We start from the raw sequence: 56,198 nt of genomic DNA on the forward strand, positions 1-56,198 counted from the left end.
GACTTGAACCTCTAACCCCCAGATTCGTAGTCTGGTGCTCTATCCAGTTGAGCTACGGGTGCGGACACATTGTATAAGTCTTTACTCAAGAAAGACTGGTGCACCCGAAAGGACTTGAACCTCTAACCCCCAGATTCGTAGTCTGGTGCTCTATCCAGTTGAGCTACGGGTGCGCTGTGAAGCGGGGTTTTACAGAGGCTTAACTGACCTGACAACCCCGGTTCGTAAAAAAAATCAGTGCCGTGTCATCGTAATGTGCGCTCGACAGGACGGGGAGCCAAACGTGCCACCAATGGCCTGTCCAACAGGATAACCATTGAACACGACGGCTGTCGGATGATGGTTGAGATCCGTTATCGCGAGTTCCGCATGATAGTGGTGGCTGTCAGGTGTGTAGGTGCCATGCAGTACCTGAGATCCGTCTGCGGGTGTGAAGAGGATTTCACGACCATGTATCCGCAATGTGGAGGTCCGTTCCGTCGGACAGGTTCCCTGATCCGTCACGAGAGCGCCGATCCAGGACCCTGTTGGATCCTGTCCGGGGTCGGGAGTGCCGGCGCAGGCGGCCAGCAGGGCGCAGGCGGAAAGAGTTAAAAATGATCTCGAACGCATGTTGGATCCTGATCCGTGTTGCACAATGGATGACGCAGACGACACAACATCTTATAGGAGAGCCTCAAAAGGCACCATGAAACCGGAACGCGAGGCCACGACATTGACCCAGCAGGACGCCAGCACCGTCGAAAAGCTTGACGAAACCCTTCACGAAGACCGTATCCTCATCCTGGATTTCGGCAGCCAGGTGACGCAGCTCATTGCGCGCCGCGTCCGCGAGAGCGGCGTCTACTGCGAAATCTGGCCATTCACTGCGAGCGATGAAAAGATCCGTGCCTTTAATCCGCGCGGCATCATCCTGTCCGGAAGCCCGGCCAGCGTGCATGACGAGAATGCTCCCCCGATTCCGGATGTCGTCTTTGCCCTGAACTGTCCCGTGCTGGGAATCTGCTACGGCCAGCAGGCGATGTGCCAGAAGCTGGGCGGCAAGGTCGAGAACCACGAACACCGTGAATTCGGTCGCGCCTATATCGATATCGCGGAAGACTGTTCACTGTTCCGTGGCGTCTGGGCGCGCGGCAAGCGTGAACAGGTCTGGATGAGCCACGGTGACCGCGTGACGCAGCTTCCGCCGGGCTTCCGCGCTGTCGCGCATTCCGAGGGTGCGCCATTCGCGATCATCGCCGACGAAGGACGTCGCCTTTATGGTGTACAGTTCCATCCGGAAGTTGTTCATACGCCTCACGGCGCGGCCCTGATCCGGAACTTTACGCATAATGTCGCTGGTTGCAGTGGAACATGGACCATGGCCGGCTTCCGCGATCTAGAAATTGCGCGTATTCGCAAGCAGGTTGGCACGGGTCGTGTGATCTGTGGTCTATCGGGTGGCGTGGATAGCTCCGTGGCCGCCAAGCTGATTCATGACGCGATCGGTGATCAGTTGACGTGCATTTTCGTGGACCCCGGCATCATGCGCACGGGCGAAGCGGACGAGGTCGTCAAGACGTTTCGTGGCCGCTTCAACATCCGTCTGGTCCATCGTGACGCCTCCGAACTGTTCCTGAAGGAACTGGCTGGCGTGACGGATCCTGAGACCAAGCGCAAGACGATCGGTCGTCTGTTCATCGAAGTGTTCGAGGAGGAAGCCGCGAAGCTGGGTGGGGCGCAGTTCCTGGCACAGGGCACACTGTATCCGGATGTGATTGAGAGCGTGAGCTTTTCGGGTGGCCCGTCCGTGACCATTAAGTCCCATCATAACGTCGGCGGTCTGCCGGACCGCATGAATATGGAACTGGTCGAGCCGCTGCGTGAGTTGTTCAAGGACGAAGTCCGCATGCTGGGTCGTGAGCTGGGTATCCCCGAGAGCATTGTCGGGCGGCATCCGTTCCCGGGGCCGGGGCTGGCCATCCGTATTCCCGGCGATGTGACCAAGGAAAAGCTCGATCTGCTGCGCAAGGTGGATGTGATCTATCTCGAGGAAATCCGTCGCGCCGGGCTTTATGATGCGATCTGGCAGGCTTTTGCGGTTCTGCTTCCGGTGCGGACCGTCGGCGTCATGGGTGATGGCCGCACTTATGATCAGGCCTGCGCCCTGCGTGCTGTGACAAGCACGGATGGCATGACGGCGGAAGTCTATCCGTTCGACTTCGCCTTCCTGAACCGGGTCGCGGGGCGTATCGTCAACGAGGTCCGCGGCATCAATCGCGTGACTTACGACATCACCTCCAAGCCGCCCGGTACGATCGAGTGGGAATAATCCCGCGTCTGGCATAAGGTGGCATCACCCGGCATGAAAGTGCCTTAAAGCCCGCAGAAATGCGGGCTTTTTTGTTTTTTGGTCCGGCATTGTCTGGCACAGAACGGTATCGCCAAGCAGTTATTTTTTATGGCATAGTGCGTGGCACTGACTGAGTCTGATGCCATGGTTTTTGTTGATACCATGTCGGACACTTTGTGGGTGTCATGGTATTAATTTCCAATAACCTGTTGAATAAAAAGGGATTTCTCTGATTATTTTGGCGGTTTTTGATCATGGTATTGTTATGTGGGTGCCACGAACCGATGCTGACCGATACCAAACTGCGCAACCTCAAGTCGATGGATAAACTCTACAAGGTGAATGACCGCGATGGGTTGTACGTTGCGGTTACGCCTGCGGGGAGCATTTCGTTTCGCTACAACTACGCGATCCACGGCAGGCAGGAGACTTTGACTTTCGGGCAGTACGGCGTTGGAGGCATCACTCTGGCCGAAGCTCGTGAGCAATTAGGAGAGGCTAAAAAGCTGATTGCAGCAGGTAAGTCACCTGCGAAGGAAAAAGCTCGCGCAAAGGCGCGTATCAAGGGCGTGGAGACGTTCGGAGCGTGGGCCGAGAAGTGGCTGCGCGGATATCAGATGGCGGACTCAACTCGTGACATGCGCAAATCCGTCTACGAGCGTGAACTGAAGCCTAAATTCGCCAGTCAGAAGCTTGTGGAGATTACCCATGAAGACCTGCGGGCGCTGACTGACGCCATCGTCGAACGTGGCGCTCCGGCGACTGCGGTTCACGCAAGAGAGGTGATGTTCCAGGTCTACCGGTGGGCTATCGAACGAGGGCAGAAGGTTGAAAATCCGGCTGAACTGGTTCGTCCGACCAGCATAGCAAAATTTGAGCCGAGGGATCGTGCTCTGACGCCTGAAGAGATCGGCCTGATGTATCAGTACATCGAGCGCATTGGCACGACCCCCTCGATCCGGGCCGCAGCCAAGCTGCTTTTGCTGACGATGGTCCGAAAGAGCGAACTGACCAACGCAACGTGGAGCGAGGTCAATTTTAGTCAGGCGCTTTGGACGATCCCCAAAGAGCGGATGAAGCGGCGCAACCCCCATTTGGTATTTCTGTCGCGACAGGCGCTCGATATTTTCATTGCCCTGAAGACGTTTTCTGGGGGCTCAGATTACATATTGCCATCCCGCTACGACACCGATCAGCCGATGAGCAGTGCAACGCTCAATCAGGTGCTAACGTTGACCTATAGGCTTGCTCAGAAGGAGGGGCAATCGCTCGCGAAGTTTGGGCCACATGATCTACGCCGCACGGCGAGTACTCTTTTGCACGAAGCTGGTTATAATACTGATTGGATCGAGAAGTGCCTTGCCCATGAGCAGAAGGGCGTCAGGGCCGTCTACAATAAGGCCGAATATCGCGAGCAAAGAAGCACCATGTTGCAGGATTGGGCCGACATGATCGATGAGTGGGCCATTCGCAAGCGCTAGCTTTCTTGTCTGCGCACCTTTTTTTTGAGCGCGCTTTTTGACTGCTGCCGAAACAGCCTGGCGCGAAATACCCAGCTTTCGAGCTATTTCGGATTGGTTCAGCGTACCCTCGGATAGTAAGTCGTGAATCATGCTCGCAGAAGATCGGATGGCTTGAACCTGCCTGTATGCTTCTCGTCGAACATACACTTGGTCTTCGATATCCCAGTGCGCGCGAGTGAGGTTGTTGATACAAAGGCTCCATATCTGCTCTATTAGGGCGCGATATTCCCAAATAAATCGCCTGTCCCTCTGATAAGCCCTTCGAGATTCTGTACTTCTTCGTGGGTTGTGATGCTCGCAATACAGTTTACTTGGCTTCGGTCCATTCGGGTCACTCCCAGATAACCGCGTTGGCCACGCAAGATCACCATGTCGGCTGTGTTCGCTCAACCTCATCTTGGGTTCGATGTGTTCTAGAAAGCCCTCGTAAGAATAATCCGCCCTCAGTTCAGTAGAATCACAATAGCGCATAAGCATTTTCCCCACCTCGTAAGGCCCATATTTTCCAGATAAGGCGAGGCGGTAGCGCTCTGCTACTTTAAGTGAGCGGGCTCTGGCGCTTTCGATCATCTTATCGGTCAGGGGGACCAGCTTAGCGTTTCCTCGTTTTAGTTTTTTTACGACTACCGGGGAATTCGTTACCACAGAATATTCTGTCTGGTTTTCACAGAGTTCGCAGAAGTATGCGTCAAATGCATAAAACGATCCGCTCAGTTTCGCTTTCATGCGACCTGTTGGATCTGATTGAACAACCATGCGCTCAAGATGTGGATCGAAAGCAAGCTGTGTTTTGCGGCGTCGAGACATGTTCTCAGCCTACAGTCGATGTCAACCATATTCTATCTTTTTCCCGGCATCAGCGGGCATCGGCCGATAGTGTCAAGCATAACGCTATGCTGACACAGGAATAACAGACGTGGGAATGACAAGCAGAGTTCTGATCGGGCGCAAAAAGCTTCATGAGATGATTCCTCTTGCTGAACGAACCATCTTCAATATGGAGCAGCGTGGCGAGTTCCCCCGCCGTATCGCGCTGACAAGTAGAAACGTGGCGTGGGACCTTGGTGAAGTTGAGGCGTGGATTGAGGCGCGCAGGGCGCAGGGCGCTCAGGCGCAGCGTCCTGGTGTGCGCTTCTGATTTCCGAGCTTGTTTGTAACGCCTGTGTCTCCCATTCGCGGGGAGCAGCATGCCGCCGGCAAGGCATCAAAATGTTCCTCAGCAGACCTCTGCCATCGGGAAGGCTTTTTCGTCGCAGACATTCTGGCCGCTGCACCAAAGGGTGACGCGGTTAGCATGGAGCATCCACTGTTTGCGTTAAAAGCGGGCGATAGGCGTGTAAGAACCTATGAGCGTAACGGTCTCTTGGTGACCGTGAAGCCCGGGGCGGATGGTTGTGCGACCATACATGACAAGGACTTGTGGATTTATTGCATCAGTCAGTTGGTGGAGGCCAAGAATCGTGGGCGCCCCATAACACCAACAGTGCGTTTTACGGCTTATGATTTTCTCCGTAGTACGAACCGCTCAACAGGGGGGCTCGGCTACCGCCGTATAGTCGGTATGCTTGCAAGACTGAGAGGGACTGGCATCGAGACTAATATTGAGACGAACGGACAGTGTGAGCGACGCGGCTTTGGACTGATTGATTCATGGCGGATTGTAGAAAAGTCGCCAACAGATGATCGGGTGACAGCCATCGAGGTGGATTTGCCACACTGGCTATTCCGTTCTGTTGCGACCATGCGGGTTCTGACCCTGTCACGGGACTATTTCAAACTCCGCAAGCCGCTTGAGCGGCGCATATATGAACTTGCCCGTAAACATTGTGGTCTTCAGCCAAAATGGCGCGTGTCTGTGACGGTCTTGTACGCAAAAAGCGGCAGTACTGCGACTTTGAGAGAGTTTCGACGGCAGGTAAAGGAATTGTCAGGTATCAACCTGCTACCTGATTATCAGATGTCGCTTGATACAGAACATGACCACGTAACTTTCTTTGCCAAAAGAGGGGGGCGCTGAAACGCGGCTGCTCGCAATCTGTAGCTAAGAAACGCTCGCTTGCTCAGTAGCAGGGCGACATTGAGGAGCTGATCCTCCCAAAACACCCTGTTGATAAGTGGCGATAGCTTTGTGGAATGTCACGTACCTTCACCCACGTTTTCCTGTGGATTAGCACGTACCTTTACCCACGCCCCGACACGTACTTTCACCCACACGAGTGGTATATAACACATTGAATATTATATGTTTTTCTAACCCTTAACACGCGCGCGCGTTTTAACTCAAATATATTCTTTTAACGTCTACGGGGCTCTTCCTGCTGGGGATATGTCTTCAAGGACGTCCTTCGTGCCAAGGGCGAGAGTGTTTAAACGCTTTGCTCGTAGCGTTTAAACGGCATGCAATTCATTATTTCTCTGTGCCCTCCGCAGGGGACAGCCAGTGGGCAACGAGCTCACGATCAGGGCTTGGATGGAAGTTTATCGGCCTTGGACTAAAAGTACGGCGTTTGGAAGATACCTCCGGGCTTTGTTTTTCAGTGGCTGTGGAGGAGGCAGGTGGCAGCTCTCTTTTGGGCTGCTGTGAGGGCAGTCCCAAAATAAATTTCCTCACGTGCCGCGTGAACTGACTATAGCTCATCTGAAGGAGATCGTGATGTTTTTGGAAGATATCTGACCTGTTGTAACCTTGTTCCATCTCTTCTGCGATGGCGGTTTTTAGGGCGAGAAACCTCACGCGAGCCATACCCTTTTTATTTGGCGTCATTGTAACTACTCCCCTGATTATACCTACTGCGTTAAAGCGCGGATATGCGCTAATATAATCCAATATATGCAACTATAGGCGAAAATCTTCCTGATCGTGGGGCCGATGGTACGTTCGCATATAATTGCATTTTGTCGCGTGATGGCTGAAAGCAAGATAGGTTGCCGTGTGCACGGCAACGTGCTTGTTCGCCTGTGGCTCAACGCTGGTAAAGGGGTGGTCTAGTGACCGAGATCGAGAAGAAGCGCCAAAAAAATATCGGACCGCGGTCGGGTCAACGTATTCCGGTCAAAGTGACGGCAGCAGAAAAAGAAGCAATTGAGCTCACGGCTCGCCAAGTGAGGCTACCGGCTTCCACCCTGATGAGGAGCCTAGCTCTTGGCTATAGTCCTCCTAGTCGTGTCGATCAGGAGACTTTTCTTGAACTGTTCAGGCTGAGAGGGGATCTGGGCCGTATTGGTGGTCTTCTCAAGCTATGGCTGGTCGATCGGCCTGATGCCGTAGTGCCAAATAAGGTCGTTCGGGAGGCTTTGGTCGACATATTGGAACGACAAGAGCAGGTTGCTGATTTGATAAGTGAGATGCGTCCTTTAATTTGCTGTTAGAACGCCTACAGACTGTCCAGAAAACGGTGGTTTCCGGACACGTTGAAAATTCGCATCCGCGACTATCCGAAGCCTCCTTGGCGAGTTAATATTCTCGTCAAGTTTCCAACGTCTCGGTTGTGTCAATGAAACAGCGGATCGGCTGCGCGCGGGTTTCCACAGAGGAGCAGCACCTGGACTTGCAGCGCGACGCCCTTCAGCAAGTTGATTGCCATGTCACCTACGAGGAGGCAGCAAGCGGGAAGAGCGGTGCTCGGCCAGAGCTGGATCAGTGCCGAAAGGCCCTGCGCAGCGGAGACACGCTAGTGGTATGGCGATTGGATCGGCTCGGGCGCAGCCTGATCCGCGAGCGCACCCAGCCGGCCTAGCTGCAGCGCGCGCCAGAGGCCGCTCCGGCGGCCGCAAACCCAAGCCTGGGGAGATGCAGGCCCGCGAGATCAAGGCGCTGCTTCGTGAGCCTGAGATACAGGTTGCGGATGTGGCCCGGCGCTACGGCGTGTCCTGAACCACCCTGTACAAACATGGTTGTGTTGTCGCACCACGGCAGCCATGACCTTACGTTGCACATAACCGAACCCAAGGAATCACAGGAATGCAGCCTCGGAGATCACGTTGAGCACCGAAAAAGACCTCTCGGCCGCCGCTGACAAGATGCGCCGCGCGTTGAATATCGGGGAATACAAGCAGATTACGATTGTCCTGCATAAGCACAAGAAGATAGTTCAATACCAATGAGCATTAACTTTCAGCAACTCGCCTATTTTATCTGGTCGGTGGCCGATCTGCTGCGCGGCCCTTACCGTCCGCCGCAATATGAGCGCGTCATGCTCCCGCTCACCGTGCTGCGCCGCTTCGATGCCGTGCTGGCACCGAGTAAGGAGGCCGTTCTCAAGCGGTACGAGCAGCTCACGGCGAAGAACATCTCAAACATCGACGCCATCCTCAATAACTTGGCTAAGGATGAGGACGGCACCCCGCTGGGTTTTCATAACCACAGCCAACTTGACTTCCAGAAGCTCAAGGGCGACCCCGATAACATCGGTCGTCATTTGGCCGACTACATCGCCAGCTTTTCAGAGAACGTCCGCAAGATATTCGAGCGGTTCGAGTTCGACAAGGAGATCGAGAAGCTCGAAGAGTCCAACCGTCTCTACCAGGTGGTTTCCCAGTTCACCGAGATCGACCTGCACCCCAACAGGGTGGACAACATTACCATGGGTCTGGTGTTCGAAGACCTGATTCGGCGCTTTAACGAAGCCGCGAACGAAACCGCCGGCGACCACTTTACCCCGCGTGAAGTTATCCAACTCATGGTCAATTTGTTGCTGGAGCCCGACACCAGCGTGCTCACTCAGGCCGGTATTATCGTCACTATCTGCGACCCCGCATGCGGCACCGGAGGCATGCTGACCGAAGCGCAAAATTGGATCCGAGCCCACAATGATCAAGCCACGGTCAAAGTCTTTGGGCAGGACTACAACCCGCGTTCCTATGCTGTGGCAGCTTCCGACTTGTTGATCAAGGGGCACAAGGATGGTCAGGTGGTGCTGGGCAACACTCTCACCGATGACCCGTTTCCGGACCACACGTTCGACTATCTGCTGGCCAATCCGCCTTTCGGTCTGAATTGGAATACTGAGAAACAAACCATTGATCGCTGGCCCAACTTTCGTGGCTACGGCGGCAAGCTACCGCGTATCAGCGACGGTGCCCTATTGTTCCTGCTCTACATGATGAGCAAGTTCCAGGACTACAAGCCAGGCCGCCGCGACATGCCCGGCTCACGCGCCGCCATTGTGTTCAATGGCTCGCCGCTGTTTACTGGCGGTGCTGGCAGTGGCGAAAGCGAGATTCGCCGCTGGATCATCGAGCGCGACCAGCTTGAAGCCATCGTCGCCCTACCCGAGCAGATGTTCTACAACACCGGCATCGGCACCTTCATTTGGGTGGTAAGCAACCGCAAGGCGGCAAACCGCCGGGGCAAGATCCAGCTCATTGACGCCCGCGAACGCTACACATCGATGAGGCGTAGTCTGGGTAACAAGCGCCGCTACCTTGACCCAGTTGCGCTCGGTGCCATCACCCGCGAACATGGTGCACTGGAAAACAGCCAGACCAGCCGCGTGTTTGACAACAAGGATTTCGGCTATCGCCGTATTACCGTACTGCGCCCGCTGCGCCTGCGTTTCCAGATTACCGACGAAGCCCGCGAACGTTTCCTCGACACCTGCCCCGAGCTGTACGATGCCCTGCAGGCGGTGCAGGACGAAGTTGGCACCGAACCGCTGTTGGACTGGAGCCAAGCCTGGACCACTGTGCAACAAGTGTTCAAGACCCTGTCCGACGATATGGAAGGTTGGGCCAAGGGTGCCAAGGGCACGGCGCAGAAGAAAATCTTCCGCGACTGCTTTACCACCGTGGATCCCGATGCCTCACCGGTGATTGCCAAACATCACAAGTCAGACCCTTTGGGGGATGCTAGCTACTTCCCTATCCAGACTCTGCCCACCGACCTCACCACACAGTGCCTGCATGTCCTGCTCGGCCTACATCGCGATGGCAAGAAGGGCTTCGTTGAGTACGAGTCCGACCCGGCGCTTAAGGATGCCGAAAACGTTCCGTTGAAAGAAGACATCGTCAGCTACTTCCTGCGTGAAGTGCAACCCTACGTGCCCGATGCTTGGATTGACCGCGAGACGCTGGATGAGCAGGACGGCGGCATCGGCAAGGTGGGCTATGAAATCAACTTCAACCGCATTTTTTTTCAGTATCAGCCGCCACGCCCGCTGCATAAGATTGATGCGGAGCTTGCTGAAGTGGAAAAGCGGATTTTGGGTTTGCTGTCCGAGGTGACGGAGTGAGCACCTCAACTGTACGAATCGACCCGAACGTCTGGCGCTTGGCACGCTTAAAATTCGTTGCACCATTGCGAAACGAACGCGTGTCTGCCGGCTCCGACCATCCTAGCTACCTTGGCCTTGAGAACATCGAACCGTGGACGGGCAAGATCATCGAGATCGCATCGAAACTGGATGGCGAGACCGCCGACGAAAGCGCGGGGCTTGCCAATATATTCAGGGAAGGCGATGTACTGTTTAGCAAACTCCGCCCTTATTTGGCCAAAGCATGTTACGCACTGCATGATGGTGTCTGCTCGACCGAGTTGCTCGTCATGCGACCTTCGGAGCTTCTCGAACCGCGCTTCCTGCTTTACTCCATCTTGACTCCAGATTTCGTTGATACAGTTGCTGCATCAACATTCGGTGCCAAAATGCCCCGTGCCAACTGGGATTTCATCGGATCGCTGGAAATCAATGTTCCACCAGTCGAAGAACAGCGCCTCATCGCCAATTACCTCGACCGCGAAACCACCTGTATCGACGGACTGATTACCGAAAAGGAACGCATGCTGGCGCTGTTGGCAGAAAAGCGTGCCGCCCTCATAAGCCGCATCGTCACCCGCGGCCTCGACCCCAACGTCCCACTTAAGCCCTCCGGCCAGGAATGGCTGGGTGAAATTCCGGCGCATTGGAACATTTGCCAACTGAAGCGCACCTGGATCTCATCCGATTATGGGCTTTCTGAAAGCATCAGGGACGAAGGAGAAATCGCAGTCCTTCGTATGAGTTGCATTGTAGACGGGCGGATTGATGTTTCGAAGTCTGGCATGATCACAGAAGTCGACGACCACTTGCTGCTCCGGCGAAACGATCTGCTCTTTAACCGAACAAACAGTCTTGATCAGATTGCAAAGGTTGGGCTGGTGGATTTCGATCCCGACAAGCCCTTGACCTTCGCTTCCTATCTAGTTCGTATTCGTACGAATCATCGTGCGATGCCGCAGTACTTGGTTGCGCTATTGAATTCGTCACTATTTCTGGAGTTTGCCCGAAAGAATGCGATCCCGGCGATCGGTCAGGCCAATTTGAGCCCGACGCGATACGGAGAAATTCACATCCCTCTTCCGCCAAAGGTTGAGCAGGAAGAGATCGTTGTGTTCCTCGAACGAGAAGCCAACACATCAAATCCAATCCGCGAACACATAAAAAGCTCCATTGATCTATTAAAGGAGCGCCGCGCCGCGCTGATTACCGCCGCTGTTACAGGCCAGATTCCGCTAGAAGAGATGATTTCATGAAATTGAAAAGTTTAGGATTGACGAATTTTCGTGGCTTTGACCGACTGGACATCGGCTTTGATGCGCAAATGACTGTGATTGCTGGCGTCAACGGCGTTGGTAAGTCAACAATTTTGCAAGCCATCACAGCTGCTTATTCCCATTCCTTGCCTGAGTTTACGGTTTCACGCGAAAAGCCACTGTCCCTACTCGATTCTGACGTCCAGCAAGGCAGATCTTCCTGCATCGTCGAAATGGAAAGCAATGTCTTGGGAGACGTTTCGCTGATCACTTTTCTTTCCAAGGAAAGTCTGGATCGAGACGAAAAGTTGGGGCTTGAGCACAAGCAATCCATGATGAAGAAGGGGTTGGTTATCCTTGAAAAAGGATCGCCAGACTACAGGAACCTAAAAAACGAAATTGCGTGGATAGACAAACGTCTGCAAGGCAACTTCGAGAAACGCTTGCGTTGGCTGTTTACTGATAATCATGAATCCGAAGCGCGCTTGAAGTGCCAGTTAAAAAGCAGTCCGACTCAGCCGCTGGTCGTTTACTACTCAACGCACCGTCTCCTTTCAAGGCTTCCGCCAAAGCTTCAAAAGGCACTTCCGTTCAAGCAAGCTGCGGCATTTTCAAAATCCCTTACGCAGCTGGAAATTTCCCTCAATGAGTTCGCCAAGTGGCATCGCGCCATGGGTTCATCTCGTGTAATTCAAGAAGACTCAGAACACGGCTCAAGCATTCTGCCGCTGCTTCAGAAAGCGATTTCTGGTCTGATTCCACAAATCAAAGAATTTTGGTTTCACGAGGAATACCCGCCGCGCTACGCCGTCACCAAAGATGCGACGATTGATGAGCAGATTAACGGCAACAAAAGCGACAAGCAGTTATTTTTGGAGCAGTTATCCGATGGTGAACGTGGACTGATTGCTTTAGTGTTCGACCTTACTCGTCGTCTTGCTATCGCTAATCCTAATCTGACAAATCCAATAGCAGATGGTGAGGCGTTGGTCTTGATTGATGAGGTCGAGCTGCACCTGCATCCCAAGTGGCAACGAGATATTTTGCAGCGGCTGCAAGATACCTTCACTGCCTGCCAGTTCGTGGTGACAACCCATTCGCCTCTGGTGCTGGGAGAGGTCCCGGCACGCTGCGTGCGCTTCCTGGAATTTGTGGATGGCAAGGTGAGCATGACCGTGCCCACTGAGGCTTATGGCATGGATGTCAATCGCATCTTGCAAGAGTTCATGGGTGCGCGGGTGCGTAACCGTCAGGTGGATAGTGAGCTGAAAGCGCTCTTTGATCTGATTGACCAAGAGCGCTTCGATGACGCCCGTGCTGCGATTGTCACCCTCGAACGCAAACTTGGTGATGAGGAACCCGAGTTGACGCGGGCTAGCTCGCTAATCCGCTTTTTAGATGGCGCCGAATAGATGCGCACCATTAAAAAGGGGCAGGAGCCCGCCACTTTGACGCAGCACCGCAAGCAGTCGCATGCCGACTACGACAACTATGCTGACAAAAGTGCCTTGAGACAAGAATTGGTGGCGGAGCAGCACGGTCTGTGCTGCTACTGTCAGTCGCGTATCCGTGCCACACCGGAGGGCATGAAGATCGAACACTGGCAATGCCAGGCCGACCACCCAGGGCGACAGCTCGACTACAGTAATCTGCTCGGCGTATGCTTGGGCGGCCAGGGGCGGTCTGAACGCGAGCAGCATTGCGATACACGGAAGGGCAACAAAGCCCTGTGTTTCAGCGTGTGCGATTCCACCCACCCCATTGAGCCGCATGTCCGATTTTTAGGTGACGGTACCATTAAGGCAGTTGATAGGGACATCAATGAGGCTCTCAACGAGGTTCTTAATCTCAATCTCCCGCTCCTAGTGAGCAACCGCAAGGCGGTCCTTGCAGCGTTTCAGCAACGTCTGCAGGATGGACGCCGTGTTGACCCGGCACGCGAGCTGCCGAAATGGGACGGTAGCGAACCCGGCGAATTGCCGGAGTTCGCGCAGGTCATTGTTTATTGGCTACGAAAAAAACAAGCGAGGTCCGCCGTATGAAGCGCACCAGCGAAGCCGCATTCGAAACCGCCATCGAAGCCGTCTTGCTGAATGACGGATACGTACGGATGGATGCCAAAAGCTTCGATCGAGCGCGCGCGATCTTCCCTGACGAGGCCTTGGCCTTCATCCGTGCCACTCAACGCAACTTGTGGGATAAGCTGGAAGCATTGCACGGCGAGCAGACGGGCGCCCGGGTGCTGGAAACACTTTGCAAATGGCTGGACACACACGGTGTACTGGCCACGTTGCGGCACGGGTTTAAATGCTTTGGCAAGACTTTGCGGATCGCGTTCTTTCGCCCAGCACATGGCTTGAACCCGAAGTTGGAGGCGCGTTACAAAGCCAATCGGCTGGGACTAACCCGCCAACTACATTTCAGTCCTAAGTCGGAAAAATCACTGGATGTGGTGCTGTCGGTCAATGGCATCCCAGTGGTCACGCTGGAACTCAAGAATCCTTTGAGCGGCCAGTCGGCTGCCAATGCCATTCACCAGTACCGCCACGACCGCGAGCCGCGCGAGCCCATCTTCGTGTTCACCAAGCGCACGCTGGTGCATTTTGCGGTGGATACCGAAGAAGCGCACATGGCCACGCGCCTGGCGGGCACATCCACCACTTTCCTGCCTTTCAATCGCGGCCTGGACGGCGGTGCCGGCAATCCGCCCTACCGCGAGGGCCGCAACTACAAGACGGCGTATTTGTGGGAAGAAGTGCTGCGACGCGACAGCCTGCTCGACCTACTTGCCCGCTTTCTGCACCTGAATGTGGAAGAGAAGACCACAGACGACGGTAAAAAAGTGCGCAAGGAAAGTCTGATCTTTCCGCGTTACCACCAGTTGCAGGCGGTACGCCAGATGGTGGCAGTTGCCGCAAGCGAAGGCGCGGGACACAACTATCTGGTCGAGCATTCAGCCGGTAGCGGCAAGAGCAACACCATTGCCTGGTTGGCGCACCGCCTTTCCAGCCTGCACAACGAAGGCGACGAACGGCTGTTTGACAGCGTGGTGGTCATCACCGACCGCGTGGTGCTGGACCGTCAGTTGCAAAACACGATCTACCAGTTTGATCACCGTCAGGGCGTGGTGCAGAAGATCGACGAGGACTCACGCCAGCTCGCAGAGGCACTCGAAGCGGGTGTGCCCATCATCATCACCACGCTGCAGAAGTTCCCGTTCGTGACAGGGCAGCTGGCCAAGCTCAATGAGGAACGCGGGGAGGGCAGCCAAAGCCATCTGCCCACGCGCAGGTATGCAGTGATCATTGACGAAGCACACAGCTCGCAATCAGGCGAAACGGCCACCGAGCTCAAGGGCGTGTTGGGCGGTGTCGAGCTGCGAAAGAAGGCGCAGGCGATGGCTGAGGAGGAAGGCGAAGTGGAACTGGAGCGGCTGTTCCGTTCCATGGCCAAGCGCGGCCACCAGCCGAACATAAGCTTCTTTGCCTTCACCGCCACGCCCAAACATAAGACGCTGGCGATCTTCGGTCGCAGCGGTGAATCCTTTCACCGCTACACCATGCGCCAGGCCATTGAGGAAGGTTTCATTGAGGACGTGCTGAAGAGCTACGTCACCTACAAGACCTATTACAAGCTGATCAAGAAAGCCGAAGACGACCCCAACGTCGAGCGCAAGAAGGCGGCCAAAGCGCTGGCCCGCTTCATGCGCCTGCACCCGCACAACATCGGCCAGAAGACCGAGGTAATGGTCGAGCATTTCCAGCAGTTCACCCGGCACAAGATTGGCGGACATGCCAAAGCGATGGTGGTGACCGGATCGCGTTTGGAGGCGGTGCGCTACAAGCAGGAGTTCGACCGCTACATCCAAGAAAAGGGATACCCGATCAAAAGCCTTGTGGCGTTCTCGGGTAAGGTGGAAGACGACAAGGTTCCAGATAAGTCGTACACCGAGGTGGAGATGAATGACGGCCTGAAGGAAAAGGAGTTGCCTGACACCTTCGCCAAACCAGATTTCCGCGTGCTACTGGTGGCCGAGAAATACCAGACTGGTTTCGATCAGCCGCTGTTGCACACGATGTACGTGGACAAGCGGCTGGCGGGCATTCAAGCCGTGCAGACATTGTCGCGCTTGAACCGGACACATCCACTCAAAGACGATACCTTCGTGCTTGATTTCGTTAACGAGCCAGACGAAATCCAAGAGGCCTTCCGGCAGTATTACGATGGCTCGGTAATGGGTGAACAGGTCGATCCAGACAAGCTCTATGAGGTGAAGGCCGAGCTGGATGCCTCGGGCATTTACCTGCAAACCGAGATTGCCGAGTTTGCTCGTGTGTTCTTTGCGCCTAAGCGCCGCCAGAGCCCCGGTGACCATAAGCTGATGAATGCTATTCTTGATCAGGCGGTCGCGCGCTTTGTGCAGTTGCAGAACAGTGAAGAGGATGAAGCTGAGTTGTGGCGCGGCAAGCTGCAGGCCTTTCGCAATCTGTACGGTTTCCTGAGCCAAGTGATTCCCTATCAGGACAGCGATCTAGAAAAACTCTTCACCTACCTGCGCCATCTCGCGCTGAAGCTGCCAAAGCGCAAGAGCGGGCCGAGCTATCAGTTCGACGAAGGAGTGGAGCTCGATTACTACCGCTTGCAGAAAATCAGTGAAGGCTCGATCAGCCTCAATGAAGGCTATGCCAAACCGCTTGACGGCCCGCGAGAGGTGGGCTCAGGCATGGTGCGTGAGGAACCCGTTTCGCTGTCACGCCTGATCGACATCATCAATCAGCGCTTCGGCGGAGAATTGAATGATGCAGATCAATTGTTTTTTGATCAGATCACCGAAGCCGCAAGCCAGAACGAGTCCCTGCAAAAGGCAGCAGAGGTCAACTCCCTAGACAAGTTCCAGCTCGTATTTCGGCAAATCCTTGAGGCACTATTTATTGAGCGCATGGAGCTGAATGAAGAACTGTTTACTGATTACATGGGCAAGTCAGAAATGCGGGAGCTGGTGTCCAAGTGGCTGGGCACCCAAGTTTACGCTCGTCTTTCGAATAAGGCCCCGGGGAACTAAATGTGCCGTTGAGTGCGCATGTTCTTGGTGGCTGCGGATCTAGAACCGAGACGGATAAGGACTGACTCGCGAGTGATTTTCAACGTCACACGGCTATTGGCGTAAAAATCTCACAATCTTTCCTGTGTCAATGGCATTTTACATGGTATCAGATTTGCAAATCTACGTAAGCGTCTCATAGAAAATGAAAAATTTTCATTATCAATAATCGAGTGGGAATGATCCAGCGTTCGGTCGCAGTTGACGCCATTTGGATCTGATATGCTGAGAACCCCGCAGTGATGCGGGGTTTTTTCTGTGGAGTTTGTTTTGCGCCGGAGAGGCACGAGCAGGCTTGCCGGTCTCTCCGGGGAGTGACAGGGTGAGTCTATCTGAAAACAGGAGACTCTCGATGTCGATCCGGTTCATTTCCTCTTCCGCCCCTCTGCTGCTTGCTGCTCTGGCTGTGATGCCTCTGGGAGTTGCTTCGCAGGCTATTGCGGCTGACACGGCCGAGAAGCCCTGCGAAACCGATCTGTGCCGGACTGTGCGTCAGTCCTGGGCTGCAGTTCGTCATGACACGTCCGATGCGGCGCAATGGACGAAGAAACAAAGCGTCAAGGGCTGGGACGCTACGAAGAACGGTGTCTCTGACGCCGCGCACTGGACCGGAAAGGAAAGCAGGAAGGGCTGGGACGCCACCAAGAAAGGCACGAAAGAGGCCGTTCACGATACGGGCGCCTGGACGAAAAAAACTGTTCACGACATCGATCCGGGACAGCCTGCCAAGGCTCCCGAGACGAAAAATGCGAAGACTGGCGATTAATACCGCCTGTTCGGCAGATGCTGATCTATCTTTGATATAAAAAAGGGCCTGCCCATAATCGGGCAGGCCCTTTTTTCATGGCTCGCGATGGGAGATTTATTCCATGTGATGCTTGTGGCCTGTCAGATCGGTCGTAAGCTGGGCACGGGCTTCGCCGTCCGGGTATTTCTCGGTGTGGAGGTTGATATAGCTCTGTCCGGCCTGCACCTCCTTGACTTGCTCAGGCGTGAGCTGGAGCGTGCCTGTCATGCGGGTCGTGTACGGGCCGTCGATTGGGGCCAGAACGCCAGCGTCCTGACCATCTGCAGCAGGACCATGCAGGTGAGCGGCCGTGACTGGCCCTGAAAGGCCGTTATCTTCAAAACGGTAAGTCAGCGTATTTTTCGTGGTGTCCAGCATTGCAGACGCCGAACCCTTGATGGGCGCAGTGGCACCATGCTCGTCCTTGAACGGGCCGAAGAGATGCAGTGTTTCGGCTGAGGCGGGGAGAGCGGTGGTGGAAAGGCCAAGGGCCAGTGTGGTCAGCAGAAGTCCGGTACGCATGGAAGTCCATCCTTGCAGAAGTTGGACTGGTAAAACGCCTGCTCAGGTTTCGAGTTCGGTGTTCCAGTACAGATAATCGTGCCAGCTTTCGTGAAGATAATGGGGTGGGAAGGTCCGGCCGTTTTCTTGAAGAAGACGGCTGCTGGGACGGACGGGTTTACGGTGCGGATGCATGCCCAGTTCGCTGGGGAGTTTTGAGCCTTTCAGCAGATTGCATGGGCTGCAGGCCGTTACGACGTTTTCCCAGGTCGTCCGGCCACCGCGGGCACGGGGGATGACGTGATCGAAAGTCAGTTCGTGCGTGGGTAATCGGTCATGACAGTACTGACACGAGAAATTGTCCCGCAAAAAGACGTTGAAACGGGTGAAGGCTGGTTTGCGGGCTGTGGGAATGTAATCCTTCAGCGCTATGACACTGGGTAGACGCATGCTCTGGCTGGGGGAGTGGACGACGGCGTCTTCATATTCGGAGAGGACTGAGACGCGGTCGAGGAAGACGGCCTTGACGGCTTCCTGCCAGGACCAGAGCGAGAGCGGGAAATAGGACAGCGGACGGAAATCCGCGTTCAGGACAAGAGCCGGAAAATGCTGACCGCTGACGGACACCACACGCATCCTTTCTGCAAGGACGACACATGCGGGGTTACGGCGCCGAATGAAAACGGGACAAACAGCGGGAAAACACGTGTCGTCGGCTTCTTTGAAGAAACTATTCCAGTAAACTGCGCAGACCGCAAGCAAACGCTGGTGACACATTCATGACGATTCCCGTAACGACACGATTTGCGCCGAGTCCCACGGGATTTCTACATTTGGGGCATGTCGTTTCGGGCCGCTACTCGCGGATCATGGCGGGTGACGGCGGAAAGTTTCTGATTCGTATCGAGGATATTGATACGACGCGCTGTACGCCGGCACTGACGCAGGCTTTGCGTGAGGATCTGGAGTGGCTTGGACTGTCGTCAGACGGGCCGGTCCGGCAGCAATCGGCGCATCTGGCGGAGTATCAAGCCGTGTTGGCCAATCTGCGGGAGAGAGGGGTGCTGTACCCGTGTTTCTGCACGCGGCGGGAAATTGCTGATGCAGCGACGCAGGTCGCACCAGATGGGAGTCTTGTTTATCCGGGGATATGTCGCCACAGCGTGGCGCGGAAAGTGCAGGGGCGTGATCCGGCTTGGAGGCTTGATATGGGCCGGGCGCTGGATGTGTTGCAGGACGTGCCGGGCTGGTATGAGGTCGGGCACGGTCGCGTTGCCGGGAAGGCTGACGCGTTCGGCGATATTGTTCTGGCGCGGAGGGATACGGGCGTTTCGTATCATCTGTGTGTCACGCATGACGATGCGCTTGAGGGCGTGACGACCGTGACGCGGGGGCGGGATCTGTATGAGGCGACGTCAGTCCAGCGTGTGTTGCAGGAACTGATGGGCTGGCCAGAGCTGACATACGCGCATCATGCACTCATTCTGGATGCAGACGGGCAGAAACTCTCCAAGCGTGACGGCGCGGAGGGCGTGCGGGTTTTGCGGCAGGAGGGGTGGACGGCCCGGCAGGTTCTGGACCATCCACGCGTGCTGCAGGCTCTGGAAGCAAGCGCTTATTCCGGTGGATAAGTTCCCGGATAGGTGATGTCCTGCGACGGGCCGGGGGCGTGTGGGGCGCCTTTCTTGCCGCAGGCGGTCAGGCCAAGAGCCACGACCGTCATGCCGACGAGCAGCAGTTTTTTCATGCGGTTTCTCCGAGTTTTGCGAGCCAGGCTTCGGCCTGATGCGTCACATTGGCCGGTGCGGTGCCGCCTTCACTGGTGCGGGATGCCAGAGAGGCCTCGACGGTCAGAACATCGAAAACACCCGCGTTGATCTGCGGTTCGACGGACTGCATGTCTTCCAGCGACAGATCCGCCAGATCGCAACCTTTCTGTTCCGCCATGCCGACCAGACGGCCCGTGACGTGATGGGCGGTGCGGAAAGGAACGCGCAACTCGCGGACCAGCCAGTCGGCGAGGTCCGTCGCGGTGGAGAAGCCCATTCCCGCGACTTCGCGCATCCGGGGAGCGTTAGCTTTCAGATCCCGGATCATGCCGTCCATGGCGGCGAGGGAAAGCGTCATGGCTTCGGTGGCATCGAAGACGGGCTCCTTGTCTTCCTGCGTGTCTTTGGCATAGGCGAGGGGCAGACCCTTCATGACCGTCAGCAGGCCTACGAAATCGCCCATGATTCGGCCGATTTTGGCGCGTACCAGTTCGGCGGCGTCCGGGTTACGCTTCTGCGGCATGATGGAAGAACCGGTCGTGAAGGCATCTGACAGCGTGACGAAACCGAAGGGCGCGGAGGCCCACATCACGATTTCTTCGGCCAGACGCGACAGGTGCATGGCCTGAAGCGAGAGGGCGGACAGGAATTCGAGTGCGAAGTCACGGTCCGACACGGCGTCGAGCGAATTGGCGGTCGGTCGGTCAAAGTCCAACGCTGCGGCCGTCATGCGGCGGTCGATCGGAAAGGACGTGCCTGCAAGGGCGGCCGAACCGAGCGGGCATTCGTTCAGCCGCGCGCGGGCGTCACGCAGACGGCCGCGATCACGCGATAGCATCTCGACATAGGCCAGAAGGTGATGGCCAAACGTGACCGGCTGGGCGACCTGAAGATGGGTGAAGCCCGGCATCGGCGTTGCGGTATGTTCCAGCGCACGGGTGGCGAGGGAGCGCATCAGGGCGGTGGTCTGGTCCTGAAGGCCGTCGATGGCATCACGCACCCAGAGGCGGAAATCGGTGGCGACCTGATCGTTGCGTGAGCGGGCCGTGTGCAGACGCTTGCCTGCCTCACCAATCCGCTCGGACAGGCGCGCCTCAATGTTCATATGGATGTCTTCGAGGGCCGGGGAGAACTCGAAGCGGCCTTCGCCGATTTCCTGCGCGATGTCCCCAAGGCCCTGACGGATTTCGGCAAGTTCTGTCTCGGTCAGCAGGCCGACTTTCTGGAGCATGGCGGCATGGGCGAGGGAGCCACGGATGTCCTGTCGCCACAGGATCTTGTCAAATCCGATGGAGGCGTTGATCTCACCCATGATGGCGGCCGGACCTGAGGCAAAGCGGCCACCCCATTGTGGATTGGCAGCTGTGCCCTCAAAGGACGTGGCGGCATCTGATTGTGTGTCGACAGGAGCGTTTTTCATGATAACCGTAAGCAGATGATTCGGAAGCAGATCGACCGGCGAACCCTTCTTGGAGGAGCTGCCAGCCTAGCTGCGGCAGCTTCCCTCTGCAATTGCGGGCTGGGGACTTCCGCCCGCGCAGAGGATGCAGAAGCCGTGCATCCTGTATTGCCTGCGCTCGCTCCAGGAGCGCCGACCCTCGTGCCCGTCAATCTGAGACTGGCGGGGCCGGATGGTACGGCGCTCGATCTTTCTACACTGCGCGGGCGGCCGTTTATCCTGCATTTATGGGCGACATGGTGTCCGCCATGTCGCCTGGAACTGCCCGCTCTGAACATGTTTCTTGAAAAAACGGGAGCAGAAGTTCCCGTTATTCCTGTCGCCGTGGCCAGTCCGCTGCCCAAGGTCATGATGTTTCTGGCACAGGGGCATCTGCCCCATATTGCACCCTGGACACTGACGCAGCACGAGTTTTCCCAGTGGTTCACGTCCGGTGAACCCAGCCTTCCGATGACCTGTGTGATTGATGCGCAGGGCCGTCTGCGGTCGCGCGTCGAAGGCGAAATGGCGTGGAATGCTCCGGAGGCCCGGTCCGCTTTCGAAAAAATCCTGTCTGGGCTTCAGTCTTCCGGGCCTGCTTGAACAGGCGGATTTTCAACAGACGTACCTTTATTCTTGGTACGGCGGGGCTCGCAGCCCTGACCGGCGTGGGCGCGTCGCGTCTGGCGGGGTTGGTCGTGCGTCGTGGAGCACCGCTTGCTAGTCTTGTCCCGGACAAACCAGTCGGCGAGCCGGTTCGCTTTTCCCTTTCCGGACTGGACGGAATAAATCAGTCGCTGCCTCTTCACAGGCCTTTTCTGCTGCATCTCTGGGCAACATGGTGTTCACCCTGTCGACATGAACTGCCCGCTCTTGCCGCCTTCATGAGGGACTGGGGAGCAGATTGTCCCGTGGTCCCTGTTGCGGTGTCCAGCGGGTCGCCGGAAAAGGTCAGAGCTTTTCTGACACAGAGCGGTGTGTCGGGCCTGCCGGTCTGGACGGTGGAGGATGCGGATCTGAAAGCATGGGTCGGGACGGAGCAGCTTGCCATCCCCGTAACATTCCTGATTGATGGTGACGGACGTGTTCGTGCTTCGGCTTCCGGACCGCAGGACTGGAGCGGAGCGGGTGGCGCTGAAGCCCTGCGTAAGATTTTCGCCGGGATGCGTGGCTGAGACCCGCTATCCGGATTCTGATGCTGACGAGAAGGACTTTTGCGATATGACTATTTTTCTGACACGACGACATCTGCTGGGTGGTGCCGGCGCCGTGATGGGGGCTGCTCTGCTTTCAGGGCAGGCCTTTGCTGCGGCCGAGAAAGAAGAGGCTTCTCACGGACTAGCTTTCGAGCCGAATTCTTTTGGCAGGCTTGCCGTTCCGAAAATTCTGCCGGCGCTGAGCGTTAAAAATGAACAGGACCAGGACGTGCCGCTGTCTCACTGGTACGGCAAACCCTTCATTCTGCATTTCTGGGCAACGTGGTGCCCGCCCTGCATCCGCGAACTGCCTTCGGTGAATGCGACGGCAAAGGCCCTGGGTGCGGAAGGACCACAGATCGTGCCTGTAGCTGTGCGTGGCAGCACGATTCCAAAGGTGCGGGCTTTCTATGACAGTCATGGAATCGATACGCTGCCGGTGCTGGTCGATCCGGTATCGGGCGTGATGATGGAAACCGCGGATCAGACGGCTCTGGTCCAGTCGGTCCGGCAGGTCCGTCCTGAGGACCTTAAGGGCCTGACAGGCGACATCATGTCCCTTCATGGCGTGCCGCGGTCGCTGATCCTGAATGCGAAAGGCGAGGTCGTGGCAGAGTCCATCGGGAACATGGACTGGTCTGCGGACGCCGTGAGGCATACTGTGCAGGCTCTGGCTGGATAGTAAGAGTAAGATTCTGATGTCTGTTCCCCTTCTCGGCGCCGGTGATCCGGCGCCCTTCCTTCTGTTTCCGGAAAAAACGCCGTCTCCGTTCGTGTTCGTGAGTGATCACGCAGGACGGGCGGTTCCGGATGCGCTGGGGGATATGGGGGTGCGGACGGAGGACTGGGATCGGCATATCGCCTGGGATATCGGCATCGTAGGTGTGGGGCGCATTCTGCACGAAACGCTTGGGTCCGCGCTGATCGAGCAGGTCTATTCCCGCCTCGTGATAGACTGCAACCGGGCGCCGGGCCATCCGACGTCCATGCCGCTTGTAAGTGATGGAACGCCGGTTCCGGCCAATCAGACGGCGCAGGAGGTATGTCGTGCGAAGCGGGAACGGGAGATCCTGCATCCGTATCATGACACGATCGCCGAAGTTCTGGCCGAACGCGGCTCTCGTCCCACAGCTCTGATTGCACTGCATAGTTTTACGCCGCAGATGAACGGCAAAGACCGACCGTGGCAGATCGGTATTCTGCACAATCAGGACAGCCGCATGGCGTCGATCGCGCTGGATCTTCTGCGTGAGGATAAGACGTTGTGCGTGGGCGATAACGAGCCTTACGTCCTGACTGATACGTCCGATTATACAGTGCCACGCCATGCAGAAGCCGCGGGACTTCCTTATCTTGAGATTGAAATCCGGCAGGATCTGATTTCCGGGAAAGACGGACAGCGGGACTGGGCGGGACGTCTGGCGCTTTTGCTGCCGAAAGTCTGGGAAAGGCTGGCGGCATGATTGACGGTCATACGAAACTTGCAGGCGTCATGGGCTGGCCGGTCGAACATTCGCGCTCTCCGCGGATGCACAATCACTGGTGTCGGGTGAATGGGGTAAATGGCGCATATGTGCCGTTGCCAACGCGGCCTGAAGGGTTTGATCAGGCGCTACGCGGATTGGCTGCCGCGGGTTTTCAGGGCGTAAACATCACGATTCCGCATAAGGAAGCGGCAATGATGGCCTGCGATGAACTGACCCCGACCGCAAAACGTGCCGGTGCGGTCAATACGATCTGTTTCGTGGCAGGACGCATTATCGGCGACTGTACGGATGGCACGGGTTTTTGTGACAATCTAAGTGCGCATGACGTGCAGATCGATGGACGCGCCATGATTCTGGGAGCGGGCGGCGCTGCGCGAGCGGTTGCGGCGGCGCTTCTGGATCATGGCTGTGAAGTCGTGATTGCCAACAGGACGCTCGAGCGTGCTGAAGCGCTGGTCGACGCGCTGGGCGGAGGCGAAGCCGTCGCGTGGTACGAATGGCCGTCGTTGCTGTCGGGTTGTTCGCTTCTGGTGAATGCCACCTCCATGGGAATGGGTGGGAAACCTGGCCTGGACTGGGACGCGGCTCTTCGTGAAGCTGCACCGGGGCTGTGCGTGACGGATATCGTCTATACGCCGCGCGAGACACCGTTGCTGCTGGCGGCTCAGGCGCGTGGCCTGCGAACGGTGGACGGTCTGGGTATGCTTGTCCATCAGGCGCGTGCCGGTTTCCGGGCCTGGTTCGGTGTTGACCCGCAGGCAGATCAGACAACGTTTGATCTTCTGGCTGCCAGCCTGCGCTAGAGCGTGAAAATCATTGGTCTGACGGGCGGAATGGCGGCCGGGAAGAGCACGGTCGCGGCCCTGTTCCGCAGGGCCGGAGTGCCGGTTTTCGATGCTGATGCGTGCGTTCGCACGCTTCAGGGTGAACAGGGCAGGGCGTTGCCGCTGATCGGAAAAACGTTTCCCGGAACAGTAAGGAACGGCCATCTGGATCGTGGTGCCTTGCGAGAGGCTGTACGGACACGGCCCGGTGCACTGAAACGTCTGGAAGCCATCATGCATCCGCTGGTGCGGGCCGAGCGCGTGCGTTTTCTGAAACAGTGTCAGGCACGGCAGGAGCCGTTCTGCGTGCTGGATATTCCGCTACTGATGGAAATCGGCGAGGACCGGCGCTGCGATGTGGTTGTCGTTGCGGAAGCTCCGATGGGCACGCGCCTGTCGCGTATCCGCCAGCGGGGACGCAGCGGGGGCAGTATGAGCGTTGTTGATGCCAAAGGGTTGCTGGCGCGCCAGATGAGCGACCATGAGCGCAGACGCCGGGCCGACATCGTGATACGAACCGGCCTGTCACGTGGACAGGCCGCCCGGCAGGTCCATGCCCTGTTGCACCGGCTGCGTGAGGCGTCATGAAACGATCCATCCTGTTCGATACGGAAACCACGGGATTCGACCCCGATATGGGCGACCGCATCATCGAGATCGCGGCGCTCGAACTGATCGATGATCTTCCGACGGGAGAGGCCTATCACGTCCTGATCCATCCCGAGCGTGATATTCCGCCCGAGGCGACCAAGGTGCATGGGTTCCGGATCGAGGATCTGGAAGGAAAGCCGAAATTCGCCGAGGTGGCGGACGGTTTTCTGGAGTTCATCGGGGACAGCCCGATGATCGCGCATAACGCTCGGTTCGATTTTAAATTCGTCAATGCAGAACTGGTCGCCTGCGGTCGTGAGCCTCTCGACTATGCCAGCCGGGCCATCGACACGGTGGAAATGGCACGGAAGAAATATCCCGGTCTACCTGCCAGTCTCGATGCGCTATGCCGCCGGTTCGGAATCGATCTGTCTCAGCGTGGGACACATAACGCCCTTCTGGACTGCAAGCTTCTAGCGGAAGTTTATGTTGAGCTGATGGGCGGCAGGCAGCGCGGACTGGGTCTCGCCGGCCCGTCACGGGCCCAGGAGATGATGGAGGGCAGCACGTTTCTCGCCAACCGTCAGCCCCGGAAAATGGCCCCGCCTAGCGTTGAGGAACTTGAAGCGCATGCGGTGTTCATGAGCACCATTAAGGACCCGGTGTGGTCCCGCAGCTGATGCGGATCCTGTTTGTTACTGCCAACCGGCTTGGGGACGCGGTCATTTCCACAGGTGTTCTCGACGCACTGCAGAAACGGTATCCGGCGGCGCTTTTTACTGTAGTCTGCGGGCCAGTGGCGGCAGGTCTTTTCGAAGCTGATCCTCGATGCGAACGCATCATCGTTATGACCAAACGCCGACATGACCGGCACTGGCTGGATCTCTGGCGCGACTGCTTTCCCACGCGCTGGTTCATGGTCGTGGACCTGAGAGGCTCGCTTCTGGGGCTGACCTTGAGGGCTCGGCGGCGCGTTATCGTGCGCGGTGGTCGTCGTCCGGGACGCCGGATCGAGCAACTCGGCCATGCGCTCGGATATCGGCGGACGCCGATGCCACGTGTGTGGACAACTGCCACACAGCGCGAGCAGGCTATGCGCCTCCTGCCGGAAAGGGGTTGGCTGGCATTGGGGCCGACGGCGAACTGGGATGGCAAGATCTGGCCAGCGGAACGGTTTGTGGAACTGGCGAAGGCCCTGAGGCCCCTACATCTGCGTCCTGTCGTGCTTTACGGTCCCGGTGACGCGGAGCGGGAGCGCGCGCTTCCGGTATTAGGGGCGCTTCCGGACGCTCTGGATCTTGGAGGAAGCCCCTCTCTGGGAGAGGTTGCGGCCCTTCTGATGCGCTGTACGCTCTTCATTGGAAATGATTCCGGTCTGATGCATCTGGCTGCGGCGGCCGGCACGCCTACGCTGGGGCTGTTCGGACCTTCCCGTGCCTCGGAATATGCGCCAGCGGGCCGGATGGCGCGTTATGTGGAAGCGCCCGGGCCCGAGGGTCATGCGCCGATAAGCGGACTGTCCGTTGCGACAGTCCTTTCGGCCGCCCGGAAAATCCTGAGTGAAAAAGACGTTTCCGTCTCCTGCATTGGTGCTGACTGACTTGATGCCCTGTCGGTCATGGCCGATAGAAGAGAGATGAATTCTGCATCGCCCAATGGGGACCGGGGCCGCGTGGCCCATGTGATGGCTGGCGCTCCAATGGGGGGCGCAGAGTTATTCTTCGAGCGTCTGGCCATTGCGCAAACGCAGGACGGGCGTTCCGTGCAGGCTTTGATCCGGCATGATGACGCCCGGCGGGAGCGCCTCGAAGCGTCAGGCGTCGAAACCTTAACCTATCGCTTTGGCGGCCTTCTCGATCTGGGGACGAGACCAGGATTGCGGCGCAGTCTTGCGGCGTTCGGGCCGGATACTGTCGTGGCCTGGATGAGCCGTGCGGCTCGGATGGTGCCGTCAGGCCCCTGGCGGATTGCGGGGCGTCTTGGAGGGTATTATGACCTGTCCAACTATCGCCGCTGCGATCATCTGATCGGAAATACCCGTGGTCTGGCGGACTGGATGCGGGCTGAGGGCTGGCCGGCGGACAAGGTCCATTATCTGCCTAATTTCGTGACTGACTTCTCATCTGTAATGCCGCAGCGTCCGGAGTTTCTTCCGCCGGACGTTCCGTTTGTGCTGTCACTTGGACGACTGCATGAAAACAAGGCCTTTGATGTTCTGATCCGGTCCATGAAGCATCTGCCTGGTGTGCATCTCGTCATTGCGGGTGAAGGGCCGGAGCGCGAGGCGCTGGAGACACTGGTGCGTGCCGAAGGTGTGTCGGATCGTGTGCATCTTCCCGGCTGGATCGCGCAGAGTGGCCCCTGGCTTCGGGCCTGCGATGTGCTGGTCTGTCCGTCACGCGTCGAACCGCTGGGCAATGTCGTGATCGAGGCCCTGTCCGCGGGCGTGCCGGTTGTTGCGAGCAGCATTCAGGGGCCGCGGGAAATTCTGGAAGGAACGGAAGATGGGCTTCTGGCTACGGTCGAGGATGAGCGGGATTTTGCGGCGCAGATCGGGACCGTTCTTGAAGATGGTGCGATAGCGAAACGGCTTGCCGGGAATGGCCGCAAAAGATTTGAACGTGAATTCGCGCAGGAGGTCGTCATGCGGCGATGGTCGACCTTTCTCGATGGGGTGCGGGGCTGATGTGTGGAATCGCAGGTCTGTCCTGTCTGCCTGGACATCACCCGGATCAGGATGCGCTGGATCGGATGTCACGGGCGATTTTCCATCGCGGTCCGGATGGCGAAGGGAGGCTGGATCTTTCAGGCGCCGCTTTGCGACACAGGCGGCTGTCGATTGTCGATATCGCAGGTGGAGCACAGCCGTTTCGCCTCGGAACTTCAGCCCTGATTGCGAATGGCGAAATCTATAATGATCAGGCCATTCGCAGGCGTTTTCCCGAGACATGTTTCAAAACGAAAAGCGACTGCGAGCCCCCGCTGCATCTGTGGTTGCAGGACGGTGCCGGATATACGCATGAACTTCGGGGCATGTATGCGATCGCCATCGTGGAGAACGAGCACGGGCGCCATGAAATGGTGCTTTCCCGCGATCCGTTCGGGATCAAACCGCTCTATATCGCGGCCTATGAAGGGGGCATTGCCTTCGCGTCGGAGCCGCAGGCCCTTCTGGCCGGTGGTTTTGGCAGGCGCAGTGTGCGCGAAGGCGTCCGCGATGAGTTGATGCAGCTTCAGTTCACGACGGGGCAGGACATCATTTTCGAAGGTATCCGTCGTCTGCTGCCCGGCGAGACGCTGCGGATCGTGGATGGCAGGATTGTAGAGTCGCGCAGGCGACACGTTCTGCATGAAGCCCGCGATATCGTACCCGCCCACCTGACTGATACTCAGGCGTTGGCGAGGCTGGAAACCGCGCTTCTGGACAGCGTTGAGGCGCATCTGCGCGCGGATGTGCCGCTTGGGCTGTTCCTGTCCGGTGGTATCGACAGTTCGGTTATTCTGGCTGCGGCCCATCGGCTGGGGCTGCCTCATCCGCGGACATGGACGGCCCGTTTTGATAGCGGAAAAGCGGATGAATCCTCCGATGCAGCATTTCTCGCCGCTGCGGTCGGCGCGGAGCATCATGTCCTGACCGTGACCGAGGGCATGGTCTGGAAGGATCTTCCCGCCATTGTGGCGAGCATGGACGATCCTGCTGCTGATTATGCGGTGATCCCGACATGGTTTCTCGCACGGGAAGCCCGCAGGGACGTCACCGTCATTCTCAGCGGGGAGGGGGGGGACGAGTTGTTTGCGGGATATGGCCGATATCGACGGATCATGAAGCCCTGGTGGAAAGGGGGACGTGCGCCGTACCGTTCGGGGACTTTCGGGCGGCGCTTTTTGAAAAATGGTCGGCAGTGGCGGCGTGGTATTGCCATGACGGAGCTTGCGGTTGGCCTGTCCGGGTTGGAAGGTGCGCAGGCACTGGATATCGCCGAATGGCTCCCCAATGATCTGCTGCTCAAGCTGGATCGCTGCCTGATGGCGCATTCTCTTGAGGGACGTACCCCTCTGCTGGATCCCGTCGTGGCAAAAGCCGTCTGGCCCCTTCCAGCGCATTTCAAGGTGCGGGACGGTTACGGGAAGTGGCTGCTGCGTCGCTGGCTTTCAGAGGCCTTGCCGCAGGCGCGGCCGTTTGCCCCCAAACAGGGATTTACGGTGCCTGTAGGGCAGTGGATCGAGGCACAGTCCCCTCGCCTTGGGCCGCTTGTGGGACGCCAGCCCTGCATCAGGGCCATGATGCCGGAAACAGATGTAGAGCGCCTGTTTGCAAAAGCCGGACAGCGCGGCATGGCCAGGCAGGCCTGGACGCTGCTGTTTTTCGCGCTTTGGCATCGCCATCACATCGAAGGGGTTTCCGTAGACGGTGATACGTTCGAAACTCTGGCACGCGCTTCATAAGCAAACCGAATTCCGGCCTGACGGGCCTGCTGATTTGTGAGGACAGACCATGCATTACGATCTGATTATCCGTGGCGGACGCTGCGTTTTCCCCTGGGGTGAGGCTGAGGCGGATATCGGGGTACGGAACGGCAAAGTGGCATCGCTTTGCGCTCGCGCAACGGACGAAGCGGATCGCGTCATTGACGCACGTGGGCTGCATGTTTTGCCGGGACTGATCGATGCGCATGTCCATCTGCGGGACCCGGGCAAGCCGGAAGTCGAAACCCTCGAGACGGGAACCCGCGCTGCGGCATTGGGCGGAATCGCGACTGTTTTCGACATGCCCAACACGTCGCCAAGCGTTACCGACGTGACGATGATTGACTGGAAGCGCGATCATATCCGCAAGACAGCTCATGTGGATGTGGGGATGTATGTTGGCGCGACCCGCGAGAATACGCCGGAACTGGCGGTTCTTGAACAACAGCCGGGGATCTGTGCCATCAAGGTCTTCGCCGGATCGTCAACGGGCAATCTTATGATTGAGGACGATGCAGGGCTGGAGGCCGTCATGCGGTCGGGACATCGCCGGATCGCCTACCACTCCGAGGACGAATACCGTCTTCAGGCCCGTAAACCGATGTTCCATGAAGGTCAGCCTTACGAAACGCACAGCGTATGGCGAGATGTGGAATGTGCGTTTCTCGGAACGAGACGTATCATGGCGCTGGCCCGCAAGACCAACCGTCCGGCACATATTCTGCATGTCTCGACTGCTGAGGAACTGGAATATCTGGCGGATTATCGCGATATTTCTACGGTGGAGGTTCTGGTCAATCATCTCACGCAGGTCGCACCGGAATGTTATGAAAAGCTCGGTGGTCTGGCTGTCATGAACCCCCCGCTGCGGGACCGGCCGCACTGGGAAGCAAGCTGGCAGGCCGTGCGGGATGGTCGGGTAGACGTGGTGTCGTCCGATCATGCTCCGCATCCGCTTGAGGCAAAAAAGCTACCCTGGCCGAAGTGTCCGGCGGGTCTGACGGGAACGCAGACGATCGTTCCCGTGATGCTCGACCATGTAAATGCGGGGCGTCTGTCGCTTTCACGTCTGGTCGATCTGATGGCGGCGGGACCGGCACGGGTTTACGGATTGCAGACCAAAGGTCGTATGGCCGTCGGATTCGATGCCGATTTCACGCTTGTGGATATGAAGGCCGAGCGCGAGATTACCAACGACTGGATCGTCACGCCTGCGGGCTGGACCCCGTTTGATGGAACGCGGGTGACGGGCTGGCCCATGGCGACGATCGTGCGTGGAACGGTCGTAATGGAAAATGATGAAGTTCCTGGAACGCCCACAGGCGAACCTGCCAAATTTGCGCCTTGATCTGGGCGTAGGGCGCGCATCGCTTCGATCAGGAAAGGGAGCTTTATGAGACGTTGGGTTGCCGCCAGTCGCAGAGCGGTTCTGTCCGGCCTGTTTTTCACGGGCGTTGTCTCCACAGGTGTTGCTGGTGCGGCTGACACGGCTTGGACCGCGTCAAAATGCGGATCTGAACCGCAGGCGCCCGCGGTGAAGGCCGCGACTGTCGCCCAGTATAACGAGAGCGTCGACCGGGTGACGGCTTATGAAAAAGCGGCCCGTGTTTACAACACCTGCGTGGCGGCGCAGGCCAATCGGGAAGAGACGGCGATTAGCCAGGATGCCAGTGCGCGGATTTCGCACATCCATGCTGGAAGTGCCGCCGTCCAGTCCCATATCGCGGCCTCTTTTCAGGTTCTCTCGGCCAACCTCGCGACTGCAGGCCATAAGCTTAGTCATCATTGAGGCTGCAAGGGCTGGCGAAAGGGTTCCGGCCTTGTGCTACGACCACTTCGGCATCTGCGTTTACTGGCCCATACGGGTCTGATTCTGTCCGGGAGTCAGGCCCGTTGGCCCTTCGTAGGTCTGGCGTGCCACATTGGGCATGAGGTCCGGTCGCGCCCAGCATGTCGTGCCCTCGAAGCTGGTCGTACAGTAAGGCTGCGGAGGTGGCGGCCCGACCGGACGGGAGCAGAAGCTTTCGTCATCATACAGATAGGCCGTGCTACAGTCCTTGCCGGTAATGGCTGATGCGATACGATCTGGCGCGCAGCCTTCAAGTGCGCAGAACATCAGTGAAAACAGCAGAAGCGGGACGGGTTTTTTCATGACGCTCAGGATGCGTCCGTCGCCGTTAAGGAAGTCTGAATGTGAGCGGAGTTTTCCGTTCCGATATCATTTTCGCCGGCTATTTCCCGGGCATACGATTCTTCACGGCTCTCCTGAACGCGTGAAGCGTTTGCCGCAAAGGTGCGCCGTCTGTATGGTTGGGCGAATAGCGTGAAGACCGATCCAGCAGGGGACCAGGTGGCAGACGATTTCATCACTCAGGTGAACGAGGAAATGCAGGCGCAGAGGCTACGGGCCATGGCACGGCGGATTGGCGCTGTCGTCGGGGTCGTGGCGCTGGTGGGTGCCGTTGGCGGCGGGATATGGGGCTGGAACAGTCATGCCCGTCATGTTGCGCAGAAGGCGGCCTCGGCGCGGTATTTTACCGCTACCACGGCTTTGTCTGATCCCAAGCACGACGCCGCGGCCACGCGGAAGGCGACTGAAACCTTTCAGGATCTTGCGGATCACGGACCAGTAGGTGTGCGCTCTTATGCGGCCCTGCGTCTGGCGGATCTTCAAAGCCAGAACGGACAGACGGACGCAGCTCTGAAGACATGGCAGAGCGTTGCGGACGACACGGCTGCAGAGCCGGCTCTGCGCGACATGGCGCGTTATATGCGTCTCAATGCACAGACCGCGACCGCTGACCCAAAGACGCTGCGCCCGGGCTATGAGGCGCTGGCACAGAGCGGTGGTGCATGGGCTTCCCTTGCCCAGGAAGGACTTGTCGCACTGGATCTGCGTTCTGGGGCCACGGATGATCAGCAGAAGGAGGCCCGGCGCATCCTGACCCAGATCGTCGGTAGTGCAACCGCGACCGAAGGGGTACGTGCCCGCGCGCAGGCCCTGCTCGAGACATTTGGAGACGCCGGCTGATGCGCCGTCCTGTTCTTTCCCGACCTTCCTTCTCCGCAGGCTCTCCGATGGCGCGCAGAAGTCTTCTGCGGACGGCCTGCACCGGGAGTGCTCTTGCCGTACTCGGTGGTTGCAGCCTGTTCGAAGATGACAAGAAGCCGCCTCTGGCCGGGCATCGCGTCAACGTGCTGTCCACCGGTGCCGGCCTGACGGTGGATCATGACGATCATACCCCGATCACCCTCGGGTCGGCCCAGCCCGTTCGGGAGTGGTTGCAGGAAGGGGGACGTCCGTCACATGTGTCCGTGAATGCGGCGTGGAACGGCCCGAATCTCGCCTGGAGCCAGTCGGTCGGTACGCCGACTGATCCGTCCAGCTTTCTGTCGATGATCGCCATCATGCCGACAAACCGGGGGGCTATCCAGTCGCCGCCGGTTATTGGCAATGGTCATCTTTTTACGACGGATGCGCAGGGCGTGGTTAAGGCATGGACATGGCCTGAACGCCGCCATGTCTGGACACGTCAGCCTGCCTCGACAGCCAGTCGCTCCACCAATATCGGTGGTGGTCTCGCACTGGACGGAGACACGCTCTATATCGTAGACGGTGTTGCGCAGGCTCTGGCGGTCGAGGCGCTGACGGGCAAGGTCAAATGGCGTGTCAGCACCGGAACGCCGGGACGGTCCGCACCGACCATTGCTGAAGGTCTGATGGTGTTCGGGACGATCGACGAACGTCTGATCGCGCTGAACGCCAACACCGGTCATCAGGTCTGGACCTATCAGGCGACTGCTTCCGATACGGTGATTTTCGGTCAGTCCGCTCCGGCCTTCGTGGATGGCGTCATCCTCGCGGGTTTCGGAAGTGGCGATCTGGTCGCACTTCGTGCGGCATCGGGCGAGATGGTCTGGAGTGACAGTCTCGGTGGGTCCAACGGCATGGGTGCGATGCTCGATTTTTCCTGCATCCGCGGCGCTCCTGTTATTATGGACGGGACGGCATATGCCGTATCCATGTCCCGCGTTCTGGTCGCGATCGACATGCGCTCCGGCCGGCGTCTCTGGGAACGCGAGGTGAGTGGCCAGAGCCCTATGGCGATCTGTGGAGACTGGATGTATGTCCTGTCCACGGATCAGCAGATTGCCTGTCTTGACCGTCTTTCCGGCCATGTCCGCTGGATCACGCAGCTTCGCCGTTTCATCCGCGAAGATGCGGAAAAAGATGCCATTGCATGGGTGGGACCGCTCCTCGTGGACGGCAAACTGATCTGTTTCTCCACTTTCCCGAAAGAAGGCATGGCGGTTCTGAACGCTGTGACCGGAAAACTTGAACTGACCCGTAAGACTACCGCGTCGTGTCAGGTTCAGCCGATCGTTTGCGACGGTCAGGTGCTGACCCTGTCCCAGGACGCCGTTCTGCGGGCCTATGGCTGAACGAATGACCTCTGAGAACCTGCCCGTCGTTGTTATCGCCGGGCGCCCGAATGTCGGGAAATCTACACTCTTCAATCGGCTCGTCGGCCGTCGTCAGGCCATTGTGTCCGACATGCCCGGCGTCACGCGCGATCGCAAGGAAGGCGAAGCTCTCCTGCGTGGTCGTCGCGTGAAGCTGATCGACACGGCCGGACTGGAAGAGGCCGCGCCGGATACGCTGTATGGGCGAATGCGGGCCTCGTCCGAATCCGCTGTGGCCATGGCGGATCTGGTGCTGTTCTGCATCGATGCGCGTTCTGGCATCACGCCGGCGGATGCCCATTTCGCAAGCTGGCTCCGTCGCCAGAACCGTCCGGTTCTGCTGATTGCCAACAAGGCGGAAGGGCAGGCGGGGACGAATGCGGCTCTTGAAGCCTATTCGCTGGGACTTGGCACGCCACTCGCGCTCTCTGCCGAGCATGGTGAGGGCATCGCGGATCTCATGGGCGAGATTGCTGAGCGCCTGCCGCCTGCCGAGAAAAACCGCCGTCGCGAAGCGCCGAAGACTGAGGGGGAGGAAGAAGAGCGTCCGGCAGGGCCGCTTCGTCTTGCCATTATCGGTCGGCCAAATGCGGGGAAATCCACACTCCTGAACTGCCTGCTGGGCGAAGAGCGGATGATCACCGGTCCCGAAGCCGGTCTGACGCGCGATTCCATTGCGGTAGAACTGCATGACGAGCATGGACCTATCCAGCTTGTAGACACAGCCGGTATGCGCAAGCGCGCTCGTGTTGAGCAGCATCTTGAGAAAATGTCGGTCTCGGCTTCCATCGAAGCGCTGAAGATGGCCGAGGTGGTCGTGCTCGTTATTGATGCAACACTGGGGGTGCATGAGCAGGATCTCCAGATCGGCCGTCTTATTGAGCGCGAGGGCAGGGCCTGCGTCATAGCGCTGAACAAATGGGACGCGGTTGAGGACCGGAACGCGACGAAAAAAGCGATTCTGGACCGTCTGGAAATCTCGCTTGCGCAGGTTCGTGGTATTCCGGTCGTGACGTTCTCTGCTCTGACCGGGGCGGGCGTGCACCGTCTGTTGCCTGCGGTGCGGGATGTCTATGAAATCTGGAATTCGCGGGTCTCCACAGGCGAACTGAACCGGTGGTTCGAGGACGCGCTTGAGCGTCACCAGCCGCCTCTCGTGGACGGTCGTCGCCTCAAGCTGCGCTACATGACGCAGGTCAAAGCCCGTCCTCCGACATTCCTTCTGTTCGGGACGCGGGCCGAGCAGCTTCCGGATTCGTACAAGCGATATCTGGTGAATGGTCTGCGTGAAACGTTCCACATGCCGGGCGTTCCGGTGCGGTTACAATTGCGGGGAACGAAAAATCCTTACGCGGAAAAGTGATTTTCCATTCGTTTGGATGTAGACCACGTCCCTGATTGATCATTAAGACAGGACCGAATGTTTCCGTTTTCGGAATGTTCGGTTCTGTAGCTCCGCTTCCGGCGGAAATGTTTCAGTGAGGGTATCCAGGACTATGGTAGGGGTTGCTTCGTCTTCCAGTGAGGGGCCGTCAGACGAACGGGTCCGCAGTACGGTAAGGGCGACGACCCTCGGTATTCTGGCCGCGCTGGCCGGGCTCATGTTCGGACTCGATACCGGTGTCGTGGCGGGGGCTCTTCCCTTTATCGCAACGGACTTTCATGCCGGTGATGTGCTTCAGGGATGGATCGTTTCATCCATGATGGCTGGTGCCACTGTGGGTTCCCTGTTTGCCGGTCGGATTTCCGTCCGTTTTGGCCGAACCGGTGCGATGCTCGGCGCTGCCGCGCTGTTTCTGCTCGGAACTCTCTTCTGCGCTCTGGCTCCCGGCGCGGCGATCATGATCATCGGACGGATCTTCCTCGGGCTTGCGGTTGGTGTGGCTGCTTTTGCCGCCCCGCTCTATATTTCTGAAATCACGGTTGAGTCCGTGCGCGGCGCGATGATTTCGTTTTACCAGCTCATGGTATCTTTAGGCATTTTCCTCGCTTTCGTTTCTGACAGTCTGCTGGCCTCAGGCGCGCACTGGCGCTGGATGCTGGGCATCATGGTCGTTCCGGCAGGTCTTTTTCTTGGGATCGTACTGATTCTTCCGCATAGTCCACGCTGGTTGATGATGCGCGGCGACAAAGAGCGGGCAAGACGGGTTCTGCAAAGTCTTCGCTCGGATGAAGAGGTCGCTGAGGCTGAACTCATCGATATTCAGGCCCGTCTCCAGAAAAGCAGCGATGCTGGCATTGGTCTTTTCAGAAGCAATCCTAATTTCAGGCGTACGGTCTTTTTCGGCATGCTGTTGCAGATCATGCAGCAGCTCAGCGGGATCAACGCGCTGCTGTATTATGCGCCCCGCGTCTTTCAGGCTGCGCATTTCGGAACGAACGCTGCGGTCTGGGCGACGACACTTGTGGGTTTGACCAATATGACGCTGACGGGCGTTGCAATTGTCTGTGTCGATCGTTGGGGGCGTCGACCGCTTCTGATTCTGAGCTGTTCGATCGCGGCTTTTGCACTGGCCGGAGTAGGAACGCTTCTGGCGATTGGCGCGCAGAGTTTCGCGTTGCAGTTGCTGCTCTGCGGTTTTGTCATCCTGTTCGTTGCCGGATTCGCTATTGGCGAAGGACCGCTTGTCTGGACGCTGTGTTCGGAAGTCCAGCCTACCCGTGGGCGCGATTTTGGTATCGGCTGCTCAACAGTGACGAATTGGGCCGCCAACTGGGCCATTTCCAATGTCTTTCCGGTCGGCATGGCAGTGATGGGGGCGTCTTCGACGTTCCTGATGTTTGCCGCCTTCAATGGTCTGTTTATTCTGGTGACGGTTTTCTTCGTTCCGGAAACAAAGGGCGTCTCTTTGGAGAGGCTCGAAGCCAATCTTTTTGCAGGCAGACGTCTGCGCGAGCTGGGACGCTGAGACGATGAGTGCGACAACGGATGATGCCCCTCAGGACGAATACGATGCGCAACGTCATGCGGGGCTGTACGGGGCGCAGCGTTTCAAGGCGATGTCCGCTGTCCTGCTAGCTCTTCTTCTGTCTGTGCTGGACTATGCCATCGCCAATGTGGCGCTGCCCCTTATCGCACAAGATCTGCATGCTTCGTCCTCGCGGGCCATCTGGGTCGTCAACGCCTATCAGCTCGCAAACCTGTCCTGCCTTCTTCCGCTGGCTTCCCTGGGCGCGCGTGTGGGGTTCGGGCGTCTGAGCCAGGTCGGCATTTTCCTCTTCCTGATTGCATCCGTTGCCTGTGCCCTTTCGCAGAATCTTTTGGAACTGTCGCTTGCCCGTGCCTTGCAGGGCGTGGGTGGCGCCTGCATCATGAGCGTGAACATTGCTCTTGTGCGTTTCATTTATCCTCACAAGGAGCTGGGACGAGGTATTGCGCTCAATGGATTGTTCGTCGGGCTGGGCGTGGCGCTGGGGCCATCGTTAGGGTCCTTGATCCTGTCGATTGCGAGTTGGCCCTGGATTTTCTGGATCAATCTTCCCCTTGCGCTGGCGGCTCTGGTTCTCGCACATGCTGCGCTGCCCCAGACCCCGCGCAGCGATATTCCAACGGATATGGTTGGCTCTCTTCTCACCGTGGCATCTTTTGCACTGACCGGTGTGGGACTCGACGGGCTGATGCACGCGGATTTTCTCTCCGGTGGGATCGTAACCGTGGCGGGTATCCTGTGCTGGGCCATGCTCCTGCGTTACCAGCGAGAGCGGCTGGAGCCGATCGTTCCTGTCGATCTGTTGGCGCGGCGTCCGTTTCTCCTGGCGGTTCTCGTCGGGTTTCTGGGATTTGTGGCCTCTAATCTTTATATTGTGGCCATGCCGTTCACATTGGCTTCCGTTTTTCATCGGGAAGCGGGTACGATCGGTCTGCTTATTGCCCCTTGGGCCGTTGGCGTGGCGACCATGTCCTTCGTGGTTAGTCGTCTTGCAGATCGGTTCCCGGCGTCAACACTGTCCTCGATCGGGTTGTTCATCACGGCGAGCGGATTCTGCCTGTTGTGGCTTCTGCCGACGGATGCAGGGAACTGGGATATTGCCTGGCGGACCCTGTTCGCGGGATTTGGGTTCGGCCTGTTCCAGCCGCCTAACAATCGCGCCATTATGGTGGCGGCGCCTCCCGGTCGGGAAGGTGGGGCGAGCGGCATGCTGTCTGTTGCCCGGCTGGCGGGCCAGACGACGGGTGCTCTTCTTGTCGCCGCGTTGTTCACCGTATTTGCTCATCCGGCGTTCATCTGTCTGGGCGCCGCGATGGTGACAGCTTTTACCGGATCGGCGCTCAGCCTCGGGCGGAAATATATCGCAGTCTGAACAGCGTGGTCGAGCGCTGGTCGGCACTTTCGAGTTCCTGCGTGACGGGAACGGCCTGCCGTGTCAGAATTTCCAGGGGCATTGAAGGGGCATAATGCCTGCCGGGGTCGCAGAGCCAGACCTCGCAGGATTTCGAACACTCCAGAAGCCAGGGAATGATTCGCGCGGCCATCGTCTCGTTGTAGCAGACATCTCCAATGACCAGCAGGTCGCAGTCGGGCGTGGTGCCGATCAGGTCTCCGCAAACCGATGCGATTCTGACGTCGTTCAGTGAGGCGTTCAGCGTCGTGGCCGTGAGCGCCATAGGATCGATGTCGTTCGCCTGAACTTCTGATGCCCCCGACATTGCGGCTGCGATCGCAGCGAGACCACAGCCACAGGCAACATCTAGCACGCGGCGTTCCCGGACGAATTCCGGATTGTCGAGAATAAAGCGGGCGATAAGCTGGCTGCCCGGCCATGCGAAGGCCCAGAAAGGCGGCTCTATGCCGATCTGTTCGAGGTAGGCCTCGCTGGCCTGCCAGATAGGAGTGATTTCGGTCGCCAGATGGAGCGAAATCTCGGACACGAGTGGGGCCTGCGCAACGGCGGTGTTGTCACGGATAAAACGGGTCGGGTCGTTCAAAGCCGGCTTCATCCCAGCAGTCGTGCAAAAACGAATCCCGCCGCAAGCACGATTCCGATAGGAACGTTGCGTCGGAATTCTCGCAGACAGGCCGGGGCATCATGAGGGTTGAGGAGGCGCACCTGTCTCATGAGCATCCCAGCAGCAAGAATGAAAAACGGCCAGAAGCTCCAGTGCAGATCCGCATGAATGGCAACGAGAGCAAGGGCCAGCAGCATAAGAGTGTAGCAGGTGCCAACGAAAGGACGGGCGCTCTTTTCCATAAGCCGGGATGTGGACCGGACGCCGATGCGGGCGTCGTCTTCCATATCCTGAAAGCCATAGATCGTATCAAAGCCGAGCTGCCAGAGGATGACGGCGCCATAAAGAAGCAGGCCATTGCCATCCAGCGTTCCTGCGGCGGCGGCATATCCCATGGGAGCTCCGAACCCGAAGGTGAAGCCCATGACGAGCTGGGGCCACCATGTGACCCGCTTGGCGGCTGGATAAAGAGCAACCAAGAAAAGGGCCAGCGGAGCGAGCGCCCAGCACACGGGCGGAAGGCAGGCAAGCACAGCCAGCCCCAGCAGCAGCAGGATGCTTAGCAGTAGCAGTCCCTGTTTTAGTGACAGCGAACCGCTGGCGAGAGGGCGACCGGCAGTGCGGGCGACCTTCGCATCGATATCGCGGTCCCAGATATCGTTCACGACACAGCCCGCGGAACGCATGACAAGGGAGCCGAAAGCGAACAGGATCGTGTCGATCAGTTTGGTCTGAAGGGACGCGGCAGGCGCGAGAAACAGTCCCCATACGCCAGGGAGGAAAAGTAGCCATGTCCCGACCGGTCGGTCGAGCCGCGCAAGCAGTGCATAGGAGCGCCAGGGCTCGGGCAGGCGCGCGATGCGGCCGGTCAGGTGAATATCGGTATGGGCGCGGGTCTGGCTCATGGAAAGATGTGATGCTTTGCCGACATGCTTCCGTCAATGGGCGAGGCGCGCTATCGGAGAAAGATGAGCCGATCAGACCCCCGACTTTATCTTCCCGCTTCCGAAAGTGCTTTCGCAGAGGGCAGGATCATACCGCTTCTTCCCGGGCAGGCCCATTATCTGGGCAATGTGATGCGACAGTCGGTGGGCAGTTCCGTCCGTGTGTTTAACGAACGCGACGGGGAATGGGCAGGAGAGATTTCCGTTCTGAAAAAGGATCGTGGCAATGTTCTGCTCCATTCCTGCGAACGGCCTGCTGTTGCCACCAGAGGAGTGGAGCTGCTGTTTGCCCCTCTCAAGCGGGATGCGACCGAGTTGGTCATCCGTATGGGAACCGAGCTTGGCGTGACGCGATTCAGGCCGGTGATTACGGAACGGACCAATACCCATCGTCTCAATCTGGAGCGTCTGTCAGTCATTGCGACGGAAGCCGCCGAACAATGCGAACGGCTGGATGTTCCTGAAATTCGTGTCCCGGTGCCGCTGCGTGTTGCCTTGTCGGAATGGCCGGAGGACCGGGTGCTGTTCGCCGCGCTGGAGCGTCGACCGGGCGAGGGCGCAGACATGCAGGCAGCGGCTCTGCTGATTGGACCGGAAGGAGGATTTTCCGGGCCCGAAGTCGAGATGCTTCACAGACACAAGGCCGTTCATGCGCTGACGCTCGGGCCGCTTGTGCTGCGGGCGGAGACTGCCGTCTGTGCGGGTCTGGCCCGGCTGGCAGGGGGAGGCGAGGGGATGGCCCGAGGGTGACAGAACTGTCGGACCTGCTACAGTTCAATCATTGTCGAACAACGAATACAGACCGAGGCCAAACGTCATGTCCAATCCCGGCACGTCCAATACTGCGTCGATCGAAAGCCGGGCGCAGCTCGTCGAGGTTCTCTCAAGAGGCTGCAAACCCCAATCCGACTGGAAAATCGGGACTGAACATGAAAAATTCGGCTTCGTTCTGCCGCAGGCTGCTGACGGGCGGGAACCCCTTTCGGCCCCTCCTTACGAGCCGCGCGGAATTGGTGCGCTGCTTGAGAAACTTCAGGGGCCGGACTGGTCTCCCATCATGGACGGCGAGAGCCTGATTGGGCTGAAAGGCCAGAACGCCCAGTCGGGCCGTGCCATTTCTCTGGAACCGGCCGGACAGTTTGAGCTTTCCGGTGCGCCTGTCGTTTCGCTTCAGGAAACCGAAGCGGAGATGCAGGCGCATTTCGATCAGGTTCGTGGGCCGGCAGCGGAACTGGGACTCGGCTTTCTGCCGTTCGGGTTCCAGCCGCTCTGGTCGCGCGATGCGATGCCATGGATGCCCAAGAGCCGCTATGCGATCATGCGTAACTACATGCCGAAAGTCGGGACGCTCGGCCTCGATATGATGACGCGGACCTGCACGGTTCAGGTCAATCTCGATTTTAGTGATGAAGCGGATATGGCGCGCAAGATGCGGGTCTCGCTCGCGCTTCAGCCGGTCGCGACGGCACTGTTTGCGAACTCGCCCTTCGTCGAAGGGAAGGCGAACGGTCTACTGTCCAACCGGGCACGCATCTGGACCGATACGGACAATCAGCGTTCGGGCCAGCCTTCGGTCTTTTTCGAGGACGGGTTTGGCTTTGAGCAGTATGTCGACTGGGCGCTCGACGTGCCGATGTATTTCGTCTCGCGCGATGGAAAAAATCTGGATGTAGCCGGATGCTCGTTCCGGCGCTGGCTGGCCGGAGACATTCAGGAACCGTTGAAAGGCCTGACGCCCACGATCGGAGATTTCGAAGACCATCTGACGACGGTATTTCCGGATGTGCGCCTCAAGCAGTTCCTGGAAATGCGGGGCGCGGATGCCGGAAAGCTCGAAATGATGGTGGCGCAGTCGGCTCTGTGGGTCGGTCTGCTTTACGATCCCGCAACGCTGGAAGCAGCCGAAAAGCTCGTCAGGGAACAGCCCTGGAGCGTGTATCAGCAGCTTCGGGCCGAGGTGCCGTCTGTTGGGCTGGATGCTGTTTTCCCTGGCGGATTGAAGCCATTTGCCAAGCGTGTGCTCCAGTTGGCGGAGCAGGGGCTGCGGGCGCGCGTCCGCAATGAGGCCGGCTATCTCGATCCTCTGCATCTGATTGCCGATGGCGGTCCGAATCAGGCACAGTACTGGTTGGATCTGTACAATGGAGCTTGGGGAAGGAGCGTGAAGCCGCTTTTCACCGAAGCCGCTATCTGATTTTGCGAGTGCATTTTCTGGCGAGGGATCTGCTGCCTGCGTGACAAAGCTTTCTGAGTTGACCGAACGAGAAATTCTCGCTCTGGCCATCGCCAGTGAAGAGGAAGACGGTCATATTTACGCGGATTTCGGCCAGATGCTGGCTGAAGACTATCCCGATAGCGCTGCCATTTTTCAGGATATGGCGGAAGAGGAAAATCATCATCGTCGGGCGCTGATCGATCTTTTCGTAAGACGTTTTGGCAATCACATTCCCCTTGTGAGGCGGCAGGACGTACAGGGTTTTCCATCCAGGAAATCCGCCTGGCAGATGCAGAACCGTGGCATTGAGGCCATTCGAGCGCAGGCCGCCGATATGGAGCGGCAGGCCGCCCGCTTTTATCGGCAGGCTGCGGGCCAGACGCAGGATGCCGAAATTCGCAAACTGCTTGGCGATTTGGCGACGGAGGAAGACCGGCATCAGCGTGAGGCAAAACGTCTCGAAGATGCCCATCTGAATGATACCACCCGGGACCGCGAAGACGAGCACAGTCGCCGCGATTTCGTCCTGCGGATCGTGCAGCCAGGGCTGGTCGGGCTCATGGATGGGTCCGTCTCGACGCTGGCTCCGGTTTTTGCAGCAGCATTCGCCACGCATAGCCCGCATGCGGCTTTTCTGGTCGGGCTTGCGGCCTCGCTCGGGGCCGGGATTTCCATGGGGCTTGCGGAAGGGCTTGCCGATGACGGAAAGCTGTCGGGAAGAGGCGCGCCTCTTCTTCGTGGGCTGATCTGCGGCGCCATGACATTTGGCGGCGGTATCGGGCACACGCTGCCGTTCCTGGTGCCGGACTTCCATCTGGCTTTCGGCGTGGCGCTCGTCGCGGTGGCGATTGAGCTTCTCTTGATTTCATGGATTCGCTGGCGCTATCAGGACACCCCGTTCGGATCTGCGATGGTGCAGGTTTTTCTCGGCGGGGCGCTTGTTTTTGCAACCGGTGTGCTGATTGGCAGTTCCTGAGACATGATGAACCGTTCCTTTTTCCGTGCTGCCGCTTTGGGGACACTGTTTTCAAGCGCTCTTCCGGCCATGGCATTTGCTCAGGCCACGCCTGCTACGCTTCGTCCTGCAGATCAGGGATGGATTTCCCGGATTGAGGAGATGCTTGGAAAGATCACAACCCTTCAGGCGCGATTTCGTCAGACCGCTGTGGATGGCGGCACGACGCTCGGGACCGCGACGCTCGATCGGCCCGGGCGCATGCGCTTCGACTATGACAAGCCGAGTCCGCTGCTGCTGGTTGCCAATGATGGCCGCGTGGTGTTTCAGGATCGCAGCGTCGATCAGGTTACGACGCTTCCACTGGACCGGACGCCGCTGGGGCTGCTGTTGCGACCGGATCTCCGGCTTTCGGGAGACGTAACCGTCACGGGTTTCGAGCACCAGAACGGTCAGGTGCGTGTGCAGCTCGTGCGCACGCAGAGCGCGGGTGAAGGTAATCTGACGCTTGTGTTCTCTGATGTGCCCCTGGCCCTTCTGGGCTGGAGCGTCGTGGACGCTCAGGGACGTACGACCACGATCGCCCTTTCCGATGTCCGTCTGGGCGGCAATGTCTCGCAGTCGCTATTCGCCCTGCCGAAAGCCGACTGAGGAATTTCAGTCTTTCAGTTCGCGGGATAGTTCCAGCGCGCGGGCATAAACCGTACGCTTGGGAAGCTTGACGATACCTGCCACGAGGGCGGCGGCGTCCTTTACGGAATGCGTGTGCAGGGCCTCGCGTAAATGCGTATCCAGATCCGCCGCCCCGCTGTCGTCTTCGGCTGAGGGGCCGATCAGGAGGGTGATTTCCCCTCGGGGCGCGGTCGTGCGGAAATGGTTCAGAACGTCCGCCAGGGTGCCACGCACCATTTCCTCGAACCGTTTTGTCAGTTCCCGTCCCACGGCTGCTTCCCGCTCCGGGCCGAAGACATCAATCAGATCTTCAAGCGTTTCGACCAGACGATGAGGCGCCTCGTACCAGATCAGGGTTGAATGAAGGCCCGCCTGTTCGGCGGCCCGTAAAGTGGAAAACCCCGTTTTGCGTGCTTCACTGCGCGGTGCGGGAAAGCCGAGGAACATGAAAGGAAGAGGTGGCAGGCCGGACAGTGTGAGGGCCGTGACGACAGCGTTTGGCCCGGGGATGGCGGTGACGTAAACTCCGGCTGCAATGGCAGCGCGGACCAGCCTGTATCCAGGGTCGGAGACCAGAGGTGTACCGGCATCGGACACCACGGCATAACGCGCGCCCTGCTGAAGTTTTTCGATCAGGAACGGAGTGCGGTCCTGTTCGTTATGGTCGTGCAGCGTTCGGGTCGGTGTGGCAATATTGCGCGAAAGAAGGAGCTTTGCTGTAACGCGCGTGTCTTCGCACAGGATTGCGTCTACGGTTTTGAGGGCCTCGATCGCGCGTTCGCTGATATCGGCCAGGTTGCCGATAGGCGTTGCAACCAATATCAGACATCCACCCTCGACCTGTCCTAGCGCTGGCGGGGCCGGTAACGTTTCAGCCGCATCGCTCAAGGGAGTTTCAGCGGAACATGACTTTTCGGACATCTGCATCCTCGGTGACAAAATCTGGGACGCATTGTCGCCCGTTGAGCCGTCTGCGCAAGGGTGTAAGCACCAGCGTTGCCGCGGGAACCTTTCTGACACTTGCCGCGTGCTCGGGAGGAGGCTCGCCTCCGGTTGCCGGTGTGGGTGGTGTTCCGGGCATGTCCGAGGGGCCGGGCGCGCATGATGTTGGCCTGATTCTGCCTCTGACGGGCCGGAACGCGGCCTATGGTTTGCGGATGCGTGATGCTGCCAGACTGGCGCTTTCCGCGAAAGGATCGCCTGCGCTGGACGTACATGACACCAACGCTCCAGGTGGAGCGGAACAGGCCGCTCGTGATGCTCTGGCGCGTGGTGACGCCATTCTGCTTGGGCCGCTGACCGCAACGGAGACAGGTCTTGCTGCCCCTCTTGCAGTGAATGCCGGTAAGCCAGAACTGGCGTTCACCAGCGATTCCACGCAGGCTCGCCCTGGCGTGTGGGTCATGGGGCTGACGCCTGAACAGCAGGTTCGCCGGATGGTAGATGCTGCGCGTGCGACAGGGCGCAAGACTTTTGCGGCCTTTCTGCCGGATACGGCTTTCGGGCACGCAATGGGCGAGGGACTCGCACGCGCCTGTCGGGATGCCGGGCTGAAAGATCCGCAGATCGTGTTTCATACGATGGATGCCCAGAACATCGATGATGAGCTGAAGACACTTTCAGCGATTGAAACCCGTCAGCCCCCCGCGCCTGCGATGGATGCCTCCCAGTCCGGACCATCGGCAATTGATCCTACCGGGGAGGCATCCTCCCAGACTGCTGCTGCTCAGGCAACGGCACCTGCTCCCCAGCCGGTTCCAGTGGCTCCACCGCCCTTTGACGCACTGGTTCTGGCGGATACAGGGCTGGAGCTCGGCCGCGTGATTACGGCGCTTCAGGCGGATCACATCGATTCGTCTCAGGTGCAGATCATGGGGCCAGCTCTGTGGAAGGCATTCGATGGCAAGCTCGGCGCACTGCATGGCGCCTGGTATGCGGCGCCGGACGCTCATGACCGTCTGGGCTATGTGGCCCAGTACCGCGCCGTCTATAAGCAGGCTCCGTCACCCGTGAGCGATTTTGCCTATGATGCGGCGGCTCTTGCCGGAAGCCTGATCCGTCAGGGTGGCGTTGCCGTGAACGCACTTACGCGTCCGGATGGCTATATGGGAGTTGACGGCCTGTTTCGACTGCGGCCCGACGGGCATGTCACCCGGGCTCTGGCGATCTATCAGGTCCAGAGGGGCGGCGGTGCACGGATCGTGGTTCCTGCCTCTAGGGACGTGGCCATTCATCCGGGCTGAGCTGTCATTGAGACCGAAAGGCGCGTTCGTTCTTTTGAGCGGCGCGCTTTTTTTATGTGTTGTCGCGAATCAGTAGTGGTGCGGTATCAGGCCGCGCAGGTTTCGGCCAGCGGTAGAACTGGACGGATGACGTGGAGCGCGAGCTCGAAACTTGCATAGCTGCCCAGTTCATGGTCGCGAATCTGGTCGATCAGGATCCAGCGCATTCCCTGAGGACGCAGCATATAGGCCGGATCCGGATTTTCACGAACCCATACCAGAACATGATCGACAGGCGCGGAACCGTCCAGATTGACGACATCATGAGCGGTACCCGCGATTTCCGCGTCAAACACTCCCATGCGCTGTCCGGCTTCCAGCCAGCGCAGCAGATACTCACGATGACGTGGCAGAAGACCCTGACGCAGAGGCACGATATTGCATGCGTTACGGTCACGAGGGAGGTCGTGAAGGTGAGTTACCTGCGCCATCAGGAAGTCCTCATCAAAAGGCCGGGTAATGTCCCCGGATCGTGGTGATGAATTCAGGCTATGGTCCGAAAGGGGCGTTTCACAATCTTTAATAACGCCAGAAGACGGTTTTGCGACATAAACCATCCTTACTGTGGCAAATCTGCCATGCTAAAAACGCATAGCTTAACGTTTTGTTGTCATGTCCCGATACAGGGACTTGTCCCATCTGCGGTGCAACCAAAGCCACGAGCCGGGAATTGCGCGGATCCATGATTCGAGCCGGTCGTTAAAGATCTGTGTGAGAGCCTGCGTATCCGCAGTGCGGTTTCCGGTCTTTTCGGGCAGGAATGGGGCGTCCACCACCAGAACCAGTCTGGCGGGACCATCACGGCGGACATGCCCTGTCACGACAAGGGCGTCATGGCGCAGCGCGAAAACGGCGGCTGCGGAGGCGGTCATCGCAGGCCGCCCGAACAGACGGGCCTCGATTCCGTCATTCATCTTCTGATCGCCCAGCACGCCCAGATGGCCACCGCCAGCCAGATATTTCAGTGCGGATCGTGCTCCCCTCGCGCCTTTTGGGAACATCGGTACGGTTTGCCCCATGGCGTCCTGCCGCAGGCTATGGATCAGCCCGTCCACACCAGGATTGCTGGCCGCGCGGTAAAAGGAGGCAAACGGCATCCCATATCGGGCGACGACCGGGGGCATGAGTTCCCAGTTGCCGATATGACCGGAAAAGAAAATGATAGGTCTGCCGGACAGTCTTGCAGTTTCAAGATGTTCCGCACCTTCCACGCTCCATCCCGGCCCGGAAAGCGTATCCTGTTGCAGCTGTCCTATATGGGGAAATTCGGCGACTGTCCGTCCCAGATTGTCCCAACACTCCCGGACGATCTGTTTGCGCGCGGAGGGGCCATATTCGGGGAGAGCCAGTTGCAGATTATGGTCGGCAATTTTCGAGACTGGCAGAAGGGGGCCGATCAGTCGGGCGAGCCCCCCTCCAAGATTGGAGGCTGTTGCGGGCGGAAGGCTGCGGACGAGCGCGAGTAAACTACGGACGATCAGGGTTTCGGCGCGGGAGAGGAGCGAGGTCATACCGTGCGAAATAGCAGGTCGAGCAGTCTTTCGGGAGAGCGAGGATCGGCCCAGAGCAGTTCGACGCCGATGACCCTGACCTGGGTCCGGAAAGGAAAGGGTAGTTTTACGGCATCCTTTGCTGTCGTCACGAGTGTGGTTCCGGATTCCCGGCTGAGCGTTTCTAGACGCTGGATATCCCGCGATGTATAAAAATGATGGTCCGGAAACGGCAGGGCGCGGACAGGGTCGACACCTGCGTCGCGCAGCATGTCGAAAAACTTTTCCGGACGTCCGATTCCTGCGAAGGCCACGACGCGACGCCCCTGCAGGGCACGGATTTCCGGTCCCGGGACGAGTTTTGCCTGCAGAGTCAGCAATTTGGATGGGAAGGCCGGAAGAAGGTTATGCCTGTCGTCTCCAATGACGACGACGGCCTGTGCCCGTAGAAGGGCATCGCTCAGCGGTTCACGCAGAGGGCCTGCAGGAAGAACGCAGGCATTTCCGAAACCGCTTGGGCCGTCCACGACCAGAATGGACACGTCTTTATGGAGGGTCGGGTTCTGGAACCCGTCATCCATGATCAGACAGTCCGCCCCGTGTGAAATGGCGAGCCGGGCCGTCTGCGCGCGATCGGCGCCGATCCAGGTCGGGGCGGCCTGTGCGAGGAGGAGCGGTTCGTCTCCAACATCCCGTGCTGTGCTCTGACCGGGTGTGACGGCGACGGGGCCGCGCTGGCGACCGCGGTGGCCGCGGCTGAGAATATGAGGATGGTACCCCCGGTCCCGCAGACGCTGGACAAGATCGAGGGCTAGGGGCGTTTTGCCTGTGCCACCTGTCGTGATGTTGCCGCAGCACAGAACAGGTACCGAGGCGTGAAACATGGGGCGTTTAAGGCGACGGCGCGTCAGGAATGTCGCCACAACGGAAAAGGGACGCAGCAGGCGTGCCGCAGGACTGCGGGTAGGGTGAAGCCAGAATTTGGGCGGCTGGCGTTTCATTGCTCAACCGTGGCGAGGATGCGGTCCCGCAGGGTCGCAACGACGGTGCGTTGCAGACCCGACGTCCTGACCGGCGCGGGAGGCGATTCGAGCCATTCTTTCAGACAGTCCCCATCGTTTACGACGCATATCGTATCAGAAACCATCGTCATTGCCTCGCGCCAGTTCTCCATTCGCGGCCCCGTTGCGGTAGGAATGCCCAGACGCAACGGTTCGAACGGATTATGGCCACCGCCTTTCCCGATCAGGGAATTTCCCACGAAACATTGTTCGGCCAGCCTGTAGAACAGCCCGAGTTCTCCCAGCGTGTCCGCAAGCCAGACGGCTGTCTCAGGCGTGGGATCAGAACCCTGCGATCGCCGGGGGAGGGCAAACTGCACCGCCAGTTCTTCTCCCCGTGCCGGATGGCGCGGAACCAGAATGGTCAGCAGATCGGGACGGGTTTTGCGGGCGGCTTGCGCGGCCCGAAGAACGATCTCTTCTTCGCCGGGATGGGTTGAGGCGGCGACAAAAACCGGGCGGTTACCAATCAGGGTTCTGAGGCGCAGATATTCCGCTTCGTCAAAAGGTAAGGGCGGGGCGTCCTGTTTGAGATCGCCGTCCTCATAAACGGGACCCGCTCCGAGCGCCCGAAAGTGCTTGGCGTCTTCGGGGCCGCGTGCCGCAACCCATGTAAGACGTTTCATCATGTTGTGGGCCGGACCTGACAGACGGCGCCATCGCCGGGCTGACCGGTCTGACAGGCGTCCATTGACCAGCATGACCGGAATGTCGCGACGGGCACACGCAGCGATGATCCCAGGCCAGAGCTCGCTTTCAACAAAGATGGCCCCCTGCGGTCGCCACCGGTCCAGAAAGCGGTTCAGCCATCGTGGAACGTCATGGGGAATGAAGCGGTGAATGATGCGGTGCCCGAATAGTGGATGGCGGCCGACGATCTCGCTTCCGGTTACGGTGGCCGTCGTAAAAAGGATGCTCAGTTCGGGGCGGGCGTTGAGAAGAGCCTCTGCAAGCGGCAGGGCGCAGAGCGTTTCGCCGACGCTGGCGGCATGAAGCCAGAGGAGTTGGCCTTCCGGTCGTTGGCCCGTTTCAATGCCCATGCGTTCGCGATGACGGCCCGGCAGTTCCCGGCCGCGATGGAGACGCACACGCAACATTGTCGTCAGGGCGGGGGCGAGTGCTGTTCCGACCAGACGCCAGATGCGGTCGGTCTGCTTGGTTGCCTTCCGGCCCGCCATGTTTTCCGCGCGACGCGAGACCGTATTCAGTGCGGCCTGAAGGGTTGGAGCATCGGGTTGAAACAGCGGTGTGCCCGCGACAATTGCGCCCTTTCCAAAGGGCAACGGCAAAACCAGCCCATCCCACGATGGGAGGCGAAGACCGGAACTGGCCAGTCCGATGGGAACGACGGCGCAATCTGCAAGACGGGAGAGAACAACGGCTCCGGGTTGGACCTGCTCCGCCGGACCTCTGGGGCCATCTGGCGTAATTCCAACCACGGATCCGGCTTCAAGCTCTTTGAGTGCAGTTCGGAGAACGGCTGCTCCGCCCTTGTTCTTGCCTTTCTTGCTGGAAGATCCGTGGATGCCGATGATCCCCCAGGGCCTGACGACGTCCGCAATCAGCATGCCATCCGGATTGCGGGAGATCAGGACCCGCAGGGTCAGGTCGGGCTGTTTGTCCTTTGCCCAGAACCACAAAGCGGGAGTCAGGGTCAGGGAACGGTGCCAGAAGGCGACGACAACTCCCTGATGCGCAGTTGTCAGGGCCTCAAGGCCACGTGGAGAGCCACCAATCGTCCAACGGGTAGAGCGCAGGCAGGTCCCCAGCCACAGTCTCAGGAGACGCGGAAACAGTGTCATAGCGTGTCGGGTAGCATGCGAGGTCTCCCGTGGCCAAGGTCTCTGGACCAAAGAGCGGGGAGACCTCTTTCCGGCAAGAAAGACGTCATTGCACCGGATGCTGGATGTCGAGAGCGGTAAACGTCACGCGCGCGATATCGTGATGGCATGGCATATGCCATCCCGTCTGTCCGGAAACGGCCTCAAACCACATAGCCGGTGTAGTTGCGGCCGGGGGCATCGGCAGTATGCTTCTTGTGCCGTTGACAACGGTCTGAAGGGCCCCGCTGGGGTTCGACGAAATTTCGTAGCTGATGCGACGGTCTGGAAAGATCGTACCTGCCGTGATGTGACGGGTACGGCTCCCGTCATGCACGAGTGCAATAACCTGCGAGCGTTTTCCATCCGCTACCAGCTCCACAACTGGCCCGTTCGCACTCTGGATCCGTCCGATGATGACACGCTGATCGGCAGGCCATGTGTCGATACGAAGGCTGGCGTTCATGATCGCGGGCGTCTGCTGGGCGTACCAGGCGTGTCCTTCACGAAGGACCGTTGCAGGAGCCGTCTGTCCGCGAATAGAAGGCTGAAGACCATCCGTTTGCAGGGTGACGGCCCCTGTCGTCGTGTCCTGAAAATAGAAAGCGCTGTGATAGCCGGTCGCAAGCGTGCTGCCGGGAACAAGGCGCAGTTTCAGGCGAGCCTGAGGTTCCTGAAGGGTTAAACCGCTTGTCTGCGGCCGAGAAGAGACGTCCATCGCACACGCGGGAAGTATGGCGATTCCTGTCAGGGCGAGGGTCAGGCCGAGAGACAGGCAGGTCACACATGTGAAGCGGGAGATGGTCATGTCAGTTCCTTCAGGGGGCAGAATGGAGACGGAGCGACAGGGGGTTAGCGGCTCATGAGAACCGTAAGCTGGGCCTGTTCCAGAATGTGGCGGGTGACTCCGCCCAGAATCATCTGACGCAGCCGGGAATGGGAGTATGCGCCCATGCCGAGCATGTCGGCTTCAAACTCGGTCGCGGCTTTCAGCAGACCGGCACCAATGTCGCGGTTGACCGCCTCGAACTCGCGGGATGTGGCGGAAATCCCGTGCATCCGCAGATAGGTCACGACTTCATCTGCGCCCGGTCCACGACGCTGGTAGTCCTGACAGGTCAGGACCTGAACGGCTTCGGCCTTGTGTGCCCAGGGAAGAATACACCGCAGGGCAAGAGATGCTTCCGGTGTGCCGTTCCATGCAATGGCAATACGTCGCCCCACCGACTTCGGCGGCGTGGGCGGCGCGATGACGAGTGGACGTCCGCTGTCAAACAGGATGGCGTGGAGCGTTTCGGACCCACGCGGGTCACTATCTTTGGCCAAATTCGGGACCAGCGTCATATCTGCCAGACGCGAACGCCATGTCAGGGAGTCATGCTCCGTACCGTTGAGGACATCCAGACTGGCACTGATACCCTCACCCGCAGACGACCCAATCCTGGAGGGTTCAACGCGGCGGATACCATGTTCCTGAACGAAAGTGTCGAATGTCTTGCGGATCGCGATCGTACGACGCTGCGCTTCCGTCATGGCCGTATCGATCATTTCATTGACCATCCCGGCAGAAATGCCTTCGCCAGCGAGCGTTGCGACTTCTGAGGGATCTGATCCGACCACGACAGCCGAGAGGTGGGCATCGAAGCGGCGAGCAAAATCGAGCGCGACCTGCATGACGGCGTTGAGATCGCCGGATCCGTTGAGGGGGAGAAGGATGTTCTTGATGTCTATAAGCATTGGTGAAGGCTCCCCTGGCATTGTGACTACCAAAATGACTTTAACGTCGTTCTGATGTATTTACGGATAAAGCCGCGTGACGTTCCATTCGTTTTCATCACGTGTCCAGACGGCGCGGTCGTGCAGACGGTAGGGCCGGTCCTGCCAGAACTCGATGGTCTCCGGGAGGACACGGAAACCGGACCAGTTGGCCGGACGCGGGATCGGCCCGGTAGTGTATTTTTCGTCTGTTGTTTTCAGTCGCTCTTCGAAAACGCTGCGGTCGCTCAGAGGACGTGACTGGTCCGATGCGATGGCACCGAGACGGGACATGCGCGAACGACTGGCGAAATAAGCATCGGCTTCAGCGGCGGTTACGGCTTCGACCGGGCCTTCGATCCTGACCTGACGGCGAAGCGATTTCCAGTGAAACAGCAGGGCAGCATGCGGATTGGCCAGCAGTTCGCTACCTTTGCGGCTTTCCAGATTGGTATAGAAAACGAAGCCACGTTTATCCACGCCCTTGAGAAGAAGCATGCGAACCGAGGGGCGTCCGTCAGGTGTGGCGGTTGCAACTGCCATGGCGTTGGGATCATTCGGCTCAGAAGCTTCCGCGTCCGACATCCAAGCATCAAACAGTGTAAATGGATCGGCCTTCAGGTCAATCAAAGGTGTGTCGGACATCGGTATCTCCTCGGAACAGGACAGCATCGGTAGGGGCAGGCGCAGGGCGGGTTCTCCTACTTCTGACAGGATCATAACGCGGCTGGCATGTTCCAGCTATCGGGTCAGTCCAGACTGCTGCCATTCCTACACGCTCTGTTCGCTGCGTGCCTTGATCTGGGACAGCATCCGACGTCGCAGAAGTCCGCTGACAGGGCGGATCAGAAGCCAGTAAGGCAGAAAGAGACGCCGGATGCGGCGCGTGGGACATAGGATATCCGTTCTGGTGACAAGATATGTCCGGCTCTCCGTGACTGAACTGATTCTGAAGGACAAAATCAGGGTTGCAACGGACGCATCCCTGTCCCCAAGAAATTCCGTGGGTGTATTAAAACGGAGCAGACCGTAATCCGTCTCCCAGAATGCCCCCTTCAGGCCGTACACCAGCCTCTGATGGTCCGCTAACAGAAGCGTGAAATCATCTAGATCCAGCGCGGGGAGCGGTCTCCGCATTAAGCGGGCAGGCAGTGAGCGTAGGTAAAGAGCAGGGCGAAAGAGCGTGTCGTCACCCAGACGGTAATGCCGGACGCAGTTCAGGATGACGTCGGACGGGGCGTTGATGAATATGGAATGGCGTTCGGAAAAATCGAATGGAGTATCGTTGAGGTGATCGGATCGGGAACACATAAGGGAGAATGTCTCCATCGCCTGAGTGATGCCTTAATGCCCGTATAGAGGTCAAAAAACGGTGCCGTGATCTCAAACTCTTGTCTGTAGCGGGCGCTTGTGCAACCACGGCCTTCAATACGCCAACGCGATTCAGGAAATCACCATGTCTGAAACGGAAGACAACATCCCGGCACCCGTGACCGGAACCCTCATGAAGGGCAAGCGCGGTGTGATCATGGGTGTTGCCAACAAGCACTCTATTGCCTGGGCCATTGCCAGTGCCTGTGCTGCACAGGGCGCGGAGCTTGCTTTCACCTATCAGGGCGAAGCGCTGGGCAAGCGCGTCCGTCCGCTGGCTGAGAGTGTCGGGTCCGAACTCGTCATCTCCTGTGATGTTAGCGATGACGACGCCATCAACAGCACGTTCGACGAGATCGAGAAGGTCTGGGGTAAGATTGACTTCGTGCTCCACGCCATCGCTTTTGCGGACAAGCAGTATCTTCGCGGCCGCTATATCGATACGCCGCGCGATGCCTTCCTGCAGGCCATGGACATCTCCTGCTATTCCTTTGTGAGCGTTGCTCGTCGTGCATCTGCGATGATGAATCCGGGCGGGTCATTCCTGAGCATGACCTATCTTGGCGCCGAGCGCGTCATGCCGCACTATAATGTAATGGGCGTGGCCAAGGCAGCTCTGGAAGCATCCGTGCGCTACATGGCTGCCGATCTGGGTCGCGACGATATCCGCGTGAACGGGATATCCGCAGGGCCGATCATGACGCTGGCTGCCAACGGAATCAGCGATTTCCGCTATATCCTGCGCTGGAACCAGCTCAATGCTCCGATGGAGCGCAATGTGACGCTCAAGGATGTTGGCGGTTCGGGCATGTATCTGCTCTCCGACCTGTCCAGCGGCGTGACGGGCGAGATCCATCATGTGGATTGTGGCTACCACACGGTCGGCATGAAGAACCCGGACGCTCCGGACATCGCAGCGGTCGGCTCCGGGACCTGACATGTCGGACAACAGCTTCGGGAAGCTTTTTCGCGTCACTACCTGGGGTGAAAGTCACGGGCCGGCGATCGGCTGTGTCATCGATGGCTGTCCACCTCGCCTGAAGCTGTCCGAGCAGGACATCCAGCCCTGGCTCGACCGTCGTCGGCCGGGGCAGTCCCGCTTTACCACGCAGCGCCGGGAGGCGGATCAGGTCCGCATTTTGTCGGGCGTGTTTGAAGGTCAGACGACCGGCACCCCCATTTCGCTGATGATCGAGAATACCGATCAGCGGTCGAAGGATTACGGTGATATCGCAACACGGTATCGCCCCGGCCATGCCGACATTGCCTATGACATGAAATACGGCATCCGCGATTATCGCGGGGGCGGGCGCTCTTCGGCGCGCGAGACGGCCATGCGCGTTGCAGCAGGGGCCGTGGCGCGTGTGCTGCTGAAAATGCTCGTAGGTGAGGGGGTAAAGATTCGCGCCGCCCTGACGGGCATTGGCGGTCAGACTATCGATCCGTCCCGCTGGGATTGGGACGAGGTCGAGCGCAATCCGCTCTGGTGTCCCGATGCGGGCTCCGTGGGTACCTGGGAGGATCTGCTCGACTCCGTTCGCAAGAATGGGTCGTCGATTGGGGCGACTGTCGAGGTCGTTGCGGAAGGTCTGCCCGCCGGACTCGGTGCGCCCGTCTATGGCAAGCTGGATGCCGATCTGGCCGGAGCCATGATGGGTATCAATGGCGTCAAGGGGGTCGAGATCGGGGATGGTTTCGCCGTAGCTGCTTTGCGTGGTGAACAAAACGCCGATCCGATCGCACCGGGCCCGCAGTTCGCCTCCAACCATGCCGGCGGCATTCTGGGCGGCATCTCAACAGGACAGCCCATTGTGGCGCGTTTCGCGATCAAGCCGACTAGCTCGATCCTCACGCCTGTCCCGAGCATCACGCGTGATGGTCAGTCTGTCGACGTGATGACGAAGGGGCGGCATGATCCCTGTATTGGGATCCGCGCCGTTCCCGTAGCAGAGGCGATGATGGCCTGTGTGCTGGCCGATCATCTATTGCGCGACCATGCGCAGTGTGGCTGGGGCCGTTAGACCCCAGGCCGGCTGCTCAGCCTTCGAACGTGGCGTCGAGCGTGATTTTGGCCTTGATGACCTGAGAGAGCGGGCAGCCTTCTTTCGCTTTGTTGGCGATTTCCAGAAACTGCAACTCTGAGGCTCCCGGCACCCTGCCGCGCAGGGTCAGGTGAGACTGGGTGATGGCAAAGCCTTCGCCGGACTTGTCCAGCGATACGGTTGCCTTCGTGTCGAGGGATTCGGCTTTGAAGCCCGCCTGTTCGAGCATCATGGAGAGCGCCATCGTGAAACACCCGGCATGGGCCGCGCCCAGAAGCTCTTCCGGGTTGGTACCAGGCTTGTCTTCAAAACGGGTGTTGAAGCCGTAAGGCTGATCGTGCAGGGCGTTGCTCTGGGTCGAAATCGTGCCTTTGCCGTCCTTGAGACCGCCGCTCCAGTGTGCCGAAGCTGTCTTGTTGATCGTCATGATGGGCTCTTCCATGTTGTCGATTCATCCGTTCAAACGCGATGTGTCGGGGAATGTTGCCGGCATCGGTGTTCACGAAATTTCCCAATCCTGTGACCGGCATCCCACAGTGGAAAAAGGCGTCCGGGGAAAACTCTTGGGATAACAGCCTGATAGGGGCGGTTTTCCGCGATCGGCACTATATCTAGGGGCATTAACGAATTCCTTCCCTAGATATGGGAAAGTGCAA

57 protein-coding genes, 1 tRNA gene and 1 pseudogene are annotated in these 56,198 nt (G+C 58.5%); 38 read left to right on the plus strand and 21 right to left on the minus strand.

The features are described 5' to 3' along the window. Nucleotides 1–96 precede the first annotated feature (96 nt). Both GKA01_RS06250 and GKA01_RS06255 read right to left on the minus strand, forming a co-directional pair. Nucleotides 97–173 (minus strand) — tRNA-Arg (locus GKA01_RS06250). Nucleotides 174–234: 61 nt separating this feature from the next. After that, on the minus strand, nt 235–612 hold the full coding sequence (locus tag GKA01_RS06255) for a hypothetical protein (protein ID WP_146860300.1): 378 nt from the start codon (nt 610–612) through the stop codon (nt 235–237). Between the two features lie 76 nt (nt 613–688). On the opposite strand from GKA01_RS06255, the gene guaA reads away from it, so the two are divergent. Next, entirely contained in the window at nt 689–2,311 is a 1,623-nt protein-coding gene (guaA, locus tag GKA01_RS06260; protein ID WP_194265766.1) for a glutamine-hydrolyzing GMP synthase, read from the plus strand. 305 nt (nt 2,312–2,616) lie between these two features. Further along, complete coding sequence (locus tag GKA01_RS06265) at nt 2,617–3,813, plus strand: tyrosine-type recombinase/integrase (protein WP_146860301.1); 1,197 nt, start codon at nt 2,617–2,619, stop codon at nt 3,811–3,813. A 45-nt stretch (nt 3,814–3,858) separates the two neighbouring features. Here GKA01_RS06265 and GKA01_RS14035 read toward each other — a convergent pair. Beyond that, nucleotides 3,859–4,662 (minus strand): annotated as a pseudogene (locus tag GKA01_RS14035) (hypothetical protein); the annotation flags it as partial. Nucleotides 4,663–4,777: 115 nt separating this feature from the next. Between GKA01_RS14035 and GKA01_RS06275 the strand changes: the two are divergent. Continuing rightward, a complete protein-coding gene (locus tag GKA01_RS06275) occupies nt 4,778–4,993 on the plus strand; it encodes a helix-turn-helix transcriptional regulator (protein ID WP_146860303.1) in 216 nt (71 codons plus the stop codon). Nucleotides 4,994–5,017: 24 nt separating this feature from the next. Further along, complete coding sequence (locus GKA01_RS06280) at nt 5,018–5,872, plus strand: replication initiator protein A (protein WP_264789208.1); 855 nt, start codon at nt 5,018–5,020, stop codon at nt 5,870–5,872. Nucleotides 5,873–6,262: 390 nt separating this feature from the next. On the opposite strand, the gene GKA01_RS06285 is transcribed toward GKA01_RS06280, so the two are convergent. After that, entirely contained in the window at nt 6,263–6,619 is a 357-nt protein-coding gene (locus GKA01_RS06285) for a TraK family protein (protein WP_146860307.1), read from the minus strand. 224 nt (nt 6,620–6,843) lie between these two features. Here GKA01_RS06285 and GKA01_RS06290 point away from each other — a divergent pair, with 224 nt between their 5' ends. The 9 genes from GKA01_RS06290 to GKA01_RS06325 all read left to right on the plus strand — a co-directional run bounded on the left by GKA01_RS06290 (nt 6,844) and on the right by GKA01_RS06325 (nt 17,229). Next, nucleotides 6,844–7,224 carry a plasmid mobilization protein gene (locus GKA01_RS06290; protein WP_146860309.1) on the plus strand — a complete coding sequence of 127 codons (381 nt, stop codon included), beginning with the start codon at nt 6,844–6,846 and terminating at the stop codon, nt 7,222–7,224. A gap of 125 nt (nt 7,225–7,349) precedes the next feature. Then, nucleotides 7,350–7,592, plus strand: coding sequence for a recombinase family protein (locus GKA01_RS14155; RefSeq protein ID WP_456305905.1), 243 nt, complete (start codon nt 7,350–7,352; stop codon nt 7,590–7,592). Next, nucleotides 7,535–7,729: a helix-turn-helix domain-containing protein gene (locus tag GKA01_RS14160; protein ID WP_456305906.1), complete on the plus strand. Its 195-nt coding sequence runs from the start codon at nt 7,535–7,537 to the stop codon at nt 7,727–7,729. The genes GKA01_RS14155 and GKA01_RS14160 overlap by 58 nt, the downstream gene beginning before the upstream one ends. Before the next feature lie 226 nt (nt 7,730–7,955). Beyond that, entirely contained in the window at nt 7,956–10,085 is a 2,130-nt protein-coding gene (locus GKA01_RS06300) for a type I restriction-modification system subunit M (RefSeq protein WP_146860311.1), read from the plus strand. Beyond that, nucleotides 10,082–11,362, plus strand: a complete 1,281-nt coding sequence (locus GKA01_RS06305; protein WP_146860313.1) for a restriction endonuclease subunit S — start codon at nt 10,082–10,084, stop codon at nt 11,360–11,362. The genes GKA01_RS06300 and GKA01_RS06305 overlap by 4 nt, the downstream gene beginning before the upstream one ends. Further along, a complete protein-coding gene (locus GKA01_RS06310; protein ID WP_146860315.1) occupies nt 11,359–12,774 on the plus strand; it encodes an AAA family ATPase in 1,416 nt (471 codons plus the stop codon). Before GKA01_RS06305 ends, GKA01_RS06310 begins: the two co-directional genes overlap by 4 nt. Further along, nucleotides 12,775–13,404 carry a retron system putative HNH endonuclease gene (locus tag GKA01_RS06315; protein ID WP_146860317.1) on the plus strand — a complete coding sequence of 210 codons (630 nt, stop codon included), beginning with the start codon at nt 12,775–12,777 and terminating at the stop codon, nt 13,402–13,404. Then, nucleotides 13,401–16,424 (plus strand): type I restriction endonuclease subunit R, encoded by a 3,024-nt coding sequence (locus GKA01_RS06320; RefSeq protein ID WP_146860319.1) that lies wholly within the window; start codon nt 13,401–13,403, stop codon nt 16,422–16,424. The genes GKA01_RS06315 and GKA01_RS06320 overlap by 4 nt, the downstream gene beginning before the upstream one ends. Before the next feature lie 391 nt (nt 16,425–16,815). Beyond that, nucleotides 16,816–17,229 carry a hypothetical protein gene (locus GKA01_RS06325; RefSeq protein WP_146860321.1) on the plus strand — a complete coding sequence of 138 codons (414 nt, stop codon included), beginning with the start codon at nt 16,816–16,818 and terminating at the stop codon, nt 17,227–17,229. Between the two features lie 96 nt (nt 17,230–17,325). Here the strand turns inward: GKA01_RS06325 and GKA01_RS06330 are convergent, their stop codons facing one another. Together GKA01_RS06330 and GKA01_RS06335 are read right to left on the minus strand one after the other, a co-directional pair. Further along, a complete protein-coding gene (locus GKA01_RS06330) occupies nt 17,326–17,772 on the minus strand; it encodes a CHRD domain-containing protein (RefSeq protein ID WP_146860323.1) in 447 nt (148 codons plus the stop codon). A 42-nt stretch (nt 17,773–17,814) separates the two neighbouring features. Further along, complete coding sequence (locus tag GKA01_RS06335; protein ID WP_146860325.1) at nt 17,815–18,387, minus strand: HNH endonuclease; 573 nt, start codon at nt 18,385–18,387, stop codon at nt 17,815–17,817. 143 nt (nt 18,388–18,530) lie between these two features. Here GKA01_RS06335 and gluQRS point away from each other — a divergent pair, with 143 nt between their 5' ends. Further along, nucleotides 18,531–19,382 (plus strand): tRNA glutamyl-Q(34) synthetase GluQRS, encoded by an 852-nt coding sequence (gene gluQRS / locus GKA01_RS06340; RefSeq protein WP_146860327.1) that lies wholly within the window; start codon nt 18,531–18,533, stop codon nt 19,380–19,382. Here the strand turns inward: gluQRS and GKA01_RS13980 are convergent. Beyond that, complete coding sequence (locus tag GKA01_RS13980) at nt 19,367–19,498, minus strand: hypothetical protein (RefSeq protein ID WP_264789201.1); 132 nt, start codon at nt 19,496–19,498, stop codon at nt 19,367–19,369. The two genes, gluQRS and GKA01_RS13980, sit on opposite strands and share 16 nt — an antisense overlap. Then, nucleotides 19,495–20,940 (minus strand): argininosuccinate lyase, encoded by a 1,446-nt coding sequence (argH, locus tag GKA01_RS06345; RefSeq protein WP_146860329.1) that lies wholly within the window; start codon nt 20,938–20,940, stop codon nt 19,495–19,497. Before argH ends, GKA01_RS13980 begins: the two co-directional genes overlap by 4 nt. 15 nt (nt 20,941–20,955) lie before the next feature. Here argH and GKA01_RS06350 point away from each other — a divergent pair, with 15 nt between their 5' ends. From GKA01_RS06350 to GKA01_RS06405, 12 genes are read left to right on the plus strand one after another with little or no spacing between them, the layout of a single operon-like run. Then, nucleotides 20,956–21,561, plus strand: a complete 606-nt coding sequence (locus GKA01_RS06350) for a TlpA disulfide reductase family protein (protein ID WP_146860331.1) — start codon at nt 20,956–20,958, stop codon at nt 21,559–21,561. Next, complete coding sequence (locus GKA01_RS06355; protein WP_167506324.1) at nt 21,558–22,133, plus strand: TlpA disulfide reductase family protein; 576 nt, start codon at nt 21,558–21,560, stop codon at nt 22,131–22,133. Before GKA01_RS06350 ends, GKA01_RS06355 begins: the two co-directional genes overlap by 4 nt. A 46-nt stretch (nt 22,134–22,179) precedes the next feature. After that, nucleotides 22,180–22,836, plus strand: a complete 657-nt coding sequence (locus tag GKA01_RS06360) for a TlpA disulfide reductase family protein (protein WP_146860335.1) — start codon at nt 22,180–22,182, stop codon at nt 22,834–22,836. Between the two features lie 16 nt (nt 22,837–22,852). Continuing rightward, on the plus strand, nt 22,853–23,617 hold the full coding sequence (locus tag GKA01_RS06365; RefSeq protein ID WP_146860337.1) for an N-formylglutamate amidohydrolase: 765 nt from the start codon (nt 22,853–22,855) through the stop codon (nt 23,615–23,617). Then, the gene (locus GKA01_RS06370) at nt 23,614–24,444 is read left to right on the plus strand and encodes a shikimate dehydrogenase (RefSeq protein ID WP_146860339.1); all 831 of its coding nucleotides are present in this window, start codon (nt 23,614–23,616) and stop codon (nt 24,442–24,444) included. Before GKA01_RS06365 ends, GKA01_RS06370 begins: the two co-directional genes overlap by 4 nt. A gap of 3 nt (nt 24,445–24,447) precedes the next feature. Continuing rightward, nucleotides 24,448–25,053, plus strand: a complete 606-nt coding sequence (coaE, locus tag GKA01_RS06375; RefSeq protein ID WP_146860341.1) for a dephospho-CoA kinase — start codon at nt 24,448–24,450, stop codon at nt 25,051–25,053. Beyond that, nucleotides 25,050–25,736 (plus strand): DNA polymerase III subunit epsilon, encoded by a 687-nt coding sequence (dnaQ, locus tag GKA01_RS06380; RefSeq protein WP_146860343.1) that lies wholly within the window; start codon nt 25,050–25,052, stop codon nt 25,734–25,736. Before coaE ends, dnaQ begins: the two co-directional genes overlap by 4 nt. Further along, complete coding sequence (locus tag GKA01_RS06385) at nt 25,736–26,656, plus strand: glycosyltransferase family 9 protein (RefSeq protein ID WP_146860697.1); 921 nt, start codon at nt 25,736–25,738, stop codon at nt 26,654–26,656. The genes dnaQ and GKA01_RS06385 overlap by 1 nt, the downstream gene beginning before the upstream one ends. Nucleotides 26,657–26,692: 36 nt before the next feature. After that, the gene (locus tag GKA01_RS06390) at nt 26,693–27,742 is read left to right on the plus strand and encodes a glycosyltransferase (RefSeq protein ID WP_167506325.1); all 1,050 of its coding nucleotides are present in this window, start codon (nt 26,693–26,695) and stop codon (nt 27,740–27,742) included. Continuing rightward, nucleotides 27,742–29,502: an asparagine synthase (glutamine-hydrolyzing) gene (gene asnB / locus GKA01_RS06395; RefSeq protein ID WP_146860700.1), complete on the plus strand. Its 1,761-nt coding sequence runs from the start codon at nt 27,742–27,744 to the stop codon at nt 29,500–29,502. Before GKA01_RS06390 ends, asnB begins: the two co-directional genes overlap by 1 nt. Before the next feature lie 49 nt (nt 29,503–29,551). Next, the gene (locus GKA01_RS06400; protein WP_146860348.1) at nt 29,552–30,871 is read left to right on the plus strand and encodes a dihydroorotase; all 1,320 of its coding nucleotides are present in this window, start codon (nt 29,552–29,554) and stop codon (nt 30,869–30,871) included. A gap of 45 nt (nt 30,872–30,916) precedes the next feature. Beyond that, entirely contained in the window at nt 30,917–31,312 is a 396-nt protein-coding gene (locus GKA01_RS06405) for a hypothetical protein (RefSeq protein ID WP_146860350.1), read from the plus strand. 60 nt (nt 31,313–31,372) lie between these two features. Here the strand turns inward: GKA01_RS06405 and GKA01_RS06410 are convergent, their stop codons facing one another. Beyond that, nucleotides 31,373–31,675, minus strand: coding sequence for a hypothetical protein (locus tag GKA01_RS06410; protein WP_146860351.1), 303 nt, complete (start codon nt 31,673–31,675; stop codon nt 31,373–31,375). Between the two features lie 198 nt (nt 31,676–31,873). Here GKA01_RS06410 and GKA01_RS06415 point away from each other — a divergent pair, with 198 nt between their 5' ends. The 5 genes from GKA01_RS06415 (at nt 31,874) to GKA01_RS06435 (ending at nt 38,289) form a co-directional block, all read left to right on the plus strand. Continuing rightward, nucleotides 31,874–32,554, plus strand: a complete 681-nt coding sequence (locus GKA01_RS06415) for a tetratricopeptide repeat protein (protein ID WP_244289174.1) — start codon at nt 31,874–31,876, stop codon at nt 32,552–32,554. Between the two features lie 47 nt (nt 32,555–32,601). Beyond that, nucleotides 32,602–33,966 carry a PQQ-binding-like beta-propeller repeat protein gene (locus GKA01_RS06420; RefSeq protein WP_167506326.1) on the plus strand — a complete coding sequence of 455 codons (1,365 nt, stop codon included), beginning with the start codon at nt 32,602–32,604 and terminating at the stop codon, nt 33,964–33,966. A 4-nt stretch (nt 33,967–33,970) separates the two neighbouring features. Beyond that, the gene (der, locus tag GKA01_RS06425) at nt 33,971–35,350 is read left to right on the plus strand and encodes a ribosome biogenesis GTPase Der (protein ID WP_146860353.1); all 1,380 of its coding nucleotides are present in this window, start codon (nt 33,971–33,973) and stop codon (nt 35,348–35,350) included. 133 nt (nt 35,351–35,483) lie between these two features. Beyond that, a complete protein-coding gene (locus tag GKA01_RS06430; protein WP_146860354.1) occupies nt 35,484–36,896 on the plus strand; it encodes a sugar porter family MFS transporter in 1,413 nt (470 codons plus the stop codon). A gap of 4 nt (nt 36,897–36,900) precedes the next feature. After that, a complete protein-coding gene (locus GKA01_RS06435; RefSeq protein WP_146860355.1) occupies nt 36,901–38,289 on the plus strand; it encodes an MFS transporter in 1,389 nt (462 codons plus the stop codon). Here the strand turns inward: GKA01_RS06435 and GKA01_RS06440 are convergent. Next, on the minus strand, nt 38,258–38,926 hold the full coding sequence (locus GKA01_RS06440; protein ID WP_146860357.1) for a class I SAM-dependent methyltransferase: 669 nt from the start codon (nt 38,924–38,926) through the stop codon (nt 38,258–38,260). The genes GKA01_RS06435 and GKA01_RS06440 overlap by 32 nt on opposite strands. After that, the gene (ubiA, locus tag GKA01_RS06445) at nt 38,923–39,840 is read right to left on the minus strand and encodes a 4-hydroxybenzoate octaprenyltransferase (protein ID WP_146860359.1); all 918 of its coding nucleotides are present in this window, start codon (nt 39,838–39,840) and stop codon (nt 38,923–38,925) included. The genes GKA01_RS06440 and ubiA overlap by 4 nt, the downstream gene beginning before the upstream one ends. 36 nt (nt 39,841–39,876) lie before the next feature. Between ubiA and GKA01_RS06450 the strand changes: the two genes are divergently transcribed. The 4 genes from GKA01_RS06450 to GKA01_RS06465 all read left to right on the plus strand — a co-directional run bounded on the left by GKA01_RS06450 (nt 39,877) and on the right by GKA01_RS06465 (nt 43,700). Continuing rightward, complete coding sequence (locus GKA01_RS06450; RefSeq protein ID WP_146860706.1) at nt 39,877–40,629, plus strand: 16S rRNA (uracil(1498)-N(3))-methyltransferase; 753 nt, start codon at nt 39,877–39,879, stop codon at nt 40,627–40,629. 67 nt (nt 40,630–40,696) lie between these two features. Continuing rightward, complete coding sequence (locus GKA01_RS06455; RefSeq protein WP_146860361.1) at nt 40,697–42,073, plus strand: glutamate--cysteine ligase; 1,377 nt, start codon at nt 40,697–40,699, stop codon at nt 42,071–42,073. Between the two features lie 40 nt (nt 42,074–42,113). After that, nucleotides 42,114–43,070: an iron exporter MbfA gene (gene mbfA, locus GKA01_RS06460; protein ID WP_146860363.1), complete on the plus strand. Its 957-nt coding sequence runs from the start codon at nt 42,114–42,116 to the stop codon at nt 43,068–43,070. A 3-nt stretch (nt 43,071–43,073) separates the two neighbouring features. After that, nucleotides 43,074–43,700 (plus strand): LolA family protein, encoded by a 627-nt coding sequence (locus GKA01_RS06465; RefSeq protein WP_146860365.1) that lies wholly within the window; start codon nt 43,074–43,076, stop codon nt 43,698–43,700. A 6-nt stretch (nt 43,701–43,706) separates the two neighbouring features. Here GKA01_RS06465 and rsmI read toward each other — a convergent pair whose 3' ends face one another. After that, entirely contained in the window at nt 43,707–44,540 is an 834-nt protein-coding gene (rsmI, locus tag GKA01_RS06470; RefSeq protein ID WP_146860709.1) for a 16S rRNA (cytidine(1402)-2'-O)-methyltransferase, read from the minus strand. Between the two features lie 143 nt (nt 44,541–44,683). On the opposite strand from rsmI, the gene GKA01_RS06475 reads away from it, so the two are divergent. Then, nucleotides 44,684–45,964 (plus strand): penicillin-binding protein activator, encoded by a 1,281-nt coding sequence (locus GKA01_RS06475; protein ID WP_146860367.1) that lies wholly within the window; start codon nt 44,684–44,686, stop codon nt 45,962–45,964. Between the two features lie 86 nt (nt 45,965–46,050). Here the strand turns inward: GKA01_RS06475 and GKA01_RS06480 are convergent, their stop codons facing one another. From GKA01_RS06480 to GKA01_RS06515, 8 genes are all read right to left on the minus strand, one after another. After that, nucleotides 46,051–46,434 carry a hypothetical protein gene (locus GKA01_RS06480; RefSeq protein ID WP_146860369.1) on the minus strand — a complete coding sequence of 128 codons (384 nt, stop codon included), beginning with the start codon at nt 46,432–46,434 and terminating at the stop codon, nt 46,051–46,053. A gap of 165 nt (nt 46,435–46,599) precedes the next feature. Further along, nucleotides 46,600–47,514 (minus strand): lysophospholipid acyltransferase family protein, encoded by a 915-nt coding sequence (locus GKA01_RS06485; protein WP_146860371.1) that lies wholly within the window; start codon nt 47,512–47,514, stop codon nt 46,600–46,602. After that, nucleotides 47,511–48,494, minus strand: coding sequence for a tetraacyldisaccharide 4'-kinase (gene lpxK, locus GKA01_RS06490; protein WP_146860374.1), 984 nt, complete (start codon nt 48,492–48,494; stop codon nt 47,511–47,513). The genes GKA01_RS06485 and lpxK overlap by 4 nt, the downstream gene beginning before the upstream one ends. After that, entirely contained in the window at nt 48,491–50,356 is a 1,866-nt protein-coding gene (locus GKA01_RS06495) for a glycosyltransferase N-terminal domain-containing protein (protein ID WP_146860377.1), read from the minus strand. Before GKA01_RS06495 ends, lpxK begins: the two co-directional genes overlap by 4 nt. A gap of 85 nt (nt 50,357–50,441) precedes the next feature. Then, nucleotides 50,442–51,182 carry a polysaccharide lyase family 7 protein gene (locus GKA01_RS06500; RefSeq protein WP_146860380.1) on the minus strand — a complete coding sequence of 247 codons (741 nt, stop codon included), beginning with the start codon at nt 51,180–51,182 and terminating at the stop codon, nt 50,442–50,444. A 44-nt stretch (nt 51,183–51,226) separates the two neighbouring features. After that, nucleotides 51,227–52,111 carry a universal stress protein gene (locus GKA01_RS06505; RefSeq protein WP_146860383.1) on the minus strand — a complete coding sequence of 295 codons (885 nt, stop codon included), beginning with the start codon at nt 52,109–52,111 and terminating at the stop codon, nt 51,227–51,229. 60 nt (nt 52,112–52,171) lie between these two features. Further along, the gene (gene pdxH, locus GKA01_RS06510) at nt 52,172–52,774 is read right to left on the minus strand and encodes a pyridoxamine 5'-phosphate oxidase (protein ID WP_194265765.1); all 603 of its coding nucleotides are present in this window, start codon (nt 52,772–52,774) and stop codon (nt 52,172–52,174) included. Nucleotides 52,775–52,900: 126 nt separating this feature from the next. After that, on the minus strand, nt 52,901–53,440 hold the full coding sequence (locus GKA01_RS06515; protein ID WP_146860389.1) for a hypothetical protein: 540 nt from the start codon (nt 53,438–53,440) through the stop codon (nt 52,901–52,903). 145 nt (nt 53,441–53,585) lie between these two features. Between GKA01_RS06515 and fabI the strand changes: the two genes are divergently transcribed. Next, nucleotides 53,586–54,437, plus strand: coding sequence for an enoyl-ACP reductase FabI (fabI, locus tag GKA01_RS06520; protein ID WP_146860392.1), 852 nt, complete (start codon nt 53,586–53,588; stop codon nt 54,435–54,437). Nucleotide 54,438: 1 nt separating this feature from the next. Then, entirely contained in the window at nt 54,439–55,521 is a 1,083-nt protein-coding gene (gene aroC / locus GKA01_RS06525; RefSeq protein ID WP_146860395.1) for a chorismate synthase, read from the plus strand. Nucleotides 55,522–55,537: 16 nt separating this feature from the next. Here aroC and GKA01_RS06530 read toward each other — a convergent pair whose 3' ends face one another. Continuing rightward, entirely contained in the window at nt 55,538–55,969 is a 432-nt protein-coding gene (locus GKA01_RS06530; protein WP_146860712.1) for an OsmC family protein, read from the minus strand. Nucleotides 55,970–56,198: the final 229 nt, after the last annotated feature.

The sequence above is a fragment of the Gluconobacter kanchanaburiensis NBRC 103587 genome (assembly GCF_007988905.1).
Lineage (GTDB): Bacteria > Pseudomonadota > Alphaproteobacteria > Acetobacterales > Acetobacteraceae > Gluconobacter > Gluconobacter kanchanaburiensis.

Excerpts from the sequence above, each read along its gene's own strand:
- GKA01_RS06255 (WP_146860300.1), bottom strand. The coding sequence starts at position 612 with ATGCGTTCGAGATCATTTTTAACTCTTTCCGCCTGCGCCCTGCTGGCC.
- guaA (WP_194265766.1), top strand. The coding sequence starts at position 689 with ATGAAACCGGAACGCGAGGCCACGACATTGACCCAGCAGGACGCCAGC.
- GKA01_RS06265 (WP_146860301.1), top strand. The coding sequence starts at position 2,617 with ATGCTGACCGATACCAAACTGCGCAACCTCAAGTCGATGGATAAACTC.
- GKA01_RS06275 (WP_146860303.1), top strand. The coding sequence starts at position 4,778 with ATGACAAGCAGAGTTCTGATCGGGCGCAAAAAGCTTCATGAGATGATT.
- GKA01_RS06285 (WP_146860307.1), bottom strand. The coding sequence starts at position 6,619 with ATGACGCCAAATAAAAAGGGTATGGCTCGCGTGAGGTTTCTCGCCCTA.
- GKA01_RS14155 (WP_456305905.1), top strand. The coding sequence starts at position 7,350 with ATGAAACAGCGGATCGGCTGCGCGCGGGTTTCCACAGAGGAGCAGCAC.
- GKA01_RS14160 (WP_456305906.1), top strand. The coding sequence starts at position 7,535 with ATGGCGATTGGATCGGCTCGGGCGCAGCCTGATCCGCGAGCGCACCCA.
- GKA01_RS06300 (WP_146860311.1), top strand. The coding sequence starts at position 7,956 with ATGAGCATTAACTTTCAGCAACTCGCCTATTTTATCTGGTCGGTGGCC.
- GKA01_RS06310 (WP_146860315.1), top strand. The coding sequence starts at position 11,359 with ATGAAATTGAAAAGTTTAGGATTGACGAATTTTCGTGGCTTTGACCGA.
- GKA01_RS06315 (WP_146860317.1), top strand. The coding sequence starts at position 12,775 with ATGCGCACCATTAAAAAGGGGCAGGAGCCCGCCACTTTGACGCAGCAC.
- GKA01_RS06320 (WP_146860319.1), top strand. The coding sequence starts at position 13,401 with ATGAAGCGCACCAGCGAAGCCGCATTCGAAACCGCCATCGAAGCCGTC.
- GKA01_RS06325 (WP_146860321.1), top strand. The coding sequence starts at position 16,816 with ATGTCGATCCGGTTCATTTCCTCTTCCGCCCCTCTGCTGCTTGCTGCT.
- GKA01_RS06330 (WP_146860323.1), bottom strand. The coding sequence starts at position 17,772 with ATGCGTACCGGACTTCTGCTGACCACACTGGCCCTTGGCCTTTCCACC.
- GKA01_RS06335 (WP_146860325.1), bottom strand. The coding sequence starts at position 18,387 with ATGCGTGTGGTGTCCGTCAGCGGTCAGCATTTTCCGGCTCTTGTCCTG.
- gluQRS (WP_146860327.1), top strand. The coding sequence starts at position 18,531 with ATGACGATTCCCGTAACGACACGATTTGCGCCGAGTCCCACGGGATTT.
- GKA01_RS13980 (WP_264789201.1), bottom strand. The coding sequence starts at position 19,498 with ATGAAAAAACTGCTGCTCGTCGGCATGACGGTCGTGGCTCTTGGCCTG.
- argH (WP_146860329.1), bottom strand. The coding sequence starts at position 20,940 with ATGAAAAACGCTCCTGTCGACACACAATCAGATGCCGCCACGTCCTTT.
- GKA01_RS06350 (WP_146860331.1), top strand. The coding sequence starts at position 20,956 with ATGATTCGGAAGCAGATCGACCGGCGAACCCTTCTTGGAGGAGCTGCC.
- GKA01_RS06360 (WP_146860335.1), top strand. The coding sequence starts at position 22,180 with ATGACTATTTTTCTGACACGACGACATCTGCTGGGTGGTGCCGGCGCC.
- GKA01_RS06365 (WP_146860337.1), top strand. The coding sequence starts at position 22,853 with ATGTCTGTTCCCCTTCTCGGCGCCGGTGATCCGGCGCCCTTCCTTCTG.
- GKA01_RS06370 (WP_146860339.1), top strand. The coding sequence starts at position 23,614 with ATGATTGACGGTCATACGAAACTTGCAGGCGTCATGGGCTGGCCGGTC.
- dnaQ (WP_146860343.1), top strand. The coding sequence starts at position 25,050 with ATGAAACGATCCATCCTGTTCGATACGGAAACCACGGGATTCGACCCC.
- GKA01_RS06385 (WP_146860697.1), top strand. The coding sequence starts at position 25,736 with ATGCGGATCCTGTTTGTTACTGCCAACCGGCTTGGGGACGCGGTCATT.
- GKA01_RS06390 (WP_167506325.1), top strand. The coding sequence starts at position 26,693 with ATGAATTCTGCATCGCCCAATGGGGACCGGGGCCGCGTGGCCCATGTG.
- asnB (WP_146860700.1), top strand. The coding sequence starts at position 27,742 with ATGTGTGGAATCGCAGGTCTGTCCTGTCTGCCTGGACATCACCCGGAT.
- GKA01_RS06400 (WP_146860348.1), top strand. The coding sequence starts at position 29,552 with ATGCATTACGATCTGATTATCCGTGGCGGACGCTGCGTTTTCCCCTGG.
- GKA01_RS06405 (WP_146860350.1), top strand. The coding sequence starts at position 30,917 with ATGAGACGTTGGGTTGCCGCCAGTCGCAGAGCGGTTCTGTCCGGCCTG.
- GKA01_RS06410 (WP_146860351.1), bottom strand. The coding sequence starts at position 31,675 with ATGAAAAAACCCGTCCCGCTTCTGCTGTTTTCACTGATGTTCTGCGCA.
- GKA01_RS06420 (WP_167506326.1), top strand. The coding sequence starts at position 32,602 with ATGGCGCGCAGAAGTCTTCTGCGGACGGCCTGCACCGGGAGTGCTCTT.
- der (WP_146860353.1), top strand. The coding sequence starts at position 33,971 with ATGACCTCTGAGAACCTGCCCGTCGTTGTTATCGCCGGGCGCCCGAAT.
- GKA01_RS06430 (WP_146860354.1), top strand. The coding sequence starts at position 35,484 with ATGGTAGGGGTTGCTTCGTCTTCCAGTGAGGGGCCGTCAGACGAACGG.
- GKA01_RS06435 (WP_146860355.1), top strand. The coding sequence starts at position 36,901 with ATGAGTGCGACAACGGATGATGCCCCTCAGGACGAATACGATGCGCAA.
- GKA01_RS06440 (WP_146860357.1), bottom strand. The coding sequence starts at position 38,926 with ATGAAGCCGGCTTTGAACGACCCGACCCGTTTTATCCGTGACAACACC.
- ubiA (WP_146860359.1), bottom strand. The coding sequence starts at position 39,840 with ATGAGCCAGACCCGCGCCCATACCGATATTCACCTGACCGGCCGCATC.
- GKA01_RS06450 (WP_146860706.1), top strand. The coding sequence starts at position 39,877 with ATGGGCGAGGCGCGCTATCGGAGAAAGATGAGCCGATCAGACCCCCGA.
- GKA01_RS06455 (WP_146860361.1), top strand. The coding sequence starts at position 40,697 with ATGTCCAATCCCGGCACGTCCAATACTGCGTCGATCGAAAGCCGGGCG.
- GKA01_RS06465 (WP_146860365.1), top strand. The coding sequence starts at position 43,074 with ATGATGAACCGTTCCTTTTTCCGTGCTGCCGCTTTGGGGACACTGTTT.
- GKA01_RS06480 (WP_146860369.1), bottom strand. The coding sequence starts at position 46,434 with ATGGCGCAGGTAACTCACCTTCACGACCTCCCTCGTGACCGTAACGCA.
- GKA01_RS06485 (WP_146860371.1), bottom strand. The coding sequence starts at position 47,514 with ATGACCTCGCTCCTCTCCCGCGCCGAAACCCTGATCGTCCGTAGTTTA.
- lpxK (WP_146860374.1), bottom strand. The coding sequence starts at position 48,494 with ATGAAACGCCAGCCGCCCAAATTCTGGCTTCACCCTACCCGCAGTCCT.
- GKA01_RS06495 (WP_146860377.1), bottom strand. The coding sequence starts at position 50,356 with ATGACACTGTTTCCGCGTCTCCTGAGACTGTGGCTGGGGACCTGCCTG.
- GKA01_RS06500 (WP_146860380.1), bottom strand. The coding sequence starts at position 51,182 with ATGACCATCTCCCGCTTCACATGTGTGACCTGCCTGTCTCTCGGCCTG.
- GKA01_RS06505 (WP_146860383.1), bottom strand. The coding sequence starts at position 52,111 with ATGCTTATAGACATCAAGAACATCCTTCTCCCCCTCAACGGATCCGGC.
- pdxH (WP_194265765.1), bottom strand. The coding sequence starts at position 52,774 with ATGTCCGACACACCTTTGATTGACCTGAAGGCCGATCCATTTACACTG.
- GKA01_RS06515 (WP_146860389.1), bottom strand. The coding sequence starts at position 53,440 with ATGTGTTCCCGATCCGATCACCTCAACGATACTCCATTCGATTTTTCC.
- fabI (WP_146860392.1), top strand. The coding sequence starts at position 53,586 with ATGTCTGAAACGGAAGACAACATCCCGGCACCCGTGACCGGAACCCTC.
- aroC (WP_146860395.1), top strand. The coding sequence starts at position 54,439 with ATGTCGGACAACAGCTTCGGGAAGCTTTTTCGCGTCACTACCTGGGGT.
- GKA01_RS06530 (WP_146860712.1), bottom strand. The coding sequence starts at position 55,969 with ATGACGATCAACAAGACAGCTTCGGCACACTGGAGCGGCGGTCTCAAG.